The organism is Pseudomonas mucoides (genome assembly GCF_015461845.1).
Taxonomy (GTDB): domain Bacteria; phylum Pseudomonadota; class Gammaproteobacteria; order Pseudomonadales; family Pseudomonadaceae; genus Aquipseudomonas; species Aquipseudomonas mucoides.
Genome location: NZ_JACOPW010000008.1, coordinates 172337 through 228066 on the forward strand (window position 1 = coordinate 172337; position 55730 = coordinate 228066).

Genomic DNA, 55730 nt, shown 5'->3' on the forward strand with positions numbered 1-55730 from the left:
GCGATGTTCAGCAAGATGCACGACGCCGAAGCCACCAGCCGCAGCGACATGCTTCAGGTCCTGCTGTCGGACCTCGCCGGCATCATCAGCGACCATCCAGACTTGCTGGACATGGAAAACGCTGACAACGAAGCCATGGCCGCCACCCACCTGGCCGCCGACATGCTGCTCGACTACCGCATGTGGGCTGATGGCATGGACCGTGAAACCGCTCAGGCCTGGCTGACCGAGCCGCAGTTCATCACCGACTTCGGTCATGCGCTGGACAGCTATCGTCAGGCGCTGGATGCGCAGGAAGAAAAGAGCGAATAAACGCTTGGCAGAAACAAAAAACGGCCGCTCGTCATCACTGACAGCGGCCGTTTTTTATGGAAACCATTCCAAAAGGACCCGCCCGCTACCCCTCATCAGCGGATCGGTATATCCCATTGACATATCCCTTATTAAATCTATTCTTTGAACTCACAACACACCCAAAAAAGCCGGAGGCCAAAAATGGAACAGACCACCCTTTTCATGAGTAATCGAAGCCAGGCTGTCCGTCTTCCGAAAGCTGTAGCCATGCCAAGCGATGTAAAACGAGTCAACGTAGTTGCCATCGGCAGGGCCCGCATCATCACTCCAGCGGACGAAACTTGGGATAGCTGGTTCGATGGAGATAGCGTAAGCGCAGACTTTATGACTGACCGCGACCAACCCTTCGAACAGGAGCGTGAGTCGTTCTGATGATCAAGTTCATGCTCGATACCAACATCTGCATCTTCACCATCAAAAACAAACCGCAAATCGTAAGAGAAGCTTTCAACCTTCACGACGGGCAGTTGTGCATCAGTGCAGTCACGTTGATGGAGTTGATCTACGGTGCCGAAAAATCTGCGGCTCCCGAAAAGAATCTGGCGGTGGTCGAGAGCTTCGCTGCACGCCTTGAGGTCTTGCCTTTCGACAATGACGCGGCCGCGCACACAGGAATGATTCGGTCAGAGCTGGCAAGGGCGGGCACACCCATTGTCCCGTACGACTCTATGATTTCGGGACATGCCCGTTCACGCGGGCTCATTGTTGTAACAAACAACCTGCGCGAGTTCGAACGGGTCCCAGGACTGCGTGTAGAAGACTGGGTTCACCCCGCTTGAGCCGGACACAGTCACTCAAACAAAAAACGGCCGCTCGTCATCACTGACAGCGGCCGTTTTTTTTCACGCCTTCAAATCAACAATCAGGCAGCAACACCTTCCAGACGCGGGATATCAAAGCCAAGCTTGGCACTGGCATAGCCCAGTTCGCCTTTGGCGATGGACTGAGCCTTGTAACCGTCATTGATCAGGTCCTTCACGTACAGCTTGTTGTAGATGAACATGAACACGAGGTTGCTGAGGCTGAAGGTGAAGCAGGCCACGACGAACATGATCGCTGCCCACTTGAAGTCACCACGGAACAAGGCCGGGAAAAAGCCAAAGAAAAATACGGTCCACGAGAAGCCGATTGGCGCTTCTTTCATGGCACCGGTATTCGGGTTTTTAAACACAACCGATGTAAACGCCATGCCTGTCTCCTTGATGCCCCAATGGGTTGGCTGAATGGCCGGGCTAGCTCCATGCAGCGCTGATTCCGATCTACCGCTTGAACGGCAGGCACACGCAAATGCATCTGTGAACACACCGCAGATGAAGGAGCAGGCAAGAAAAGGTCGGGGGGCTTTTAGCCGGGAAGGCTGAGGGCGTCGAACAATCCGTGTCCTGAAACTCCATCGCATCCCGTAACAGCGGGATACACATTCGGTGCAAAGGCTACTATCTAGCCATCATCGTGTCTATCCGCTTGCTACCCAATAAAGCATCTGAATGAAAGGCAAAAAAACGACCGCGATCATCTCTGATGGCGGTCGTTTCGGTGCTTCAACAACAATTGGCGTGAGTCAGATCTCAGCGCGCCAAGGCTGCGCTCAGCTTCTCATTGTGACGACGGCGTGCAACCAGCACGCCTGCCGCGACGACCAATAGCGCCAACAGGCCGGTCGCGAGAATCTCCACGCGATGCGCTTCCTGGAACAACATGATGGTCAGGGCCGCCACGATGAAAATGATCACCGCGTAGGTCAGGCCCGGGAACAGCCACATGCTGAAGGCGATTTTTTCACCGCGAGCCATGCGCTGTTTGCGCATGCGCAGTTGCGAAATGGCGATCACCAGGTACACCAGCAACGCGATGGCGCCGGAGCTGGCCAGCAGGAATTCGAACACCGCGGCCGGGGCCACGTAGTTGGCGAATACCGCAAGGAACGCAGCGCCGGTGGACAGCATGACGGCCCAGTACGGGGTGCCGCTCTTGTTGGTGCGCTGGGAAACGGCCGGTGCATCACCGCGCTTGCCCAGGGAGAACATCATCCGCGAAGCGGTGTACAGCGCCGAGTTAAGGCAGCTGGTCACAGCAACCAGCACCACGATGTCGACGATCAGCTTGGCATTCGGGATGCCCATGCGCTCCAGCACAGTCTGGTACGAACCAATGCTGGCCAGGATCGGGTCGTTCCATGGCACCAGGGCCACCACGATGAAAATCGATACGAGGTAGAACAAGCCGATCCGCCAGATCACCGAATTGGTGGCCTTGGAGATTTGCTGGCCCGGGTTCTTCGATTCCGCGGCCGCGATGGTCACGATCTCGGTGCCCATGAAGGAGAACATGGTGGTCAGGATCGCGCCCAGTACCGCGCCCATGCCGTTTGGCAGGAAGCCCTGGGTATCGAACAGGTGCGAAACGCCGCTGACCTGGCTGCTCGGCAAGAAGCCGAAGATCGCCATTACGCCGAGGGCGATGAAACCAATGATCGCCACGACCTTGATCAGGGCGAACCAGAATTCGAACTCACCGTAGTTTTTTACGCTGAACAGGTTAGTCACCGTCAGCAGCAAGGTGATGATCAGCGTGAACGCCCAGATCGCCACGTTCGGGAACCAGGCGTGCAGGATGGTCGCGGCGGCGTTGGCTTCCAGCGGAATCACCAGGACCCAGAACCACCAGTACAACCAGCCGATGGTGAAACCGGCCCAGTGACCGATCGCGCGATCGGCATATGTCGAGAAGGAACCGGTGTCCGGCGAGGCAACAGCCATTTCGCCGAGCATGCGCATCACCAGCACGACCAGCATACCGGCGGCGGCGTAAGCCAACAGCACGGCCGGGCCAGCGGCGGCGATGGCGTGACCCGAGCCTACGAACAAGCCGGCGCCGATTACCCCGGCAATCGACAGCATGGTCACATGACGCGGTTTGAGCCCCTGTTCGAGGCCATTGGAGCTTGGGGTACTGCTCATTGAAACTACCTTTGTAAGGAAAAGCGAATGCGTGCATCCCGCCTCGATTTCTCTCTCGTAAAAAGAAACCAACGGGGCGTTCTGGATTCTGTACGCAATAATTGCGCCAAAATGTTTCAACACCGTCTATCACGGTGATCTCGTCCAGACCGGACAGTCATCGCAACCCATTGAAAATAATGGCACTTTGCCAAGGCGTTACCCTGCGACTCACTTTCAAGGACGAATCCGCGCACCGGAAACACCCCAGGAAAATGCTCGACGCACAATAAAAGTGCAGATCAGGAACGTTTGGCCGGTTAGCGCTTCCAACCCCCCGCCAAAGCTGGCAACATCGCGCCCTTTTTTACGCGACACCCGCCGGGCATCTGGTTCAAACGGCTGTTCGGTTGATAGCAGCGCGACAGTCTGCTGTAGCGATGCGACAACCTGCCACGTCACGTCCGTTTACCGCCCGTAGCGCTGTTGGCTGCCATTCGAACGCTATGCTAGCTTGGCCGCCTCGCCAGGAAGGCCGCCAACAGCAGGAGCGAAACACTATGAGGAACGCACATGGCTGAGGCCACGCCCGCGCTTGAAATCCGCAACTTGCACAAACGCTACGGACAGCTTGAGGTGCTCAAAGGCATCTCGCTGACCGCCCGCGACGGCGACGTGATCTCGATCCTGGGTTCTTCCGGTTCCGGCAAGTCCACGTTCCTGCGTTGCATCAACCTGCTGGAAAACCCGCACCAGGGCCAGATCCTGGTGGCCGGCGAAGAACTCAAACTCAAAGCCGCGAAGAATGGCGAACTGGTCGCTGCCGATGGCAAGCAGATCAACCGCCTGCGCAGCGAGATTGGTTTTGTGTTTCAAAACTTTAATCTCTGGCCGCACATGAGCGTGCTCGACAACATCATCGAAGCGCCGCGTCGCGTCCTCGGTCAAAGCAAAGCCGAAGCCATCGAAGTCGCCGAAGCCCTGCTGGCCAAGGTCGGTATCGCCGACAAGCGCCATGCCTACCCGGCGCAATTGTCCGGCGGCCAGCAACAACGCGCGGCCATCGCCCGCACGTTGGCGATGCAACCCAAGGTGATCCTGTTTGACGAGCCGACTTCCGCCCTTGACCCGGAAATGGTCCAGGAAGTACTTAATGTCATCCGCGCCCTGGCCGAAGAAGGCCGTACCATGCTGCTCGTGACCCATGAAATGGGCTTTGCCCGTCAGGTCTCCAGCGAAGTGGTGTTCCTCCACCAGGGCCTGGTAGAAGAACAAGGATCGCCACAGCAGGTGTTCGACAACCCGCTTTCGGCACGCTGCAAACAATTCATGTCCAGCAACCGCTAACGGAGCTACCCGCATGCAGAACTTCAAAAAAGTCTTCCTGGCGGCCGCCGTCACCCTGGCGTTCAGCGCCGGTGCCATGGCCGAAACCCTGAAGATGGGCATCGAAGCGGCCTACCCGCCGTTCAACAATAAAGATGCCAGTGGCAATGTCGTCGGCTTCGACAAGGAAATCGGCGACGCTCTGTGCGCCAAGATGAAAGTCGAGTGCACCGTGGTGACCTCCGACTGGGACGGCATCATCCCGGCCCTGAACGCCAAGAAGTTCGACTTCCTGATCTCCTCGATGTCGATCACCGACGAGCGCAAGCAAGCGGTCGACTTCACCGACCCGTACTACTCGAACAAGCTGCAGTTCATCGCACCTAAAGACAAAGAGTTCAAAACCGACAAGGCTTCCCTGAAAGGCAAAGTGATCGGCGCACAACGTGCGACCCTCGCCGGCACCTGGATGGAAGACAACATGGACGGCGTCGAAGTCAAACTCTACGACACCCAGGAAAACGCTTACCTGGACCTGACCTCCGGTCGTCTGGACGGCATCCTGGCGGACAAGTACGTCAACTACGAATGGCTGAAAAGCGACGCCGGCCGGTCCTACGAATTCAAGGGTGATCCAGTAGAAGAAAGCGACAAGATCGGTATCGCGGTACGTAAAGGCGACCCGATCCGCGCGAAGCTGAACCTCGCCCTGAAGGAAATCGTCGAAGACGGCACCTACAAGAAAATCAACGACAAGTACTTCCCGTTCAGCATCTATTGATTCTGACCTGCCGGACCGGCGCCGTTCGCTAACGGCGCCAGTCCATGGCATTGCCTGCCGCGATTTGAAAAGAAACCCATGACTATCGATCTCTACGGATTCGGCCCGGCGCTCGCCGCTGGCGCGCTGATGACTGTGAAACTGGCACTCTCGGCCTTGTGTCTGGGGCTGGTGCTCGGTTTGCTCGGCGCCTTGGCCAAGACATCCCCGTACAAGCCGTTGCAATGGCTTGGCGGCACTTATTCGACACTGGTTCGCGGCATCCCGGAATTGCTCTGGGTGCTGTTGATCTACTTCGGCACGGTCAACCTGATGCGTGCCCTGGGCGAGTTTTTCGGCAATCCCGATCTCGAACTCAATGCCTTCGCCGCCGGCGTGATCGCGCTGGGCCTGTGCTTTGGCGCCTACGCCACCGAAGTGTTTCGCGGCGCGATCCTGGCGATTCCCAAAGGTCACCGTGAAGCCGGCGTGGCGTTGGGCCTGTCGAAATTCCGCATCTTTACCAAACTGATCATGCCGCAGATGTGGCGCATCGCCCTGCCGGGCCTTGGCAACCTGTTCATGATTCTGATGAAAGACACCGCGCTGGTATCGGTCATCGGCCTGGAAGAAATCATGCGCCACGCGCAAATCGGCGTGACCGTGTCCAAGCAACCGTTCACCTTCTATATGGTGGCCGCGTTCATGTACCTGGGCCTGACCGTGCTCGCCATGAGCGGCATGCACTTGATGGAACGACGTGCCGCGCGCGGCTTCGCGAGGAGCACCCAATGAACTGGGAAGTCATCATCAAGTGGCTGCCGAAACTGGCCCAAGGCGCAACGCTGACTCTGGAACTGGTGGCCATCGCCGTGATCGCCGGTTTGCTGCTGGCGATTCCGTTGGGCATCGCGCGTTCGTCGCGGCTTTGGTACGTGCGGGCATTTCCCTACGGCTACATCTTCTTTTTCCGTGGCACGCCGTTGCTGGTCCAGCTGTTCCTTGTCTATTACGGCCTGGCTCAGTTCGATGCAATTCGTAACAGCCCGATGTGGCCGTACCTGCGCGATCCGTTCTGGTGCGCCACCGCGACCATGACCCTGCACACGGCGGCCTACATCGCCGAGATCCTGCGCGGCGCGATCCAGGCGATTCCGCCGGGTGAAATCGAAGCGGCGCGCGCGTTGGGCATGTCCCGCGCCAAAGCGCTGTTCTACATCATCCTGCCGCGAGCTGCGCGCATCGGCCTGCCGGCCTACAGCAACGAAGTGATCCTGATGCTCAAGGCCAGCGCCCTGGCCAGTACCGTGACCCTGCTGGAGTTGACCGGCATGGCCCGCACCATCATTGCCCGGACCTACCTGCCGGTGGAGATCTTCTTCGCCGCGGGCATGTTCTATTTGTTGATGGCTTACGTACTGGTTCGTGGCTTCAAGCTGCTGGAGCGCTGGTTGCGCGTCGATGCCTGCCAAGGGCGTTGATTCCTCCCGCGTGCTGACGGGCGAGGCCCTGCTCGCCCGCTTCACCGCGCTGGATGCTTTCCTGATCGAGCATCAAGCGCTGTGGAAACCGCGTCCGTTTACTCATCTGCATCTGCCTTGGGAAACGTCCTACCCGGAATTGGCACTTTGGCTACGGGAACGGTCGCTGGACGACGCAGAACTTGCGCATAACCAACCTTGTTTGCTGCATGCGCCGGAGCCGTTTGCTTCATTGGCTGCGCTGTCCCATGAATTGAGTTCTGTGGGTGAATTACCGGCGCATTCGCTGCAAGCGGCCGGGCATCGGCTGAACGTCGATGTACCGGGACGCAAGTGGCAACAAATCGAGGCGTTCGCCAGTCGCCTGTCGTTTGCGGCAGCGCCGAAGCATTGGCTGGATTGGTGTTCGGGCAAGGGCCACTTGGGTCGGCGTTTACTGCAAACCGGGCAACAACTGACCTGCCTGGAATACGACCCGGCCCTGGTGGCCAGCGGACAGGCACTCAGCCAGCGTCATCAATTGCGGGCGCTGCACGTCGAACAGGATGTGCTCGCGCCTGAAACCGCGAATTTATTGACTGTTGATCACACAACGGTGGCGCTACACGCCTGCGGTGATTTGCATGTGCGGTTGATCCAGCTCGCCAGCGCGGCGGGGTGCAAACAATTGGCCATCGCGCCGTGCTGTTATAACCGGATCAATCTTCCGGCCTATCAGCCGCTTTCCTCGGTCGGTTTGCGATCCGACCTACAGCTGTCCCTCGACGATCTCGCCCTGCCCATGAGCGAAACCGTCACCGCTGGCGCTCGCGTACGACGTCAACGCGACACCTCCATGGCCCGGCGCCTGGGTTTCGACGTGCTGCAACGGCAATTGCGCGGCGTCGATGAATACCTGCCCACCCCTTCCCTGCCGAGTGCCTGGCTGGACAAGTCCTTCGCCGAGTACTGCCATCATCTGGCCGCACTGAAAGACTTATCCACAGTCGGTTCGCAAGATTGGTCCGCTGTCGAAGCTGCTGGATGGCAACGCTTGGCGCACGTGCGCAATCTGGAGCTGCTGCGCGGACTTTTCCGACGTCCGTTGGAGCTTTGGCTGGTCCTCGATCGCGCCCTTTTCCTTGCCGATCAGGGTTACACCGTTCGCCTCGGGACCTTCTGCGAAACCCCGCTGACGCCGCGTAATGTCCTGCTCTTGGCGGAACGCCCATAAAAGCCACAGCCTGTGGATAACTCTGTTGATGAAATTATCATGGATCCAATATCTACGGCTGTTTCAGAGGTGAAACGCAACTGTTCATTTTTCGTACACTCACGAAAAAATCCAGAAAAACAGGGATTTGCGCACCAATGAGAACAGGTCCACAAAAACACCGGTGAGCGCAGAATGCCACCGCCGCCGTTGTGCATAAGCATTCAATGCAAAGGACATAAGCGCCTAAACCCGGACCTCACGCGGGGAAAATTGCACCGCCTCCCGACTCTTGTTATACAAACACGCAAGGACGCCGTCAGCGCGACCACGAACAAGAAAATTCGACCGACAGGATGCGACCGTGACGTTCATTTCCTACGCACAGAACTTCGAAGACATACGCCTGTGGCGCGCCCTCAAAACCGTCGAGAACGGCTTCTATATCGACGTCGGCGCCAACGATCCGACCCATGACTCGGTCACCAAAGCGTTCTACGACCACGGCTGGAGCGGCATCAACGTCGAACCGATGCCCAACTACTACGAAGCCCTGTGCCAGCAGCGTCCCAAAGACACCAACCTGCAATGCGTGGCCGGCGAAAGCGCCGACAGCCTGACCTTCTATGGCATCGCCGGCACCGGCCTCTCGACCGTCGACCCGGCCATGGCGCAAATGCACAAAGACGCCGGCATGGACGTGCGCAGCCAAACCGTCCAGTCCCGCACCCTGACGTCCATCTGCGAAGAACACGCCCAGGGCCGCCCGATCCACTTCCTGAAAATCGACGTCGAAGGCCACGAAGAAACCGTCCTGCGCGGCATGGACTTCACCCAGTGGCGGCCATGGGTCATCCTCATCGAAACCCCGTGGGACCGCGACCAGACCTGGGAAACCCTCGTCACCGGCGCCGGCTACCACTCCATCCTGTTCGACGGCATCAACACCTACTACCTCGCCGAAGAACACCTGAACCTCAAACCCGCCTTCGACATCCCGCCGTGCAACCTGGATGAATTCCAGTTCTGCAAAGGCCACAACTTCAGCCACCCCATCGGCGATGCCGAACAGCAACTCGCCACCGCCCTGCAACGCGCCGAACAGGCCGAAGCACAGCTGCGCGCAATGCAAAACAGCCGCACCTGGCAAGCCATCCAGAAACTAAAGAAAACCCTGCTACGCGCCTGACCTGACGCCTGCGCAAAAATAGTCTGAATTCAGGGGTTTACAGAACCAACCCAATCGCTATAATCGTCGCCCAACACGCCGGTATAGCTCAGTTGGTAGAGCAACTGACTTGTAATCAGTAGGTCCCGGGTTCGACTCCTGGTGCCGGCACCACATTAGGCTCCATTGCATTCCACCGAATGCTCTGGAAGCCCCGAAAACCCGCCCTTTGGCGGGTTTTTTCGTTCCAGGACCCTCTGTCGGGATCCAACAAAATCCCCCTTCCCAGCGGCTATCTTAGGGGTACAGCGTCTTTGCTATCTGGAGACCGTACCCCTATGCCACGCCTAGCGACCCCTCTCAGCGACCTGCAATGCCGCACGGCCAAACCCCGCGAACGCGCCTACAAACTGTTCGACGGCGGCGGCATGTACCTCTTCGTCAAACCCAACGGCGTCAAGACCTGGCGCCTGAGGTATTTCAAGCCCAGCGGCAAGGAAGGCACGCTGATCATCGGCAATTACCCCATCGTGCCTTTGGCCGTCGCAAGGCGTAAGCGCGACGAGGCCAAGGCACTGCTGCTCGACAACCTCGATCCTATGGAAGAGAAGAAGAAGGCCAAGATCGCAGCCCAACGAGCGGCTCTACTTTTTGAAACCGTTGCCTTGGAGTGGCACGCCGATATGTCCCGCCGCTGGACCGAAGGCCACGCGAAAACAGTGATGAGCCGACTGCGTACCCACGTCTTCCCGCTGATCGGCCAACGGCCCATCGCCGAACTCGATACCCACGATCTGCTAGAGATCACCCAGCGCATCAAGGAACGCGGCACCATGGATGTGGCGCTAAGGGTGCAGAACTACTTATCCACTATCATGCGCGGTGCCAAAAGGGCTCGGCAAATCACCATGAACCCTGCGCTGGATCTGGCAGGCTCGATTCACGCGCCGCGTACAGTCCACCGCCCTGCCCTCTCCCTCAATCGCCTGCCCGAACTGCTGCACCGCATCGACAACTACCACGGTCGCGAATTGACCCGCCTCGCCGTCCTGTTGACATTGCATGTATTCGTCCGCTCCAGCGAACTGCGCTTCGCTCGATGGAGTGAGTTCGACCTCCAACGCGCCATGTGGGAAATCCCCGATACGCGCGCACCGATTGAAGGGGTACGCAACTCCACACGGGGGACCAAGATGAACGGCGACATTCAAATGGTCCCACTGTCGCCGCAGGTCATCGAAATACTGGAGCGCCTGCGTAGCCTCAGTCGCTTTTCAGAGTTGGTGCTACCAGGCGACCACAAGTACTGGAAGCCCATGTCCGAGAACACGGTTAACTCTGTGCTGCGCAACGTGGGCTATGACACTGCCAAGGATGTGTGCGGCCATGGCTTCAGAACCATGGCCTGTAGCGCCTTGCTGGAGTCAGGACTGTGGACAGACGCCGCCATCGAACGGCAAATGAGCCACAAGGAACGCAACCGCGTGCGCGCCGCGTATATCCACAAGGCCGAATTCCTCGAGCAGCGCCGGCTGATCATGGCGTGGTGGAGCAACTACATTGATGCCAACCGCAGTGGGCATGTAACGCCTCACGAGTTCGCTCATCCAGTCGGCGACAACATCACAGCCCTACAAAATAGCCGTGGCGCATTCAAACGTGGGTAAGCCTGTGAGATCACCGCAGTCCGCCCTTCCACGCGGGTCCATCCAAGCGGGGCTGCAAAGCCGCCCTGCTTGGATGGACCTCATTTAAAAAATCTAAAGCTCACGCAAACTGTCTGTGGAAAACCACTGATTTCCACCGGTGGATAATTTAATCCACAGCCGCAGAATTCCCAAAATTCGAGCCTTGACCCAAATTATCCACAGGCGTAGAAAAGGTCGGGCAAAGCGCTGTCGTTGACAGCAACCCAGGTAGCCAGAACCTTTAAGGCTACGCCACACCGTGGTGGTTCTCCCAAAGTGCGATTAGCGTCCGGTGGCTCGCACGGTCACTCACCGAGTGATGGATGCCTACTTCAGATCATTGCCATTGCGGCAAATACATCCCCCTCCCCAGCTGCCCTGCAGCAACCTACCCGCTTGGCCATTTCACTGCGCCAACCTGCGCCCGTCTCTTTCTCCCAGAAAGAGACGGGCGCTCCTACCGCTGCTGCAGCCCAACTCGTACAAGGCTTTGCGGCATTCCCCCTTGTGACAATCGGCGTGACAAACACCGAAGTCACCAGCAACAGCGATGCAGATGATGGTGCCGCAGCCCACGGAATGGACTGCACCTGACTGACAGTCAGGCACGCCCTGGTCATCGCCTCACTGCCTTCACCCGACCCAGGATCTCGCGGCGCCGGTCTCGTCAGCCAGTGCAGCCTCCACCCGCCCACTTCCTCGGAAGTGTTCAGGAGGCCAGATCATGAGATGCCCAAGCTCCCGGTCGTAAGGAGCCGCCAGTCCCGCGCTAGTGGACAACCCTCACAGGTCGCAGGGGCCTTGATCCCTGATAACACTCAACATTCGTGGCGGGATGACGTGGGGAAAGACTTCAAACGGTTTGGCTTCGAGAGGAGTTTGATCATGGCGTTGGTAAGTAGACGTAACGGGCGAAATTTTGGCTATGGTCGACAACTGAGTTATGCCGGGCCACAGGCATTGAAAGATCTGTTTGGCGGCGGGCATTACGGCACGGTCAAAGCGCACAGTGATCGCTGGCAGGCGTTTGTGCGCTGGTGTCGGTCGGACGATGGACCGGGGTTCAATGATGCGCGGCAAATCGATCGGCAGTCGTTGCTGGATTACGCCAAGCATCTGCGTCAGCAAGTTGAACGAGGTGAACTCGTCATCGCCACCGCGCAAAACCGGCTGTCCAGCGTGAACCGAACGATGGCCGCGCTTCGCGGTGATCAGCATGTGAAGGTGTCGAGTCCGAGCAAGGCGTTGGGAATGCGGCGCACCAGTGTTCGTTGCTCGGTGCCGCAAGGCCAAGACCGCGAACAGGTTAAGCGGATCGTCGAGGTGCTTTGTGAGCATCAGCAATCGCGCGCGGCCGCCATCGCTCAGTTGGCACGAGCCACCGGAATGCGCTTGCGAGAGACCATTTTGGCCGACCTTCCTCGCCTGCAACGGGAAGCCGAGGAGTTCGGCAGAATCAACATCCAGGACGGCACCAAAGGTGGCCGCTCCGGTGCGTCGGCACCTCGCTGGATCACGGTAGATGATCATATTCGCGACGCGCTGAAATATGCCGAACAAGTCTCGCCCGACGGTAGCCGCAACCTGCTTGCACCGAACGAAAGCCACCTCGATTTCCAACGGGAAATCGTCCGCCCCGCACGGGACCTCCTCCATAAGCACAACCTTAAAGGCTTTCATGAATTACGGGCGGCCTTTGCATGCGAACGCTATGAACAAATCACCCAGCATCCCGCGCCTATCAACGATGGCTACTGCTACCAACTCGACCGACGCCTCGATCAGGAGGCCCGAGTACAAATCAGCTATGAACTCGGACACGGCCGTATTGACGTGGTGTCGGCTTACATTGGTGGTCGAGTATGAGCACGGCATTCGATATGGAGCTATTCCTGTCAGGCGTCCTGACCGGGTCGCATACCACACGCCAACGCCACCTTCGCCAAGCAAAGGCCATTCAAGCAGCGATCACTAATCGTTGGCACCGAGAGAATCCATGGGCCTGGCAGCGGAAGCATCTCGACTGGTTTCTAAACCATCACGTGAACCAGCACGCTGAATCGACGCGCTATTACTATCTGCTGACCGTGCATTTACTCACTCTACGCTTAGGAAAATCCTGGCAGTTCAACTGCTAGGCTAAGGTCAGCAACCGGCCGATTCTGTTGAAAAGGCCACCGACGGTTTCGGCGATCGAAAAATGTCTCTCTGAGATTGAAATCTGGACGTAGAGCAGGCGCTAACCCCGGATCATATTTTGCGTAGCAGCGTGCAAAATGGATGATTTCCAAGCTCAGCGCGCGTTGAGTTTGCCCACTCGGACTTTTCGATAGCATCGGCCAAAACATCCATTCGAGAAGCGACTATGAATTCAGAGGCGACTCAGTCACTTTGATGGCTTCAACCACGCCACCGATGGCAACGTGCCTTTACTCAAGCCTAAACATTGACAGACAATGCAGGTAGGGGTACCCGATAGCGCGCCATTGCATGGATCGCTCTAGAAAATTAAGGAATAACATGGCATACGTTAACCCGTCCACACAGAGCATTAAAACCTGTTTTCAAAGCCACTACTCGCTTCCATATTTTCAGCGAGAGTACAAATGGGAAACACGTCATTTTGCCGAGCTTCTTAACGACATACAAAATACCTTCATATTATGCTTTGACCCTACCCATGGGCGACAGGAGGTAGCCAATTACTTACCATATTTTTTGGGCTCAATTATTACATCCAAAGAGTCCGATGGCAAAAAACCTCTTATCGATGGACAACAACGGCTCACCTCCACCTTTCTTATACTTGCTTACCTTGAGAGATATCGAAAAGATAACGACATCAAAGATGCCGCAGACCTATCGACTTTACTTGGAAATTTAAGCTACGGAAAAATGGATTACTCTATCGAGTTTTCCGAGTCCAGAAAATTAATTTTCAATGCCTATTTAGACAACAGTAAAGCTCTCGTTGATGCAATGCAAGATGCCGAAGACGTTGCAGACATAGACGATGGTGATAAAAAAATAATTGAAGCACTACGCACCACTGACTCTTTATTGGACGACACAGTTAGAGATGGCATTGCCTATTTCATAGACTATGTAAAAGAAAGAGTTTTGCTGATTGATATTTCTGTAGAAAGCGAGTCAGAAGCTCATCGCGTTTTTGTGACCATGAATGATAGAGGTTTACGCCTCGGCCCCATTGACTTACTTAAAGGCTTGATACTTTCTGAAATTAAAGTAGCCGCCGATAGCCATTCTTGCCATGAAGCGTGGGTCGAGGTAATTCGAAAACTTCGGACCATTGATCCCGAAGAGGACTCGCTATTTTTCAGAAATTTATTTCGCGCACAGTGGGCTAATACAATGAGGGGTAAGACGAAAGGCGATCCTGCAGGTGATTTCGACATAATCGGTGACTCTTACCATCGCTGGTTTGAGGATAACACGCAAGCACTTGGTTTAAATAATGCGGATGATTATGCAAGATTTGCAAAAGATGACATAACAAAATTCTCAGAAATCTATATATTTATAAAAAACGCAGAGAGTGAACTTAAAGTCGGTCACGAGTGCATCTACTACAATGCCTCAAGAAGATTTAGTTTCCAAGCAATGATTTTAATGGCTGCGATCAGCATCAACGACACGACCACACAATGGCAAAACAAGATTAGAATCGCCTCACAATTTATTGATTTAGTGCTGACATCGCGCACCATTGATGGAAAAGCCAACAACTACGACAACCTCAAAGAAATATCGTTCAATTTAGCTAAAGACTTTAGAAAAAAGGACTACCCTCAGCTTCTACAATACATTCAAACTGAGTGGCCTAAGTACTTCTCCAGCATTCCACGCTTAGACCAGTTCCGTTACACAAAAACAGATCGCTCAGACATACTATATATCCTTGCTAGGATTGCGTGTCATTTAGAAGATGCATTTTCACTAACAAATAAGGTTGGATTCACAACATTCTGGCAGCGGGACAGAGGTTACAAGACTTTTGACATCGAACACCTTTTAAAAGACTCATTTGATACTACTGCGCTTCCAACAAATCACGGATTCACAGATGCAAAAGACTACGCCGACTCAAGAAATCTTTTAGGCGCACTTATTTTACTATCTCGTTCGCGGAACCGATCCCTCCAGGATGATCCATATACTAAAAAGCTTCATGCTTACTCGTCAGAAAACATTCTGTCACAGTCCTTGTGCGACGGCTTTTATCAGAGCAATCCAACCGTCACAACTTATCTTAAAGCGAACCCTCAAATTTGCTTAGTTAGTATTACAGACTTTGAGAAAGCCGACATCGGAAAACGAGCTGCAGTCTATATTGCAGTAGCACAACAAATCTGGAAAATGCCTTAAACCAACTCCCTCCTTGCGACTAAATAGTCGCAAGGAGCATACAAAGGTGCGCTATCTTTTTCGGCCACAAATACTCATATTCCAAAAAATATGAACGGGCCAAAAGCGGAAACCCAGCGCCGTCTGGTTTCTGGCTCAGAAGAACGCACTTTGTTTGGGCAGATAGCCATTCAGGCCTCTTGCCAGCGCAGCACTTGCGCCGAAGCCTCAACCCAAGACAAGCGGCAGCCCTCACGCTGCATGACCTCGTAGGTGGATGCGACGCGGCCAACTGGAATAATGCGCGCTACGAGCAGCTGTTCCATCAGCCAAACCATTCCGTGTACCTTGATCTGCTCTGCGCGGGCAACCTCACTCATCGCACAGTCCCCGGCAAGCAACGCGCCATTCAACGTTCGCGCCAAGGCTAGTGCGAAAAGATCGTTCGAGCTTTGCCTCTTGAAGCGTGGTCTAAGTTGCTCCACGTAACCTACGGCTTCTGGAGGCTGTGGCAGAACTTTCAGTCCCAAGCCCGGCAGGATGCCGTAAGCATCGGCCAGTTCCTCAACGTAAAGCACGTCAGGGACACAAAACTCGACATTTGGAAGACAAAAAATATCTTCTAGCAATCCGCCAGCATCCAGATCAATGATGATGTTAGTGTCAGTTACGACCAACTGCATTGGTTGCATCCATGCGTCGCCGTGAACGCAGTTCAATGAGAGGAATGCTCAGCAGCTCAGCAGCCTTGGACTCACCAATCAGCTCCTCCGCCAGCGCCCGATACACCAATTGGTCGAATCGACGAGGACACTCCTTGGGATAGGGGTCGCCCGGCTCCTGTTCCCGCCAAGTGGTAGTCCCCTCCCCCTGCTGTGCAAAGAACTCCCAATGGCGGCGGGCCGCGGATTTGTTAATGATGCCTAAGTCCTGTGCTCGGTATATCCAGCCATTCATGCTCAAGCCCCACTCACGCTTGAGCAGGTATAACTCTTGAGGCTCCAACCATGACCGGGATTCACCCAAGCTACGAATGGCTTCCCCTTTGGGAGCAAGGAAGGCACTCGCGAAACGATTACAGGCACGCTCCTCGTCCAGTTCCGAGGAAATACGGCGATTGAGCACAAGATGCCCCAGTTCATGCGCCAAGGTGAAGCGTTGGCGATCGCCCGGCCAATCGCTACCAACAACGACCACAGTATGGGTGTTGGCCTTGGCCACCAGACCGTCGAACTTTTTACCTCCGTCGTGCGGAGTGAGGACAACCTTGATGCCTTCCTCCTCCATTCTGTCCACTAAATTCCGGATCGGGCCATTTCCTAGCTGCCAATGCTTCCGGACCGTCTCCGCGACAGTCTCGATCTCTGCGTAGGTCGTCACTTGGGTTGGTAGATCTGGGGGAAGAGTGAAGTCTTTGGGCCAGGACGCCGGTACGATGGTCTCCAGTTCAAACCAGCGCTCCAACTGCTCCCGGACGTCCGCAAGCGCCTTATCTTCATCCTTCGGTGAGAGCTTGGAGTGCTTCCTGAACTCCACCTCCGACAACTCAAACTCTGACTGCCGGAAGAAGTACTCGGTCCGGACATTCAAGGCCCTTGCCAAGCGTAGCAATGTCTCTGATGACGGTTTTGCTTGGTCGCGCTCGTACTTGGAAATTGCCATGGCACTGAGCCCAATCGACTGCGCCAAGTCGCGCAAGGACAGGCCTGCAGCAGCACGACCTTGTCTGATCCTCGCTCCTAGCATATCGCTCCTCGTAGTTTACAAAAAAACAATTATATTGACTCGTTGTAAACCTACCGGTAAGGTTTACACAACCACATGATACATTGATTTTTGTAAACGTGGCAGTTCTGTCATCAGGTTGCCTGCCAAAGACAGCAGGCCAACCACTTAGGAGATTGCTTACATGAGCAACGAGCATTCAGAAAACGCCCCTGGCCACAACAAGCCGGTAGAGATCGTCATCAACGGCCAGCCTTACACCGTCACACAGCAACAAATCAGCTACGAGGAGATAGTGCGCATGGCCTTCCCGGAGGGCCCATTCGACATCACCTACTCCGTGGACTATGCCACTGAACACGGTCCAGACGGGACGTTAACGAAGGGGCAGAGCACCAAAATCCATAAGGAGATGAGCTTCAATGTCATCAAATCCAATCGATCCTAATAGCGCCATGGAGCGTCTCCGCCTGGAAGGCTACAAGGTGGAGGTCCGTGATCAGCACTTGCTCGTTCACTCGATCCCCTTTGTAACAGCGAGAAAGGTGGTGCGCTACGGCACTCTCGTCTGCCTGTATCTAAAGCAGGGCGAGCAAGTAGTTCCGCCGAATGGGCCAGGAGATAACCACCAAGTCTGGTGGACGGAGGAATATCCGTGCTACCCGGACGGTACTGTGCTGGATCTGGGTAGTGATCCTAGTGTGCGGGAGCTGCTGCCCGGCCTCACGGTTCGCAACCGTTTTTCCAGTAAGCCCAACCAGTATGTAAACGGTTACCCGGACCATTACGCAAAGATTACCTACTACGTCCGGATGATCCAGAACCAGGCAAAGGCCATCGATTCGGAAGTGGATGCGTGCACCGGCGAGGTTGTTGAAACTCAGGAGAACGAGTCAGTATTCCGCTACCCAGATACAGCCTCCGCACGCGCAGAAATCTTGGCGATTTCCGCGAAGTTGGCAGTTAGACGCGTGGCTATCGTGGGCTTAGGCGGTACGGGATCGTACTTGCTCGATCAAATTGCGAAGACACCTGTCGGAGAAATCCATCTATTTGACGGTGACATCTTGGGCAGTCACAACGCATTCCGAGCACCCGGCGCAGCATCTATCGCGGAAGTAAACGCGAGGGAACCGAAAACGGACTACTTCGCCCGAAAATATGATCCGATGAGGCGCGGCATCATGAGCCATGCCTACTTCCTAGACCAGAGCAACGTCCACGAGCTTGCCGGGTTCGACTTTGTGTTCATTTGCGTCGACAAGGGTACGATTAGAGCGATGCTCGTAGAGTTCCTCATCGATAAGGAAATCTCGTTCGTTGACACTGGAATGAACTTGAAACTCGTTGCACAGACCAACTCGCTGATTGGCACCTGTCGCGCGACACTTGTTACCCCGACGAAATCGAACCATGTCACTGATTACATCCCAATGGATTCCGACGACGACGACGTACTGTATCGCCAGAACATTCAGGTCGCTGACATGAATGCGATCAACGCGATGCTTGCCGTTATCAAATGGAAGCAGTACTTGGGCTTCTACGGAGACGATTTCAAACCTTACAACCTCTCATTCGGCGTAAATCTGATGAGCCTCAATCGCGGCCCGAAGCGCCTGGACGGCGTCGAATGAGCACAATGCGCCCCGAATTCGTCAAGTTCATTCCGCAGGCGTTGGTGCCAGGCGTGCTATATATCAGCGAACAATATCGGACCGCCTCGCATCTGTGCGCTTGCGGCTGCGGCGAGAAAGTAGTTACGCCTTTGTCGCCGGCTGACTGGCAATTGACAAATCTGAACGGTCGCGTGAGCCTTTCTCCGTCGATTGGTAACTGGAAATACACCTGTCGCTCGCATTACTGGATCCGGCGAAACGAAATCGTCTGGTCTAACACCATGTCGGCAGCACGCATTGCGCGCATCGAAGAACGCGATCTTTTAGACAAGGCTCGCCACGTCGAACAGCGGAACCAGGCAAAGTTGAGCCTGACAAAACCGCATCCACCGCAATCCATCCCCTCCGATAGTAAGCCCCCTTCATTCTGGGCGCGCCTATGTGCGGCTATTCTCCACTTCCTACGCTAGTCCTGATTCGTAATAGTCAGCATGGATTTTCATCCACTGAATGTGAGTTGCTAGCTCTATCTGCGCTCACTCGGATGTCCGAATTGGTTTGGATTGCGTCCTTTGGCCAACGTCTGCTTTGGGTCCAGGTTGTGTGAAAACGTAGGCATCGTTTTAAAGTCTGGACGGACAAAGAGGACAGATTAATTTTTTAGCTAAGATGTGTGCCAAGGGACGGAACCCACCAAAATAGTAAATAAATCCGTCCTTCTTTTGTTTTGCTCGCGTTCCAAAAGATAGGCTTTTGTATAAAAATCGTCATAGGACACCTCCAAGGATGAGTAATTTTCGTTAGGTTATCAGCGGCATTGGTCGCCTCAGGGCCAGACCAAGGAGAAAGCCTGGCAACCGATATAAAAGTAATTAACTGCCTTCAGCCCAAAGGGGACGATTTTATTTTGAGGCGGGTGTTTACCAATGCATATCGCTCTATTGTATTGCCTCATGAGCTTTTGCTAGTTCTCCTAAAGCGCCCTTCCAAACAGCCATGCATCGTTCAGAGTCAGAACCCGACGCCAAATTCTGACAATATAAGCTTTTTGAAATGGCAGACAAGGTCACTCTGAAATAATTCTTATTTATCTCGCTGAAAGGTATAATAAAAAAGCTACATATATCAAGAAAATCTACTTGATGAGCTTGAGTCTCCAAAGAGAATGACCTCCCGCTTTCTTGAAGTTTGTTTTTTCTATTTTGAAGGTGTTCCCAGTATCTGGCGTTCTCCAACCCTAACAGATCAACTCCGATTGCAATCAATAAGTCGTATTTTTTCTTTGTCTTTCCTGGTGATGTAAGAATGTTGTTAAAGGCCCAATTTTCGGCGACTTTCCCCTTATCCCTATTCGCAATATTTATGCGCGCACACTTTATTTCAAAAGTTACTTTTCCAATTTCGGTTTCAATGTACCCATCACCAGGATCAACGACAACTTGGCCAGGGTCTAAATATTTAGTTTCTGCATCGCCGTAACGTCCGACCGGGACAAAAATATTTTCAAACCTATATCCAGCGCGATTAATCAGAAAATTCTTAGTTAAAATTTTCCCTAATATATCACCATCTAAATATCGCGAGTATTCAGCCTCTGGGGATGGCGCATTTTTATCTAAGAACCCTGCCATTAAGCCTCCTACTAATAACATTTCCTAAACGTCAACTTCGGCCTGACCGTTATTTTAATTACTATTGCAAAGGCAGTATGATCTGCATGTACTTAAGTGTTTGGATTTCGAACTATTGAGATTAGCCCGGACCGTGAAGGAAAACAATTTTAACTGCGACGAAAGTCCCTTGTTTGGGGGAAGCCGAAAACCGCTTCTGTGCCGACTCCTGCCTATTACCCATGGTGATAATAATCGGCAATGTTCGAACCCAAAATTTTTACCTGCTGTATGCTGCTCTGGATGATTTACGTCCAGGCACGACAACGTGCTGACGCCTTTAGCTTCCGGATTCGATTCCACTGAAAGCCATAACTAGCTGATTTATTTATAGTTACTAGTTGGGGTACGCCAAATTTTCCACCGAATTCCAGACCCGCAGAAAACCTAGCCTAGATGAAACCTACCGTTTGTCTGGTGCCGCACCATACGCAATATCGAAAAAGGCTCACCGAAAGGTGGGCCTTTTTTGTTTTTGGGTCCTACGCTCGCTCCCCTCTCGCTGAAGGATCGCGAATCGCCGCATCCCATTCGGGTACCGCGCATCTACATCCCTCCCCGAAACGATGAGCGGTTACGGTCGAAAAGCTGTGAGACGGCATAATGACAGCAGTGCTTATGCACAATCCTCTCCGCCGTTGCGAGCCCCTTTGTAATGAACACCGAACGACGTTACTCGATCATCTTGGAGCGCAGCGCCGAGGTGCTGCTTGAACATGCACCCATGGCGCAGATAGAGGCATTTTGGGACGCCAACGATACCCGCTACTTCGGGTTGCGCATGGAGGACGAGCACAGCGCGCACGCACGAGTGATTGTCACTGACGAAGTCCCTGACGACGAAGATGTGGAGCTTTCTTGCCTGTAGAAAAAAGGGCACGGATTCAATGTTCCATCTGGTGCCGGCACCACACAAAACAAAGCCCTCGTAGAAATACGAGGGCTTTGTTGTTTCTGGCGTTTGAAAAACCCGCTCTTAGTGACCAGCGCTCTGCCCACCATCCACGTGCAGAATCTCCCCGGTAACAAAGTTGGCGCTATCCAGATAAACAACCGCCTGAGCAATGTCACCGATCTCACCCATATGCCCAACCGGGTGCAGATTCCCCAGCGCTTCATGCGTTTCCTCACCATGCATCGGCGTCTTGATGATGCCTGGCGAAACCGCATTCACCCGAATCCCGCGCTTGGCGTACTCAATTGCCAGGGACTTGGTCGCCGCGTTCAAGCCACCTTTGGTCAGCGAAGCCAACACCGATGGCACACCATCAACCGCGTGGTCCGTCAGACTGGTGGTGATGTTGACCACATGGCCTTTGCCTTGTTTTTCCATCTCGTTGATCGCGAGTTGGGTGATGTAGAAGAAGCCGTTCAGGTTCACCGACAACACATTGGCGTAGTCTTCAGCGGTGTATGCGGTGAACGGCTTGGCGATAAAGATCCCGGCGTTGTTGACCAACGTATCGATGCGGCCAAAACGTGCGATCGCTTCACGGATCACTTGCTGCGCAACCGCCGGGTCGCCGATGTCGCCCGCCACGGTGAGGATGTCCGGGTCGGTGGACGGTTTGATCGAACGCGAAGTGGCGACAACTTTGTAATCCAGATCGCGGAAGGCTTTGACCATGCCGGCGCCGAGGCCTTGGGACGCGCCGGTAATGACGATGACTTTTTTCGAATTGCTCATGATGAACCTCTGCTAATTAAAAGATGATTTAAAAAAGTAAGTAATCAGGCTTCGGCCGGGGCCTTGGCCATTTGTCTCAGCATTTGTTCGTAGTACTCGACCGACTGCGATCCGGACACCAGGTGACGACCGTTGAGGATCATGGCCGGGACCGAGTTGATCCCGTGCTGGCGGTAGAACGCCTCAAGCTCGCGCACTTCTTTTGCGAACGCTCCGGAGGCCAACACTTCTTGCGCAGCGGCCACATCCAGTCCCGCTTCCCCGGCCAGACGAGCCAGGGTTTCGCGGTTGCTCGGGTTCTGGCCGTCAGTGAAGTAAGCGCGCAACAGGATCTTCTTCAGCTCGATCTGCCGCCCTTCCTGCAACGCCCACAACAGCAATCGGTGCGCATCAAACGTGTTGTAGAAGTGCGTGCGCTTCTCCAGATCGAAGGTGAAACCGATGGCCGCGCCACGTTCGATTTGCATCGCTTTGCCGGCGGCAACGTCTGCGGCGGTGCGTCCATATTTGCGCATCAAATGCTCAACCGCTTTTTCGCCGACTGCCGGCATGTCCGGGTTCAGTTCGAAAGGCTTGTAGGTCAGCTCCACCGAAATCTCACCCGCCACGTTCTCGATCGCTTGCTCCAGCGCTGTCGCACCCAATGCGCACCACGGGCACACCACGTCGGAGATGAAGTCGATGGAGACGGACGCGGTCATGACTTGCCCTCCGCCTCAGCCAGTTGCTTTCGATACTTTGTGGTGGTGATGCCGGCGTAGCCCCAGTTATCGGTGTCGACTTCTTCGATCACGATGTGGGTCAGGTGCGGATCCTTCTTCAGGACGCGCTCCAGGGTTTCTGTGATTTCGGCGATCACCTGAGCTTTCTGCTCTGAGGTAACGCCATCGCGGGTAATGCGAACGCTGACAAAAGGCATGAGGGAATCTCCAAGTGACCTGCCCTTCGGAATGAATGGGTAGGCGTTGGAGCTCAATGTAGGGCGTTAGCTGGAGGGGAAAAAGGTGGGGGCGGGAACATCATTAGTTACTTGGTGTAATTAGTAAGATATCGCAGGTGTCCGATTTTGCAGTAGGACTCAGCCGCTTCTGATGTAGTCCGCCTTTTGACGTGTCGCTTTTTTTCACTTTCTGCGACACGTTATTAGAACGTGTCGCTGGTGACGACATGTGCGCGTCGATGTGTTCCTTCGTTTAACTGTTGCTCAGCCATAAAAATCACTAAACCGCCCTCCACGCCACCACCTAGCCACGATTGCGCAGTCGTCCCTCTCAAGCTACCTTCAGGTCGTCGCTGCCAATTCAGCGACCGGGCCTGATAACCCGAGTAAGATACAGGCGCACGAGCGCCCATAATCACGATTGTTGGCGTTTTTTTGTGCCTGCATTTCCGTGTAATGGCGGCTGTGCGTGGGAGACCTTCGGGTCTGCCGGGTTCCTGTATCTCCGGTTTATCAGCCCGCGCACAGCTGCCACCCATTCGCCTGATAACGAACGTGGTAGCTCAAACTTTGATTCAGGAGTTTTTGCTAATGCCCGCTACCGGTCCGTCCAAAATTTGCGCTACCGCTCCACCGGTCATCCTCCACCACCGCCCAAACACCGGAGGTGCCCAATGACCAACCCTCAAGACCTCAAAACCATCGGCCTCACCCCTTTCTCCTACCACGCCAACGAACCGCTCTTCCGCATCAACGCCGGCGTCCCGGTCATTGCAGCCCTCTCCCACGCCTCCGATCTGCTCCACGTCGCCAAACTGCTCGCGTCAGACGCGGCCATGGTTCGCGACACCGACCGGCACGCCTGGGCATCGCATTACTTGCAGGATATGAGTAAGGCGATCATCGATGACGTAGTGAAGGTGCTAGCCGCGCCGTGTAACAACCGAGCCAGTAACGTCGCGCCATAAACAAATCGCACGCATGAAAAAGCCCCGAATCAATCGGGGCTTTTGCGTAAGTCGGTCATCTACCCACTGGCTGATTCGGGTGATATCGATCACTCACGCCACTGTCGATCGGTTCTTCCCCCCGCATCGACTGAGCCACCGCTTCGGTAATGGCGTCCCAAATGTCCGGCCTTGTCAGCACCGGCATTTCCTTTGCCAGTACGTTGCTCAGCTTCCCTTCGTTCTGCTCAATGGATCGCAGGAGTCGGTCAGCCTGTTGATCCGGCATTTCAACGATTTCCTTGATCGCCTGCCTGGCCCTTATGTGGCTGCGTAAATACCGCGACTCTTCACGCATCTGTTCGGTGATCGTGCGGCGGATGACGTTCGAGATGAACACGACGTGTGGCCCCAGGTTTGGATATCGCCACACCGGGCGTGCCTGTTCCTGCCCCGTGAATTCAATGTTCGAGACCACGCCGTCAGGGTATTGCGTGCGAGTACTGGCGAACGTTACCTGGTCTCGTATGCCCTGCATGAGCGGTTTTGAAACCTGATCCAGCACGCTGTCATACAGGCGCCGCTCGGCCGAGTCGTCGGTGATAACCGCTGAAATCGGAAGAATCACCGGATCTGGAATGGCTCCATCACGACGCAAAATGTCGTTGATCAGGAAGCGATGGACCCGGCCGTTGCCATCAGCCAGCGGATGGATATAGACGAAAGCAAACGCCGCCACAGCGCTGCGCATGACCGGGGATTGCCCTTGAGTGCGATTCAGAAAGACGCGAATCCCTTCTAACATCCGCTCCAGATCACTTTCCGGTGGCGCGACATAATGGACGATCTCCTGATAGCGAACCGTCTCTCCAACAAACACCGGCGATTGCCGAATTCCCAGGCGGGTCAGGGTGGTCACTGCGCCAAGGATCTCTTCCTGCATCTCAGCCAGTGCCGCATCGGTGAGCGGCAATTCGCCCTGACCGGTTCGTCGCGCCAACACATCTGCAAATCGCTGGATACGCGTAGAGCGATCCGCCTCCCCTTCAATGGCGAAACTGGCTTTGCTTTCCCGCAGCGTCATCCATGCCGCGGCGCGCAGCAGAAGCGCCTCGCCAAATTCTGCGGTCAGTTGACCAAAGAGGTGAGGCACATCGAGGTCCGCTGCTGACTGGACTGCTGCTGTCTTGACGACGACTGGGCAGAAGTAGCGCGTGCCTGGCAGGTTGTCAGTCACGCGCCAACGCGGCACTTTCACCGCCTCTTCGGGTGACGCCGCCACCATCAGATCGGCGTTGATGGCGTCGACATACTTACCGCCTATGGGCTCGGGCGCTTGCAATTGCTCGCCGGTGAGCCACTCAAACAGGAACGCTGCCCGGCGTGCATATTGGCCAGTGGGCTCAACATTTAACCAGTCTTGCACCGGTGCCGGACCCACCTTGGTAAACAGCCGACTCAAGAATTCAAGGTTCGGGACTTCATGCCGCAGATGAAATTGCAGATGGGATGAGAGGTCCGGATCGGGGCGCATATTCTCCGTATACGTCTCAAGACGAAACCCGTCTTCGACTTGAGTTAACCGCCGGCTACCCACCTGACTCAACACGGGTAGCCGCGCCATCGGCAGCACGCCGAATGTCGTCGCTAGCCAGGCAGCACCGATGGGATCTACGGGAAACTCGCTCACGGTCACACTCCTTTGAACAGCTCGGCTGAAATCAAAAATGCCTATAAATGGAGAGTAACGATCAAAATCAGGTTTTGCTGCATAAAAACGATTATTTTTTGATGGGTTTGCATAAAAATGAACATTTCAGACGCGTCAGATTGATCCGGCCCTGACCCTAAACGCATAAAAACGAGTTTCGGCGCTCAAAAACGATCATAAATCCGTACTTTTGCATAAAAACGTTTCGAGACCGGCCGCCTTTCGAAGTCCCAGCGGCACGAAACCCGCACTGACAACCCCGTTCCCACCCAAAAAAAAATGCCCAAACCTCCCGGTCCGAGCATTCTTTGACCCCGATCACCCACCCTCCCCCAGAAACCCGCGATCCTGCGCAACCCTCCAACCATCGGACGCCAGCATCAATTCGCTACTAAACTCGGGACAAGCGGGTTCAGGTGCAGGATTATAGCCAGCACGTATCGCCCAACCGACGGCCAGGTACTCAACAATAGCCAGCCCACTTTAGAGGGCATTACCCAATGGATAGCAGAACCCTACGCAACTTGATGCGCATTGTGCAGACCGGCTCATTGTCGGCGGCGGCAGAGCATTCCTGTTTAACGGTGCAGGCATTGGCTGCGCAGTTGAACAAGGTCGAAGAGCAGTTTGGTTTTCGGTTGTTTCGTCGCTCCAACAAGGGGTTGACCCTGACCACGCAGGGCACGGAACTCACGCCTTTCATGGACAAGGTGTTAGTGGCCACGCGACAACTCGAAGAAAAAGTCGCGGCGTTGAAAGAGCCTGGGCAGCGCACGCTCAGGGTGGCGCTGAACACGACGCTTTCGTCTGACTTCAATCGGCGAATGATCGGACGCCTGATTGAGGTGTTTCCCGACTATCAGCTGGAATTCAGCTACGCCGAGTCGATGGAAAACCTCAGCAAGCTGAAGAACGAAGACTTCGACCTGGCGGTGTTGATCGGCCCGCAGCAGCCGGGATTACCGAGCATTATCCTGCCCGAGGTTCAGGTGCAGGTGGTCGGTGCCCATTGCGGCCAGGAACATGATCCGCTGGTCATGCTCGGCAACAAGTTTCAGGTGCGTCCGGCTGACGATTGTCCGTATTCCCACAGCTTCCTGCGCTTTCTCGACGCCGGTCTTGGCAATTACGAGTCGAACAAGCGGATGGTCTACTCCTGCAGTGAAACGCTGACGCTGTCGCTGATCACGCAAATGGATGGCCTCGGCATGGTGTCCCGCGATGCGGCCCAACGTAACGGCTTGACCATTTTTCCTGGCTTCGAGGATGCCCTCGAAGTGCGGTTGGCGGTCAATAACCCTGAGTTGTCGGGCCAGGCATTGCACGATGTGGTCGACTTGCCGCTACATGAAAGAACCGAGCGCAATGTACGCAGCCGTTCCCACCGCAACGGAGAGAAAGAGGTTTTTGCTGAAGTACGCACATAACAACGTCGGAATCGCGGCATAAAATTCCGGGCGATCGAGCTGCACGTGCTGATCCTTGATCAACAACGGCGTGACGCTGATGGCAGCGACGATCGCCACCGGCAAGTATTCCAGCGCACGGGCGACGAAGGGCGGCCAATGGTCGGTGTTCACTTGTAGCGGCAACGCACGCGGCAGGAAGGTCACGGCCATCATCAGGACGACGACCAGAATCAGGAACGTTTGGTCAGGCATACACCCACCCCGCAGCCCACAAAGGTGGCGATGAATACGTTGAACGGAGAACTGCCGGCCAGGCTCAATGCGCCCATGCAGGCGACAGCGGCCAGTGCGGCGATGAGTTTGTTACGCGTATTGCACAGCGACACCAGCACGTAGAGCATCATGGCCGTCAGTGCGTAGTCGAGCTGGTACTTGATCAAGTGCGCCGCGTACTGCGCGCAAATCGCCCCGAGTAAACCGCCGAGCACCCACGACGTGTGGCAATACAGATTGAAGCCGATCAGGTAACGCACATTGACTGGCGCGCCCTTGCCCAGTTTGACGCTGTGGAAGGCGAACGACTCATCGGTCAAACCACCCGCATAACACCAGCGTTCAAGACGACTGAGCCCCATGGCCTGCAACGCCTTGGCCATGTAGACCGACATCAGCATGTGCCGCGCGTTGATCAAAAATGTGGTGAGGACAATGGTGGTCAGCGACGCGCCACTGGTAATCAGTGCCAGCGCGGCGAACTGCGAAGCACCGGCGTAGACAAACAGGCACATCGCGACTGGCAACCACACGGGCATCCCGGCATTGACCGCCATCAGGCCGAACACGAACGACACCGTGAAATAACCGGCTACCACCGGGCTGGCTTCTGCAAAGGTGCGCGAACGTTGTTGTGGCCCGACCATCAGCGGCCGGCTGCTGGACGTCTCATTCATAGATCCCTCTCAAATGTTCTTTCGCCACGCGGTTCGCAAAAACCCTGGGCACTCCAAAAACGTTTCCCGGCGAGGTTGGCATCGTCGACAAACAGGAACATGCGCAGCACGCCCACGCGTTTCATGTCCGCCGAAGCCGCTTCAACCAGCCGTTGACCCACGCCTTGGCTGCGATACAACGGGCTCACCGCCAAATGGTTGATCGTGCCACGACTGCCCAGCATGCCACCGAGCACCGCGCCGACGATTTCGCCGCGGGTGTCCAGCGCGATGAACGCGGTGGTGGTCTTCTGCACCAATACACCACGCAGGCACTTGGCGTCCTGCCATTCGCAGAAAGACACCTCTTCGAATTGCCGGAAGAAGCGCTCCAGGCGCTGGGCATCCTTGGCTGTCGTACGCCTCAACATCACCGGTGCAGGGCACTCGGCGAGGCTGATCGCGGCGTTGTACTGTTCAGCGAACAATGTCGAAAGCGGTCCCGGGCCGCGAGAAGGAAATCGCCAGAATTTGCCGATAGGCCATGGCATGGGAATGGGTGTTGCGCGCCGGCGTGACGTAGTGGCGCATGTCCCGATCCAGGAAGTAAGTGGTGTCGAGAATGTCCGTGTAAGTCGTCGACGCCAGATGCTCTTGTTCATGGGCACTGTACAAGCGGCTTTCCGCGCCCTCCACGTTATTGCGTCCCCAGAAATGCACGCCGCTGAACGGGTAACCGTCGCAGTGAATACCTTCCGGGGTGATCTCCAGTTGCTTGCCTGGTTTGATCTCGATCCGGATCTGGTGAATCTGGCATTGCCAGATTTCGTCGTGCAGTTCCGGCGGCAGAACGTTTTTGTACACTTCGAAATCCGTGTCGATCAGGCTGCGCATCACCGGCGAATGAATGATTTCATCGGAGAAATCCTGGAAGTGCCGGACCATTCCGCCCACGTAGGCGTTGTTGGCCTTGGACTGGACGTAGGCGCGGTGCTCCAGCTGCGTCAGTTCGCGCGTCACCGGGTTGTATTCGAAATCGCTGTAGCGTCGGTACCGATTGCCCGCCTCGGCCTGACCGTAGTAACTGTCGGGCTCCATGTGTTCCCAACTTCTGGTCAATCTGATGAAGTCGGAGAAGTGACCGAACAGATTGAAGTCACTACTTTTGACGTTGACGTATTTGTCGCGCCGTAGCGATTCGCCCACTTCTTTGTTCAAAACGAGCATTTTCAAAATCTCCGTGCATTTAGCAACCTAATCTAGAGAGCACAGGATTTGCGTCCATGAGAAAGAATTTCAGGCATATCAAGCGTTGCTTGAAACGGAGTTTGAAGTTGCTTCAATTTGACGTTTTGCGACTGAAAACAGCGGTTTTTAGCGCTTTTTAACCGTCACCAGGCAAAAAAATCCCCCGAGCCAGTCGAGGGATTTACGATTTTTTTACGCTTAATCGATCATCAGAAGACGTTGATCGGGTAATCCACGAACACACGCAGTTCGTTACCGCTGACGTTGTACTCGCTGGACTTCTGCGACACACGCAGCACCGAACTGCGCAGCTTCACGCTCAGGTCTTTGGCCGGGCCGCTTTGCACGACGTATTTGAACTGGTTGAAGATTTCGCGCTCGGTGCCGCCTTCGCTGGTGGACGTGGTGATGTTGTCACCGCGCACATACGCAACGTTGTACGTCAGACCCGGAACGCCGAACGCGCCGAAGTCCAGGCCGTAGCCCAACTGCCAGCTGCGTTCGTCTTCGGCGTTGAAGTCGGACCAGTAGGAGTTCGCCAGGTAGATGGTGTTGCCACCGTCGCCCACACGCCCTTGGTCTTTCTGGTAGCCGCCGTAGGCGTAGCCGAGGTTGCTGTCGCCCGTGCTGCGCTGGTGCGCGAGGGTGAACGAGTGCGGGCCGGTGACGAAGGTCGCGGCCAGGCTCCAGATCTTGTTGTCGTCGCCGGTGATACCGTTTTCGCGGACGTAGGCATCGTCCAGCTTGGTGCGGTAGCCGTTGAAGTCCAGGGTCAGGGACTGATCCTTGTCGATCGGGAAAATGTAGTTGGCATTCACGTATTGCTTCTTCAACACGTCTTCGACGTCGGAAGCGTACAGCGCGCCTTTGAATTGTTCGGTGAACTGGTAGCTACCGCCCAAGACGTTGATCGACTTCAGGCCACCGCTATCACGACCTTCAGCGCTTTTACGCGATTCGGCGGTGAAACGACCGGCGTCCAGCTGCAGGCCTTTGATCTCTTTGGACGTGATCAAGGTGCCAGTGTAGCTTTCTGGCAGCAGGCGCGAGTTGTCGTAATTCAACACCGGCAGGGCCGGCATCTGGTCGCCGTAGGTCAGCGTGGTGCTGGACAGGCGGAACTTGATCGCGGCGCCACCCTTGGACAGGTCGTCAGCCGGCTGGCCACTGTCGCCCTTTTTGAAGAAATCGATGCCTTGCGCGCCGCTACGGTCTTCGCTGCGCTCCAGATTGAGGGCGTACAGACCGAAAGCGTCGACTCCGACACCCACGGTGCCTTGGGTGAAGCCGGACGAGAACGTGCCGATGGCCGCTTGGCCCCACTCGGATTTATCCGGGTTGCCGTCTTTGTAATCACGATTGATGTAGGCGTTGCGCAACAGCACTTTGAGGCTGCTGTCTTCAACAAAACCCTTGGACTCGGCCTGGTCGTTAGCCATGGCCTGTGTAGCACTCAACATCCCCAGAGCGATCAGGCTGATTCGCTTGTTCAACATTTTGTTTTCCTTATTTCGGGTTGAAACGCGCTGTGTCGAACGGCTGAAACGGCGCTATCGCACTCTTTTTTCACCCCAAAACAAAAAGGTCCGCGCACGAAAAAATCGTGGCGGACCTTTTATTATTTTGTGGGCGTGGCGGTTAGCCACAGGCGTTGGGCGGGATCCTAGTCGCGCCCATAATGCTGTGTCAATTTGATGAATTGACTATAGATAGACGAAAAACGTCTAAGCGAGCTGAGCCAGCCAGGCTGCAAACGCCTCGGGCTTACCGAGCCAAGGGCTGACATCGACCAGCGTGAACTGGCCATTTCGCTCAAGCGCCAGTGTCGGAAAACCTTGTCCGCCGACCTTGGCCAACAGGGCGCGACTGTCTTTGATGTGCTGTTCGGTATTGGCACTGTGAAAGGCCGTTTCGAAGGCCAGGGGTTCCAGGCCGATCTCTGCTGCCAATTCAAGCAGCACCGATTGATCGGCGATGCGCCGACCTTCAACGTAATGCGCGGTCTGCAAACGCCCCAACAACTCAATCCCACGCCCGGCAATTTGCTCGGCTGCCAGCACGGCCGCAATTGGCGGAGCGGAATCGAACACCGCCGTTTCATCGCGCAGCAGACCTTCAAAATATGCTTCGCCAAAAGGCTGCCCGCTGTATTCGGCAATGCGTCGATCGTGAGGCATCACGTAATTGCGCAGTTGTGGTGAAACGGCTTTGCGGTTGGCGCCCGTCATCATGCCGCCACCGTGGGCGATTACCGGCAACACGCCTTGGGCTGCTTGCACCAATGGTTTGGCGCCATAGCACCAGCCGCACAACGGGTCATAAATGTAATGAAGGATCATCGAAAGGCTCAGGCAAGAAAGTAGGAAAATTCACTGCCGGCAGACTAATCCTCAGGTGGTTGCGGAAAAACGCTGGAATGGCTTTCAGTCTGTTTCGCGGATCGGTCGAATAATGCCGGCCGACCTCTGACCTGGAGTAAGCCTGAAAAAACCATCGCCCATAAAAAAGCGCCGCCATCCCGGCAGCGCTTTATCAATCCTTTGTTTATTCTTCTTATCCTTCCATCACATCCCACAACGCTTCCAGTTCCGCTTCGCTGAACAAGCCAGCGGGGTAGCGCTCGATCATCATCCGGCGCGGATCAGGTTCACTGATCTGACGCGTTCCATTGGACTTGAACCACTGCGCAAGGACCTGGAGCGATTCGCTATTAATTGCCAGGGGATGCAACGCCCGCTCGCTCACTACGTTCATTTCGGCGTTCATTTCAGCGCTCTCTCCTGGTTCGTGAGCGGCTAACTTATCCAAGGTTTATGACAGAACATCGCAGTTCTCCCCCTCCCTGTTTCACGCGGTGACAGATACAAGAGCTGTGCCAATGTGTCTGTGCTGTCGACAAGCGGATACAAAAAAGCCCGCAGTCCATAAGGGCTGCGGGCTTTTCAGGGTGTGGAGAGGGTTAACCGTAGCTCAGCTGATTGTGCAATCGACTCAGGCTGTTACAACCCCACTCACTCCTTGTGCGGCGCGGGTTGCTGTTGAGTAAGGCAGTGAATGTTACCGCCTCCCAGTAACAGTTCCCGGCCTGGCACCATCACCACTTCGTGTTGCGGGAACAGGGTCTGCAAAATTTCCTTTGCCGGCTCGTCCAGCGGGTCATCGAAGCTTGGCGCGATGATGCCGCCGTTGACGATCAGGAAGTTCACGTAGGAACCCGCCAGACGAACGGTCGGATTTCGTTCCTGAGTGCCGTCCACCGGGTCGACGCCCGCGCACTCTTCTTCGGTCGCATACAGCGGACCCGGAATCGGCATCTTGTGCACCGTGAAAGGGCGACCTTTCGCGTCGGTGCTACTTTGCAGGACCTTCATGGCCGCCTGGCAGCGCGGGTAGTTCGGGTCTTGCGGGTCATCGGTCCAGGCCAGCAACACTTCACCCGGGCGCACGTAGCAGCAGAAGTTATCCACATGGCCGTCGGTTTCGTCGTTGAACAAACCGTCCGGCAACCAGATGATTTTATCCACAGCCAGATTCGCGCTGAGCACCGCTTCGATCTCTGCACGATCAAGGTGCGGATTGCGATTGCGGTTGAGCAGGCATTCTTCGGTGGTGATCAGGGTGCCTTCGCCATCGACGTGAATCGAACCGCCTTCGAGCACAAAGCCCTCGGTGCGGTAACGCTGGCTGCGCTCGATCTCGAGGATCTTGCCGCCGACCTGCGAGTCACGGTTCCATGGCGAATACAGGCCACCGTCGAAACCGCCCCACGAGTTGAAGTCCCAGTTCACGCCACGGACTTCGCCACGGTTGTTGATGACGAATGTCGGACCAGTGTCGCGCACCCACGCGTCATCGCTGGACATTTCCACCACACGAATATTCGGCACATCGAGGCGGGCGCGGGCGTTTTCGTACTGGCCTGCGGAAACCGCGACGGTCACCGGTTCGAAACGTGCGATGGCTTTGGCCACCGCCACGTGTGCGGCTTGCGCCGGTTTGCCACCCAGGCGCCAGTTGTCCGGGCGCTCGGGCCAAATCATCCAGGTCTGGGTTTGTGGCGCCCATTCGGCCGGCATGTAAAAGCCGTCGGCGCGAGGCGTGGTGTGCAAAGTGGTCATGAGAATCAGGACTCCAGGGAACCGTCGAGAGTTTTCAGTGCGCCGTACAGGTTCGGGCGACGATCACGGAACGAACCCCACGCGCTGCGAATGTGCTCCAGCTCGTCGAGGTCGAAAGTGTGCACAAGAATACCTTCTTCGGTTTTGTTGAGCTCCTGAACTTTTTCGCCGAACTGGTTGGCGATGAAGGAAGAGCCGTAGAAGGTAATGTCGTAGCCGTCCTGCTCTTCGTTGCCGATGCGGTTGCTGGCGATCAGCGGCATCAGGTTGGCGCCGGCATGGCCCTGTTGCACGCGCTGCCAGTGATCACGGGACGAGATGGTCTTGTCGTGCGGTTCGCTGCCGATGGCGGTCGGGTAGAACAGGATTTCCGCGCCTTGCAACGCCATGCTGCGGGCGCACTCCGGGAACCACTGGTCCCAGCAGATGCCCACGCCGATTTTCGCGTAACGGGTGTTCCACACTTTGAAACCGGTATCGCCCGGGTTGAAGTAGTACTTCTCATGGTAACCGGGGCCGTCCGGGATGTGGCTTTTACGATAAATCCCGAGGTTGGAGCCGTCGGCATCGATGATCGCGATGCTGTTGAAGCGCGCACGACCGGCCAATTCGTAGACGCTGATCGGCAGCACCACTTGCAGCTCTTTGGCGACTTTCTGGAAGTGCTTGATCGCGACGTTGTCTTCAACGGCTGTGGCCAGTTGCAGGTAATCCGCGTTCGGCTTCTGGCAGAAGTAGGGGGCTTCGAACAGTTCCTGGATCAGGATGATCTGCGCGCCTTTGGCTGCCGCCTCACGAACCAGCTTCTCGGCGGTTTCGATATTGGCTTCAAGGTCCCAGGAACAGGCCATCTGGGTAGCGGCGACGGTAACGATACGGCTCATGAATCGGCTCCTGAGCAAAGGCTTGGGGTCGACTGTGGCATCGACCCGTGACAGAAATGGGAAGCGCTGGGCATGGATCGTCCACAGCGAGGCAGCGGTGACTTTATAGCCGATAAATATCGGCTTTAGAAGCCACCCACAAACCTTCTGTCATATTTTTTTGCTAAAAAGCCGATATCTATCGAATTAACACGCCTACAGGGTTATGGATTTACAGGCCTTCCGCGAGCACCTTCGAGAGCATGTCGACGAAGAAATCCACGCTCTGGCGCGACGTCACCATCGGCGGTTTGATCTTCAGGACGTTGAGGAAATCACCGGTCGGCTGCATGAAAATCCCCAGCTCGCGCAGGCGATCACACAGCGCCGTGGTTTCTTCGGTCGCCGGTTCCAGCGTGTCGCGATTGCGGATCAGCTCGACGCCCAGATAAAACCCGGAACCGTGTACCGCGCCTACCAGCGGATGAATATCGATCAGCGCTTCCAGGCGCTCCTTGAAGTACCCGCCCACCACCTGAGCGTTGTCCCAGAGCTTTTCTTCTTCCATCACATCCAGCACCGCCATGCCGATCTGGCAACTGACCGGACTGCCGCCCGCCGACGAGAAGAAATAACCTTCGGCCTCCAGCGCTTCGGCAATTTCCCGGCGGGTGATCACTGCGCCCAACGGCTGACCGTTACCCATGCCTTTGGCCATGGTGATGATGTCCGGGACCACACCCTGCTCTTCAAAACCCCAGAAGAAATGGCCCATGCGCCCGTAACCGACCTGCACTTCATCGGCGATGCATACACCGCCCTGGGCGCGGACCATGGCGTAGACCTGCTGCAAATAGCCCGGTGGCAACGAGATTCCGCCGGCATTGCCGTACACCGGTTCACAAATGAAACCGGCCAGTTTGCGTCCTTGTGCAGCGACTTTTGCCAGGTTGTGTTCGACGCTGCGCACGTAGTCCGGCGCGCTGTCCGGGCCACGAAATTCCCCGCGATACGTGTTCGGCGCAACGACGGGATGCACCCAGTCCGGGCGGCTGCTCAAGGCCTTGGGGTTGTCGGCAATCGACGTCGACACCGCATCGGCGCCTACCGTCCAGCCGTGATAGGCCTCCAGCACGCTGAGCATGTCGCGCCCGCCGCTGTAGGCCCACGCCAGGCGAATGGCCAGGTCGTTGGCCTCGCTGCCGCTGTTGACCAGGAATACCCGGTCCATGGAGTCCGGCGCCAACTTCAGCAAACGCTCGGAAAACTCGGCGACCGCCGCATAATTGAAACGAGAGTTGGTGTTGAGCAGCGACCACTGACGACCGGCGACCGCCGCCATGCGTGGATGACCATGGCCGAGCACCGCGACGTTGTTGAGCATGTCGAGGTAGGAGCGGCCCTGCATGTCGATGAGGTGGTTGCGCCAGCCGCGCTCAATGCGCGGTGGATCGACGTAATAGTGCTTTTGGGTCCGGGCGAAACTGGCGCTGCGGCGTGCCAGCAGTGTCTGCGAATCCAGTTCTTCTTCAGCGTCACAGGCCAGCCCCAGCAATGCCGCTGGCGACGGGCACAAGGCTTGCCAGGCCAGGGCACGCGATGGCGTGCAAAACAGCGGCGCGTTGAACGCCGTGCCTCGGCACAACTGCACGATCAACGGCCCGCTGACCGAGCCCAGCACCTGGCCTTTGACCAGCGCCGCGCCGACGTGCAGCGACGGGGTCACGCCCCACAGTCGTACGCTCAGTTGCGGACCGTCGAGTTGCAGTACACCCGCCGAGGGCTGATGAACCACACCGGCAAACGGCGACTCGACTGCCGTGCCGTGGGGCACTCGCAATTCGACGTGCAACGGGCAGGTGTCCGGCTCGTCCGCCGTGTCTGGCCGGGTTCGCGACAACCGGTATTGTCCATAGCGACTGGCCGCCAGGCCGTGGGTCGCAGCAGCTTCCGTCAGGAGTCGCTGATCGATGCCTTCTTGCTCCCAGTTGCCCGCCTCGAAATGCGGGCTGAGGACGCCCAGATCGATCAGCGCAAACTCGCGCCCCACCAGGCTTGGCAACAACGGTGCAAACCCTTCGCTGCCGATGCTCGGCAGACTCTGGCCAACACACGCCAGGATCGCCGCTTCCATCAGTTCCAGCGGCACCGAGGTGGCCACGCGGAAAATTTCCCACTCATGGGTCAGGTTGTCACGGCTGTATTGGTTGCCCGGATCAATGCTCACTTGCTGCTCGCCACTGAGCACCAGCACCGCCGCACGCGCGACGATCAGTGGCCAGAGCGCCAGTAGCTCTTCACGCTGCAAAGGATTGACCGCGTGATAGGCCTCGATGGCCGGCAAAATGTAGAACGGATCGCCGTTGGCGTGGTGCAGCAGCGCGGCGCACGTCACCGAAAGATCGGTGATGCGCCAGGTGCGGACCAGGTCGCCGAAATCGATCACGCCCTGCAATTGCCACTGGCGTTGCGCATCGCGCTGCCAGACTACGTTGTCGTCCGTGATGTCCATGTGAATGGCCTGCACCGGCAACTTGTCCACCAGCGGTTGCAGATGACGCTCGGCGCGTTCGGCGGCCTCGGCGATCAACCGGCGTTGCGCGTCATCCTTGATCACCGGCAGCAGATGACCAATCAATGCGTTGGCGTGACGGGCGTCCCACTGCAACGTGCGCTCAAGGCCCGGATGGTCGAACGCCGCCAAGGCCAGGTCCATTTCGCCGCACAGTTGACCGAAACCCGCCACCACGGCACCCGGCAGGTGATCCAGATGGGTAAGCGACTGACCTTCGATGTAGTCGAGCAGGCGCACGTGCACCGATTGACCCGCGACATCCAGCGTGAGCAGATCAGCACCATTTTTGGCCGGGATCACTCGCGGCACCTTCACGCCGGACTGCTCCCGTAAATGCTTGAGCCCCGCGTGCTGGGCTTGCAGTTCCAGCGCCGAATACTCACCACGGCAGATTTTCAGGACGAAACGCCCCCGGTCGCTGTCGACGCGAAAGTTGAGATCCTGCTGGCTGCCCAGGGCCTGCAACGTTCCGCTCAGTCCGTAATGCCCTTCCAGCAGCTCTAACGCTTGCTGCGCAGACACTTGCGGGCTGGGCAAACTGGCGCGGTGAATCAACGTGGCGAGCGGCATACAACGACCCCTGAAATTTTATTAGGCGCTTATATCGCCACTGCCAGACGCGATACGCAACCCCCTTTTGATCGCCTGACCGGCCCTGACACTCGACATGACCAGTGAACGGGTCAGGAAAAATCAAGTCGTACTCGCCTCACTCGGCACTTTGCGCAAGAATGTCCCCCATCAACGCCCATTACTGGAGAAGCACCATGAATGTAGTCACCACCGACCTGCCCGGTGTTCTGATCATCGAACCCAAGGTTTTTGGTGACGAACGCGGCTTCTTCTATGAGAGCTTCAATGCCAAGGCCTTCGAAGAAGCGACGGGGCTGGACACACAGTTTGTCCAGGACAACCATTCCCGTTCGCAAAAAGGTGTACTGCGCGGCCTGCATTACCAACTGCAAAATACCCAGGGCAAACTGGTCCGCGTGACGGCCGGTGAAGTGCTGGATGTGGCGGTGGATATTCGTCGTAGCTCACCCCATTTCGGCAAATGGGTAGCGGTGCGTCTGTCCGCCGACAACCATCGCCAACTTTGGGTCCCGGAAGGTTTCGCCCACGGATTCGTGGTGCTGAGCGAGTTCGCCGAATTCCTCTACAAAACCACTGACTACTACACCCCCTCCGCCGAGCGCAGCATTCGCTGGGACGACCCGGACCTGGCGATCGATTGGCAACTGGAGGCAGCACCACAACTGTCCGGCAAAGACCAGGCAGCCGCGTTCTTCAAGGACGCTGAAGTCTTTTCCTGAAACCTGTCTGCATCTTCGTTGCAACCACGACTTGACCAAGGCGCGCAGACTGCGCCATCAAGCCTAGGCATAATGCGCCTGTACCCACAGGCGCCCGATGCTCATGACTCCGACCCTACCTCGCAGACCCCGCTGGCGCAGCCTCGCCCTGCTGGCGCTGTGCCTGGCGCCGCTGCTGTGGCCGCTGGAGCATTTGGCCGAGCGCTATTACCGCAGCGAATTGGCCGGGCAGAACCGTCAGACTCTCGACTTGTACGTCGCCAACCTGCTGGGCACGTTGCACCGTTATGAAGTCTTGCCGCAGATCCTCGGCGACCTGCCGGCGCTGCGCGCCGTACTTGGTGCGCCAGACGATAGCGTCACCCAGGGCAACGCCAACCGCTTGTTGAAAAACATCAGCACCCAAACGGGTGCCGAAGTCATGTACCTGATGGACACCCGTGGCAAGACACTGGCGGCGTCCAATTGGGACAAACACGACAGCTTCGTCGGGCGTAATTTTTCCTTCCGGCCTTATTTCAGCGAAGCCATGGCCGGGCGGCTGGGACGGTTTTTCGGCCTGGGCACGACCTCGGCCAAACGCGGCTACTTCTTCGCCGCGGCGGTACGCGAGGGCGAAAAAGTCATCGGCGTGCTGGTGGTCAAAGTCGACCTGGACCACACCGAAAGCCTCTGGGGCAAAACCCCGGAACAACTGCTGCTGACCGACCACAACGGCGTGGTCATTCTCACGTCGCGGCCGGAGTGGCGCTTTCGCTCGACTCGCCCGTTGAGCGATGAAGAAAACCAGGCCATTACCGCGATCCAACCGTATCCGACCCGCGATCCGAAGCCGCTGAATCTCAATCCCAATGCCTGGGTGACGCAGACCCAGCAGATCGCAGAAACCGGCTGGAACGTCAGCATCCTTGCCCCGCGCACCCTCATCGATCGCCCCGTGCGCACGGTGGTCGCCGTCGGCGGCGCAACATTGTTGGTGGTGATGCTGCTGCTCGGGCTGATGATGCAGCGCCGGCGCCATTACCTTGAAAGGATCGCCTTCGAAGCCAAGGCCCGGCGCGAACTCGAAGGCCGGGTCGCCGAGCGCACCAGCGATCTCGAAGGCCTCAACCGCCGATTGAAACAGGAAGTACTGGAGCGCGAGCATGCCCAGCAGGAACTGGTTCGCGCCCAGGATGATCTGGTCCAGGCCGGCAAATTGTCGGCACTCGGCACGATGTCGGCGAGCATCAGCCACGAACTCAATCAACCGCTGGCGGCGATTCGCAGCTATGCGGAAAACGCCGAAGTGCTGCTCGATCATCAACGCACTGACGATGCGCGTGGCAACCTCAAATTGATCAGCGAATTGACCGGGCGCATGGCCTCGATCATCGCTCACCTGCGCGCCTTCGCCCGCCGTGATCGGCACGCGCCGGAAAGCGTGGCCCTGCAACCGGCGCTGGATGACGCGCTGGCGTTGCTGGCCAAGCGCCGCCGCAGCATGGAAGTCGAATTGATCCGCGACCTGCCTGCCGCCACGCTGTGGGTCGAGGCCGGGGAAACCCGTCTGCGTCAGGTGCTCGGCAACCTGTTGGCCAACGCCCTCGATGCGCTGACCGAAAAAGGGCCGCCGCGTAAACTCTGGTTGAGTGCCCAATCCACCGCGGACGGCGTCACTTTGTACATTCGCGATAACGGTCCCGGCTTTTGCATGGAAGCCCTGGGACGTGCGAGCGAGCCCTTCTACACCACCAAGACCCGCACACAAGGGCTTGGGCTGGGGCTGGCGATTTGCGAAACCCTAATGCGTGCCTTCGGTGGTGAACTGTCGTTCGCCAACCACAAGGAAGGTGGCGCCCTGATTACCCTGAAGCTGCGCGCTGGCGCACCGGGCGTGAGCCTGCAACCGTCCGAGGACCGAAGTGCATGACCATCGACAATCGCATTCAGGTCGTGTTGATCGACGACGATCCCCACCTGCGTCAGGCCTTGAGTCAGACGCTGGACCTGGCCGGCCTGAAAATCCTGCCGCTGGCCGAAGCCAAAGGCCTGGCCGCACAACTGGAGCGCGACTGGCCGGGCGTGGTAGTCAGCGACATTCGCATGCCGGGCATGGACGGTCTCGAATTGCTGACCGAACTGCATGCCCAGGACCCGGAGCTGCCGGTGCTGCTGATCACCGGCCACGGCGATGTGCCGCTGGCGGTGCAAGCCATGCGCGCCGGAGCTTATGACTTCCTCGAAAAACCGTTCGCCAGCGACGCCCTGCTCGACAGCGTGCGCCGCGCCCTGGCCTTGCGCCGGTTGGTGCTGGATAACCGCAGCCTGCGTCTGGCCCTGAGTGATCGCAATGAACTGAGCACTCGACTGGTCGGGCAATCGGCGCCGATGCTGCGCCTGCGTGAGCAGATTGGCGCACTGGCCGCGACCAAGGCTGACGTGTTGATCCTCGGTGAAACCGGCGCGGGTAAAGAAGTCGTGGCCCGTGCGCTGCACGATTTGTCGAACCGTCGTAACGGTCCGTTCGTGGCGATCAACGCTGGCGCACTGGCCGAGTCGGTGGTGGAAAGCGAGTTGTTCGGCCATGAGCCGGGGGCGTTCACCGGCGCGCAAAAACGTCGCATCGGCAAGTTCGAATTCGCCAACGGCGGCACGCTGTTTCTCGATGAAATCGAAAGCATGAGCCTGGACGTGCAGGTGAAATTGCTGCGCTTGCTGCAAGAGCGCGTCGTCGAGCGTTTGGGCGGCAATCAGTTGATCCCGCTGGACATCCGCATCATCGCCGCGACCAAGGAAGACCTGCGCCAGTCCGCCGATCAAGGACGTTTCCGCGCTGACTTGTATTACCGCCTGAACGTCGCACCGCTACGCATTCCCCCCCTGCGCGAGCGTGGCGAGGATGCGTTGATGTTGTTCCAGCATTTCGCCGACGAAGCCAGCGCCCGCCACGGTTTACCGCCCCATGAATTGCAACCGGGGCAACGCGCCCTGTTGCTGCGCCACACCTGGCCCGGCAATGTACGGGAGCTGCAAAACGCCGCCGAACGCTTTGCACTGGGCCTGGAACTGGCGCTGGACAACAACACGCCGGATGGCGCAAGCAGTACACCGGTCGAAGGGGTCAGCGGCGGTTTGAGCGAGCAAGTGGAAAATTTCGAAAAGAGCCTGATCGCCGCCGAACTGGCGCGCTCTCACAGCTCCGTGCGCAGCCTCGCCGAAGCGCTAGGCATCCCGCGCAAAACCTTGCACGACAAGCTGCGCAAACACGGGCTGAACTTCGCGGGTGGCGCCAGCGGTACGAGCGACGATCTCGATTGAGCGACCGTTAAATCATCACTTTCAAACAAGAGGCCTGTGCATGAACCGCGACAGTCGTCACCTGGAATCGATTCTCCATCACGACATCCCCCTGACGCAGGCGATGGGCGTCAAAGTGCTCGACTGGCACGACCAGCAACTGCGCCTGTACTTGCCGCTGGAAGCCAACGTCAACCACAAAAGCACCATGTTCGGCGGCAGCCTGTATTGCGGCGCGGTGTTGGCGGGTTGGGGCTGGCTGCATTTGCGCTTGCGCGAGGAAGGGATTGAAGACGGGCACATCGTGATTCAGGAAGGGCAGATCAACTATCCACTGCCGGTGACCATGGACGCGACGGCAATTTGCCAGGCGCCGAGTGCGGCGGTGTGGAAGAAGTTTCTGGCGATGTATCAGCGCTATGGGCGGGCGCGGTTGACGCTTCATTCAAGGATCGTGAATGTCGACAGCGATGAGGATGCGGTGAGGTTTACCGGGCAGTACGTCCTCCACCGCTGAGTAGAGGCCAGCACAAAACCCTGTAGGAACGAGCCCTTACCCGCGGTCAGGAACGGGCGAGCTCCAGCAGCTTTTCGCGCCACGCAGCCTTCGCCGGCAGCGCCAAAAAGAATGCATTCAACAACGATTCCCGCGCCGGATAGCAAAACGGCGCACCGCTCAAATCCAGCACCTCACCGCCGGCGCCTTCCAGCACGCCTTGCGCCGCGGCCGTGTCCCACTGCGACGTCGGTGCCAGGCGCGGATAACAATCCGCCGCCCCTTCCGCCAACAGGCAAAACTTCAGCGAACTGCCAATGTTGGCCAATTGCAATTCACCCAGGCTATCGCTCAACCCGGCCAGCAAGCGCTCCTGCTCCGGGCTCGAATGCCGGCGGCTGGCGACCACGGTAAACGCTTCCCCCGCCGCAGGCACTTCGCGAACCTGGATCGGCAATGGCGAGCTGCCTTTGTCGCCACGCCAGGCGCCCAAACCGGCACCACCGACGTAAAAGCGGCCGTTGGTCGGCATCGACACCACGCCAAACACCACCTGTCCCCGCTCGATCAACGCAATGTTGACGGTGAACTCCTCACTGCCGGAAATGAATTCCTTGGTGCCGTCCAACGGGTCGACCAGCCACCAGCGATGCCAACTAGCGCGCACGCTTTGCGGGATGTTGGCGTCCTCTTCGGACAGCACCGGAATGCTGGGGTCCAACGCGGTCAACCCGGCCAGAATCAAGTGGTGAGCTGCCAGATCGGCAGCGGTCACCGGAGAATCGTCAGCCTTGGCCGTCACGGCGGTACCGGTGCGCCAGAACGGCAAAATCGCGTCGCCCGCCTTCAACGCCAGCTCAACCACAGGCGCCATCAACGGATGGGGGAAACTCAAATTCATGGCAAAAACACCCCACGCTGGGTCAGTAAGTCACGGGCCAGATACAGCGCCGCCAAGGCACGACCCTCAGTGAAACGCGGGTTCTGAGCCAGCGCGGACAACTCGCGCAAGTTGATCCTTTCCACGCCCATTGGCTCGGGCTCGTCACCCTCAAGGCTTTCTTCATACAGATCGGTGGCCAGCACCACCTGGATCTTCTGGCTCATGTAACCGGGCGACAGCGACAACTCGGTCAGATGCTCCAGCTGCCGCGCGCCATACCCGGCTTCTTCCTTGAGCTCTCGCTCGGCCGCCGCCAGCACGTCTTCACCCGGCTCGACCAAGCCTTTGGGCAATGACAGCTCGTATTCATCGGTGCCGCCGCAATATTCCTCGACCAATACCGCGTGATCGGCATCGAGCATCGCCACGATCATCACCGCGCCATAACCCGCGCCCTTGCCGACCAAACGCTCGTAGGTGCGCTCCACGCCATTGGAAAAGCGCAGTTTGAGCTCTTCGACACAAAACAAACGGCTGGTGGCGACGATCTCGCGGGCGAGTACGGTGGGTTTCTGGCGCATGAAAAGCTCCTGGGCGTGAACGCGTTACTATACCCGGCCTATCCTGATTGTTGACTTCGGATATCTCTTTTAACGCTGGAGAAGTTTTTTATGTCCCTGCTGCCCTGGCGCGACATCGACACCGTTCTGCTGGACATGGACGGCACGCTGCTGGACCTGCATTACGACAACCATTTCTGGATGGAGCACTTGCCACAGCGTTACGCCGAGTTGCACGGGGTGAGCCGGGCCATGGCCGAGATGGAATTGCAGCCGCTGTTCGAACGCAATGCCGGCCAGTTGCAGTGGTACTGCCTGGATTTCTGGAGCGCCGAATTGAAACTGCCGGTGCGCGAACTGAAACTGGAAACCGCGCACCTGATCGCCTTGCGCCCGGATGCGGATACGTTTCTGGCGGCGATCAAACAAGCAGGCAAGCGGGTGGTGATGATCACCAATGCGCACCGCGATTCGCTGTCATTGAAGCTGGAAAGGATTGAACTGGCGCCGTATTTCGAGCGATTGATCAGCTCGCATGATTACGGGTTTCCCAAGGAGAATCCGCAGTTCTGGGAGGCGCTGCAGGCCGACATCGGCTTCGACCCCACGCGCAGTCTGTTTATCGACGATACGCTGCCGATCCTGCGCAGTGCCCGCCGTTTTGGCGTAGCGCACCTGTTGGCGGTGAGTGAGCCGGACAGTCGAAAAGGGGCCAAGGACACGGCGGAGTTTGCGGCGGTGGGGGATTATCGAGAGCTTATTGCAGGGCTTTAGACCTTATCGACTGCATCGCGGGCAAGCCACGCGCCCACAGAAGATACAAAACCTGTGGGAGCGTGACTTGCCCGCAATGGCCATCACACGGTCTTGAGGATTACTCAGGAATCCGCAATGTTTGCCCCGGATAGATCTTGTTCACATCCTTGAGCATCGGCTTGTTGGCCTCAAAGATTTTCTGATACTTGTTGGCGTCATGGTAAACGCGTAACGAAATCGCACTTAAGGTATCGCCCTTCTCAACCACGACGAATCGCGCGGCCACAGCCACCGGGCCGGTCACTGTGATCTGGTCATCCACGCTGCCCACGCCGGCAATATTGCCCACCGCCAGCAGAATCTTTTCCTTCTCTTCCTGACTGCCGACTTCCCCGGTCACGGTCACTTTGTCGCCATCCACCGTGGCCTGCACATTCGGGTTACCCAAGCCGACCTTGCTGATGTGCTCCTTCAACTGTTCGCTGGCATTGGCGTTGCCGGGGGTCAGCAAATCGAGCAGTTTTTCGCCTGCTTCTTTCACAAAGCTCAATAGACTCATGGTGCACTCTCCTTAGGTTTCAGGTTCCAGACGCAAAAGACTAGACCAAGCTTGTCATCCCCGGTTCCAACCCGACCAATGACGTTGATCCGGCGCAAGCGCTAGAATCCCCCTCCTTCACCGCGCCCTGGAGCGAAGATGGACATCAAGCAGCTCAAATTCCTCATCGCCCTCGACGAAACCCGGCACTTCGGCCAGGCCGCTGCGCGCTGCCACATCACCCAGCCGACCCTGTCCATGCGCTTGCGCAGTCTCGAAGAAGAACTTGATTTGCCGCTGGTCAATCGCGGTCAGCGCTTTGAAGGTTTCACGGCACCAGGTGAACGGGTGCTGGCGTGGGCGCGCACGGTTTTGGCCGCTTACGACGGTTTGCAGGCCGAAGCCGCGGCGTGTCGCGGCAATCTGGTCGGTACGTTGCGGTTGGGTGTGGTGCCGTTGTCGAGTTTCGATCCGCTGCCCTTGATGCAACGCCTGCATGCCGAACACCCGAACCTGCGTTTCGAACTCTCGGCGCTCAGCTCCGAGCAAATCCTCGAACAACTGGCGAACAACCGTCTCGACCTTGGCGTGTCCTATCTGGAACGCCTGGACGGCGAGCGTTTCGATTCGCTGGCCTTCAGCGAAACCCGCATGGGCCTGCTCTACGATCGTCGTTTCTTCAGTTTCGGCGAAGCGCCGCTCACATGGGAATCGCTGATCGAGTTGCCCCTGGGCATGCTCACCAGCGGCATGCACTTTCGTCAGTCCATCGACCACAACTTCCACAGCCGCGGCCTCACACCCCAACCCCTGCTGCAAACCGATGCCGTCCACCAATTGTTACAAGCGGTGCACGGTGGCCTTTGCTGCGCGGTGATGCCGTTGGACGGTGGCCTGGAAAACCTCACCGATCACTTGCGCCTGCAACCCATCGAAAAAGCGCAAACCCTCGCCCGGCTGGGGCTGATCATGCGTCGAAGCGCGCCGCGTTCGGCCTTGGCGGAAGCCTGTTTCGCGATCTATCAGAAATCACCGACGGACTCTTGATCGACGTCATCTATCGGTAGATCAGTAATAGCGATTAGACGCGACCTATTGACGCGCCTAGGCTTAAGCCTGACCCAACCGTCGGTGATACCATGAACGCCAAGCGCCCTTCCTGCGCGGCGCCAGCCCTAGAAACGCCCGCGCCAGACGCAAGCCAGACCTACAGCTATAGCGACCTCCAATACACCGAATCAGCCAGCACCGCGCTCGCTGAGGAAGTGGCGTTGGCGATCGCCTACAACGGCATCAGTCAGGCGGTGATGCTGGTCACGCCGACTGACCTTGAAGACTTCATCGTCGGATTCAGCCTGGGCAGCGGCATCATCGAAGACGCCACCGACATCTATGACCTGCAACTCAGCGGCTCGGGGTCGGCGCAGTACGCGCAAGTGACCATCGCCAATCGCGCCTTCTGGAACCTCAAGCAGCAGCGTCGACAACTGGCCGGCACCAGCGGTTGCGGGCTGTGTGGTGTGGAAGCGGTCGAGCAGGCATTGCCCGACCTCAAGGTATTGCCGGGCGCGCCACTGCCGCCCGCCGAATGGCTCGACGGCCTGCGCCAGCGCATCGGCGCCTTCCAGCCGCTCGGTCAGCACTGCGGTGCGGTGCACGCGGCGGTGTTCATGAACGGTCAGGGCGAATTGCTACTGGGCCGTGAAGACATCGGCCGCCATAACGCCCTCGACAAGCTGATTGGCGGACTGATCCGCCAGAAAATCCCGACCACTGGCGGCCTGGCGATTGTCACCAGCCGCTGCAGCCTCGAATTGATCCAGAAAGTATTACGCGCCGGCATCCAGACACTGGTCAGCCTGTCGTCGCCCACGGGCCTTGCCGTGCAATGGGCCCGTCGTCACAACCTCAACCTCATCCATCTGCCCCAGAAGAATGCGCCACGGGTCTACAGCCCGGCTTTGGAGAATCAAGCGTGAGTCAACACCGTCAAGCCGACCAGACACCTGTTCCTCGTTACAAGCCTTACAAAGGTCCGGCCGGTGGTTGGGGCGCGCTGGCCAGCGTTGCCCGGGCCTGGTTAACCAGCGACAACGCGCTGAAAAACCTGCGCATGATGCTCAAGACCAACAAGAACGGTGGGTTCGACTGCCCGGGTTGCGCCTGGGGCGATTCCAAGGAAGCCGGCATGGTGGCGTTCTGCGAGAACGGCGCCAAAGCGGTGAACTGGGAAGCGACCAAACGCCGTGTCGATGGTGCGTTTTTCGCCAAGCACAGCGTCAGTTCGTTGCTGGAACAAAGTGATTACTGGCTCGAGTACCAGGGCCGTTTGACCGAGCCGATGTGCTACGACGCCGACACCGATCGCTACAAGCCGATCAGTTGGGAAGCCGCGTTCGCCTTGATCGCCAAGCATTTGCAGGGCCTGTCGAGCCCGAACCAGGCCGAGTTCTACACCTCGGGCCGCGCCAGCAACGAAGCGGCGTACCTCTATCAATTGTTCGTGCGCACTTACGGCACCAACAACTTCCCCGACTGCTCGAACATGTGCCACGAGGCCAGCGGTGTGGCATTGGCGCAGAGCGTTGGCGTCGGCAAAGGCACCGTGACCTTCGACGACTTCGAACATGCCGATGCAATTTTCGTCTGGGGCCAGAACCCCGGCACCAACCACCCGCGAATGCTCGAACCACTGCGCGAAGCGGTGAAACGCGGTGCGCAGGTGGTGTGTATCAACCCGCTCAAAGAGCGCGGCCTGGAACGCTTCCAGCATCCGCAACACCCGATCGAAATGCTCACCAACGGCGACAAACCAACCAATACCGCGTACTTCCGTCCGGCATTGGGCGGCGACATGGCAATCATGCGCGGCATGGCGAAGTTTCTGCTGCAGTGGGAACGCGATGCGCAGAAGGCCGGAGAGCCTGCAGTGTTCGACCACGACTTCCTCAACGAACACAGCGCCAATGTCCTGGAATACCTGGCTGCCGTCGACGATACGCCGTGGGAGCAGATCGTCGAACAGTCCGGCCTGCCTCTGGTGGAGATCGAGCAAGCGGCGCGTATGTACGTCAAGGCCAAGAACGTGATCATGTGCTGGGCGATGGGCATCACCCAGCACCGCCATTCGGTGGCGACCATCCAGGAAATCGCCAACCTGATGCTGCTGCGCGGCAACATCGGCCGACCGGGCGCCGGTCTGTGCCCGGTGCGTGGCCACAGTAACGTGCAGGGCGACCGGACCATGGGCATCAACGAGCGTCCGCCGGTGGCGTTCCTCGATTCGCTGGAGCGTCGCTTCCGGTTCAAGGTGCCGCGTGACAATGGCCACAACGTCGTCGAAGCGATTCACGCCATGGCCGACGGTCGCTCCAAAGTGTTCATCGGCCTGGGTGGCAACTTCGCCCAGGCCACGCCGGACAGCTCGCGCACTTTCCAGGCGTTGAGCAATTGCGACCTGACCGTGCAAATCAGCACCAAGCTTAACCGCAGCCATTTGGCCCACGGCAAAGAGGCGCTGATCCTGCCGTGCCTGGGCCGTACCGACATCGACATCCAGACCGAAGGCCCGCAAGCGGTGACCGTGGAAGACTCGTTCAGCATGGTCCACGCCTCCAACGGCCAGTTGCAGGCGCTGTCGAACCAGATGCGCTCGGAGCCGTCGATCATTGCCGGCATCGCCGCCGCCACGCTGGGCAGCAAACCGGTGGACTGGAACTGGCTGGTGGCCGATTACGACCGTATCCGCGACCTGATCGCCGACACGATCCCGGGCTTCCGGGACTTCAACGAGAAGATCAAGAATCCGGGCGGTTTCTACCTCGGCAACAGTGCCGGTGCACGCAAGTGGAATACCCCGTCGGGGCGCGCGAATTTCCGTCCAAACGTCTTGCCCAAAGACCTGGTGCACGAACGCACCCGCGCGACGGGCGTGTTGCCGGATCTGATCATGCAGTCGATGCGTTCCCACGATCAGTACAACACCACGATTTATGGTCTTGATGACCGTTACCGTGGCGTAAAGGGTCAGCGCGATGTGTTGTTTGTGAACGAAGCCGACATCATTCGCCTGGGTTTCAAGCCGGGGCAGAAGGCTGACATCGTTTCGATCTGGGATGACGGGCGTGAGCGGCGCGTGAAGGGTTTCACGTTGTTGGCGTTTGATATTCCGGCGGGGCAAGCGGCCGCTTACTACCCGGAAGTGAACCCGCTAGTGCCGCTGGAAAGCATCGGGGATGGCAGCCATACGCCAACGTCGAAGTTTGTGGCGATCCGGTTGGAAATGGCGAGTGAGACTGGATTGATCTTGGCCAAGTCGGCTTAACGTTTCGTCTGTTCTACCGCTATCGCGAGCAGGCTCACTTCTACAGGGGAATTTGTGTTCAACACAGATCCATCGCAGGATGTGAGCCTGCTCGCGGTGGCGATCTCAAACTAAATACATATTCCGGACCAACCACTTTCCAATCGCCCACAAAAAAGGCCGTTTCTATAAAGAAACGGCCTGCCCGAAGTAACTAAAGACCGGCGAAAAACAGTTAAGTTCCGTCTAAAAAACAGTAACTTATAGAAATGTGCTGAAGTCGTGTTACTCGTCGGATTTCGATTGTCACCGCCCCGACACAGCCTCAGGATCGCGCCGTCATCCCCTTGAGGTTCCTCCATGAAGTTCTCCTCGATTCTCTTGTTGTCCCTTGGCTTGTTCAGTGGCCTTGCTTCTGCTGGCGGCACCACCGAAGCAGGTGTGGGCGGCGCATTGGGCGGGGTTCTTGGCTCGGTCGTCGGTCAATCGCTGGGCGGTAATACTGGTTCCACCATCGGCGCGGCGCTGGGCGGCGCGGGTGGTAGCGCCGTCGGCGCAAACAAACACAGCCGTGGCGAAGCCGCCATCGGTGGTGCGCTGGGCGCAGCAGGCGGTAACGTGGTCGGCCGCAGCATGGGCGGCACCACCGGCAGCCTGATCGGCTCCGCAGCAGGTGGCGGCGCCGGTGGCGCGCTGGGTAACTACATGGGCAACAAATACGATGATGAGGGCGACAACGATAGTCGCTCCTATCGTGGTCATGGTGATCGTGGCTACTACCGTGACGGCCACCCAGGCCGCGGTCATGCCTATGGCCACCGTAAGCATCACCATCGCTATCGCGACTGAGGCTTCCATCGCCTCGTTGGCCGGTACATAAAAATCGCAGCCCTAGGGCTGCGATTTTTTTTGCCTGGTTTACACCACCAGGCGCTCCAGCGCCTCACGCAATCCTGACGGAATCGATACAGGCTGAGTCGAAGCACGATCGACAAACACATGCACAAAACGCCCGGCCGCGCAGGCTTCGTCTTCCCCTTGCTTGAACACCGCCAATTCGTATTGCACTGAACTGTTGCCGAGCTTGCCGACCCGCAGGCCGATCTCGATCCGGTCCGGAAAGGCGATGGATGCAAAGTAATCGCACGCTGAACTCACGACAAAACCCACCACCTCGCCGTCATGGATATCCAGACCACCGACGTCGATCAGGTAGGTGTTCACCGCCGTGTCGAAGAAGCTGTAGTAGGTGACGTTGTTGACGTGACCGTAAGCGTCGTTGTCGTGCCAGCGCGTGGTGATCGGCTGGAAGTGCGGGTAGTCGGTGCGTTGGTTCATGCGCAGCTCTCGTCTGGAAGTGGCTGAAGTCTACCGATCCGCAAAGCCTTTACCCACTGCTGCCAGCTCACCGATCAAGCGTGCCGGCTTCCAGTGGTCGCCCTGCCGGGTTTCCAGGGCCATCAAGCGCTGGTGGATGTCTGCCAGGCCTTGCTGATCCGCCCAGGCCATTGGCCCGCCCTTCGCCGCCGGGAAGCCGTAGCCGTTGAGGTACACCAGATCGATATCGTGCGCTGACTGCGCAATGCCTTCCTGAAGGATCTTCGCCCCTTCGTTGACCAGTGCCAGCAAGCAACGCTCCAAAATCTCCTCAGCACTGATCTCACGACGCTGGAAGCCCAATCCTTCGCTGACCTGCAGCACCAGCGCATCGACTTCCACATCGTGCTCGGCCTGACGGCTGCCGGGCTCGTAGTGGTAATAACCGTTGCCACTCTTCTGACCGAAACGCCCGAGTTCGCACAGCCGGTTGTCCACTTGAACCTCCGGTGCATCCTGGCCTGTACCCGCCAGTTCGCGAGCGCGCCACCCGAGGTCGACGCCCACCACGTCGTACATGCGAAACGGCCCCATGGCGAAACCAAACCCTTGCAGCGCCGCATCCACTTGATACGGATAAGCGCCCTCCAGCAGCATTTTGCGTGCTTCGAGCACATAGGTATTGAGCATGCGGTTGCCGATGAAACCGTCGCAGTTGCCCGCCACCACGCTGACCTTGCCCATGCGCTTGCCTAGCGCCAATGCCGCATCAAGCACCGCCGGTGCAGTCTGGGCGCCACGGACGACTTCCAGCAGCTTCATGATGTGGGCCGGGCTGAAGAAGTGCAGGCCCAGCACTTGCTGCGGACGGCGAGTGGCGGCGGCAATGGCGTCGATATCCAGCGCCGATGTATTACTCGCCAGAATCGCTTCGGGTTTGAGCAGACCGTCCAGCTCGCGGAAAATTTTCTGTTTCAGCTCTAGGTTTTCGTACACCGCCTCGATCACCAGATCGACCCCGCGGATCGCAGCGTAATCCGCCGCTGCGGTCACACGCGCAGTGCGTGCATCGGCCTCGGCCTGATCGATACGCCCTTGTCGCACATTGTGAGCGTTGGTTTCGGCCACGGTGGCCAGCGCCTGTTCAAGCATCTGCGGATTGTTATCCACCCACTGCACCGGCACCCCGGCGTTGGCCAGGCACATGACAATGCCACGGCCCATGGTGCCCGCTCCGATGACGGCGGCGCGCTGAATATTGAATGGCGTCTGGCTCATGATGTGCTCTCTTGTTGGCGACCCAAAGACAGCCCCCACCATAGTCAGCCATCGCGGTTTTTTGAAATTTATTCCTGTGATGAGCAACATTCAGCGGATGGATCTACGCCGGCAAATGCACCTCGACCCAACTGCGCACCTCGGCATACGGATAATCTTCCAGCGCCGCAAACCCGGAAATCGCCCGAGCCTTCAGCTTGGTAAACAGCGGCACGCTGATCCCGCACAGGAAACGCGTCAGCCGTTCCGCCGAAGGAACGTTGCCGGTGTGTTGTTCGTGCCTGTGGATAAAATCACCGCACAGCACTTCGAAATTTTTATCCACAAGCGCCGGCAATTCCGGCGGCGCAGGCAACCGCGCCACATCACCGTGACACACCGAGCAATGCCCGCATTGCCGAGGCGCGTTTTCGTCGCCGAAATACTCGGCCAGGCGATAACCCAGGCAGTGATCTGTGGCGAACAGATCCAGCATGGCGTGAATCCGGGCGATCTCGGTACGTTCATGTTGGGTGAAATAAGCATGCAGTTCGGCACTGAGGGCCTGACTGTCGAAGCTCGTTTGCAGCAGGCTGTAGACCTCGGTCATCTGCTTGCTTTCAAGCTCGACCCAACCCTTCTCCTGGAAATAATCCAGTGCCTTGACCACCCGATCGCGCTCCGCCTGATGCTGCTCGTACAGCGCATCGAAGTTCACCGTGGCCCAGGTTCGCGCGCGGCTGGAGGTCTGGATAATCGCGGCGACGAAGTCCTTGCGCTCACCTTCGAAGCGCGCGAGCAAGGCTTCCGGTTCTTGCAAATACTTGAACCGATATTCGGCGTAGTAGGCGTAGCGCGGGGCAATCAAACCGCGCAGTTCCAGTTGGACCAGCAAGGTCTTGAGCGGCAATTGGCGAATGTTGCTTTGATCGGCTAACGGCCCCAATAAAAACTCCCACTGCCCCTCAGGCGCGGCGGCGAGCATTTCATCGAGCACACAGTGGATCCCGTCCAGCTCGGGCGTGTCACCGTAGACGAAGTTTTCCAGCACGTTGAGGCTGTCGCGGTTAGCCAGCACCAGGCAATCGGAGGGCTGCCCGTCGCGCCCGGCGCGGCCGATCTCCTGACTGTAGTTTTCGATGGATTTGGGCAGGTCGAAATGCACCACGTTGCGGATGTCGCTTTTATCGATCCCCATGCCAAACGCAATGGTGGCAACGATGCAATTGGACTGCCCGGCCATGAAGCGCTTTTGTATGCCTTCCCGCTGATCGTGAGGCAAACCGGCGTGATAGGCCTCAGCCAGAATGCCGTTGCGCCCTAAGTGTTCGGCGATATGCTCAGCGGTTTTTTGCAAGGTGACATAGACGATGCTCGGCTGATGGGGGCGTTCGCTCATCCATTCAACCAGGCGTCGGCGTTTGTCCTGACCGCGTACGGGCTCGACTAACAAATTGAGGTTTGGCCGGTAGAAACCCGTGGTCACGACATCGTCCGGGGCAATGGCGAATTTGGCCTGCATGTCGGCGATTACCTTGGGCGTCGCAGTCGCGGTCAGCAGCAGTGCCTGCGGGATATTGAACTGACGCTGGTAGTCGGGCAGCTTGAGGTAGTCGGGGCGGAAGTTGTGGCCCCACTCCGAAATGCAGTGCGCCTCGTCCACCACCAGCAGCGAGATGGGGACTTGCTGCAGGAAGTTGCGGAAGCGCTCGTTCTTCAGGCGCTCCACGGAAATCATCAAGATCTTCAACTCGCCGGACTTGGCCCGAGCCATCACATCGCTGGCGTCATCGCGACTCTGCGCCGAATCGATACTGCCCGCCGCAATACCGTGGCGTTGCAGGAACGCCAGTTGATCCTGCATCAACGCCAGCAACGGAGACACCACCAGCGTGAGGTGCGGCAGCAACAAGGCTGGCAGCTGATAGCAAAGAGATTTGCCCGAGCCGGTGGGAAAAATCGCCGCCGCCGAGCGCCCGGCCAACACCGCGCTGACTGCCGCCTCCTGACCGGGACGAAACTGTGGATAACCGAAAACCTGTTCCAGGGTGTTGTGCATAAGCTGTCACTCCGTTGACCGCTGCGAAGCCCAAAGCCTAGCCGGCAAACGCAGCGAGTCGAGAAAAGGTCGGGACCAAAACGATACGGGATGATACAGCGTCACCCTATGGGGCTTGGCCACAGAATGAAACAAACGAAACACTTTGCTCCTCGCCGTGCCGTTCACTCTGACGGTAAGGTCTTTCTCGCAAAACAACTGTCCGCGCACTTCACATCACGGCAGGACGCCTGATGGGCGCGGCACTTGAACAAGGAATGACCATGCTCCAAAAATCGACTTTTGCCATTGCGCTGATCCTGACTTCCCTGCTGCTGAGTGCCTGCGATGGACCACCTGTGGAGCCACCGTTGCTCGCTACGTGCGACACCCTGGAATGTTCGGCCCAACAGGCCTGGCGAACTTCCTGACCACTGCCGGTCAAGTGCCCCGGCTTTTGCTCGCCCACGCAGCATGAGCCGGGCTGATTCCCCTTAAGCGTTGCACAGTCGTTTTCGAAACGTCCTACAGATTCTGACGAAGTCCCTACCGAGGCTCGAAGCGCTTCGCCTGACAAACCCGTAGGAAATTCGCGTCCAAGGGTATTGCTGAAAAAAACCTCGGCCCGCACGTAGGCAAAAGGCGACACCCACAGTAAATCCCCTACAAACCCTGTCCATTTGCGCGGTATTGCGAGGCCTGGATGCACGCCCCTATAGTTTGCCGCGCCGCTGAAAACAGGACGGACCTCATGCAAGACCGCTATCGCCCACTCAAAACCAGTTACAGCGAAACGCCCGTGTTGGTCATCGACACTGACGCAGATCCCCACGAAATACTCGACGCTGCCCGCCAACGCATCCGCGCCGCCAGCGGCCTGCTCGAAACCCTTTATTGCCTGTGCTTTAAACAGGCTGATACAGGCGACATTCCCAACATCGTCAATGCGTTGTACCTGCTGACCCAAGACGGCAACGAACTGCTGGAAATTGCCCGGCAACGCCTGCCGAAAATTACCGCTGGTTAATGCCCGGATAAAAATCCCTGTGGGAGCCGGGCTTGCCCGCGAGGAACGATAACGCGGTGCACCTGAATGCCACCAAACGATAGATATTTCGGCTGGGGATAAGTCCGTAGGCAATGCCCTATCAAAGCTTCATCCCGGTCCTACAGCTTCAGATCCCTTGTCGTCTATCGCTGCCCGGTGGCTCACATCTATAGTCTGACTGTCGCTGGCAAATCAGCGGCTCGGGCTTGGTCACCCGACAAAGAGAGCTCACATTACCCATTACATATAGGTGTTCTTCAGTGACAACGTTAAATCCTCTTTTTGATCGCTACCGCCCGCTGCAATCCAACCTCACCGATTCCCCGGCCCTTATCATCGACACAGAGGCCAACCCCCAGGACATCTTCGAAGCTGCCATGCAGCGCATCCGAGCCTCCAGCGACCTCCTGAAAACCCTGCACTGCATCTGCTTCAAACACGGCGACGTCGAAGACATCCCCCACATTACCCACGCGCTTTACCTGCTGACGCAGGACGGCCTCGACCTGATGCAAGTTGCCCAACAACGCATGATGGGCTGGAAAGCGCCTGCCTGACGCTGTGTAAATAGATCGTTCTCACGCTCGATGTGGGAACGATCATTGAAACTGGAAATAACCTTGAGCCAATTTTTTGATGAACTGATAGAAAGCGTGCAACAGATGAACAAAATCATGCGAGCGGAGCGTCAGCCTTCCCGCGAATTTCATGTCGATGCGTTCCACGTTAAAGAGATCCCCAATCGATCCGCCCTCTGCGACAGAACAACAGATCCATGCTTCCCCCAAAACCAGACGCCCAATAAGACCCGCGCAAGCCCGACCGGACACCCTCACCATGAACCTCGCCCCTAACTTCCCTGATGACCACACCATGCACCTGCTCATGCAGCTGCTGCACGAAGAGCTCGGTCTGCCCGAACGCAAATCTATCAGCCTCACCACCTCGATCAATTTCGACCTAGGCTGTGACGGTGCCGATGCGCAGCATTTGATGGAAACGCTTGAAGAACAGTTCGCCATCGATTTCATCGACTACGACGCCTATCGCTACTTTCAACCCGAAGGGTTTGACGTATTCCTCAAGCGCCGCGCAAAGGGTCGCGCCGATAAAGTCCCCCTGACCATCGACATGCTTTACCAAGCAATCAAATCGCAACGATGGGAGACAAAAGAAATAGAAGGCATTCAACCGAACTCATAAGTGCCATTATTCTGCCTGTTTATGG

Annotated in this window: 57 protein-coding genes and 1 tRNA gene (1 of these 58 cut by a window edge); 33 read left to right on the plus strand and 25 right to left on the minus strand. The window is 57.3% G+C overall.

All coding sequences use genetic code 11. From position 1 onward, the window contains the following. From H8F22_RS26915 to vapC, 3 genes are all read left to right on the plus strand, one after another. Nucleotides 1-312, plus strand: the 3' portion of a protein-coding gene (locus H8F22_RS26915) for a hypothetical protein (RefSeq protein WP_027922184.1). 141 nt of this gene lie to the left of the window's left edge; only the last 312 of its 453 coding nucleotides appear in the window; the start codon falls outside the window, past its left edge; its stop codon occupies nucleotides 310-312. A 183-nt stretch (nucleotides 313-495) separates the two neighbouring features. Then, nucleotides 496-726, plus strand: a complete 231-nt coding sequence (vapB, locus tag H8F22_RS26920; RefSeq protein WP_194940893.1) for a type II toxin-antitoxin system VapB family antitoxin — start codon at nucleotides 496-498, stop codon at nucleotides 724-726. Then, nucleotides 726-1133 (plus strand): type II toxin-antitoxin system tRNA(fMet)-specific endonuclease VapC, encoded by a 408-nt coding sequence (vapC, locus tag H8F22_RS26925; RefSeq protein WP_194940894.1) that lies wholly within the window; start codon nucleotides 726-728, stop codon nucleotides 1131-1133. The genes vapB and vapC overlap by 1 nt, the downstream gene beginning before the upstream one ends. A gap of 83 nt (nucleotides 1134-1216) precedes the next feature. On the opposite strand, the gene H8F22_RS26930 is transcribed toward vapC, so the two are convergent. Both H8F22_RS26930 and gabP read right to left on the minus strand, forming a co-directional pair. Continuing rightward, entirely contained in the window at nucleotides 1217-1543 is a 327-nt protein-coding gene (locus H8F22_RS26930; protein WP_027922187.1) for a hypothetical protein, read from the minus strand. A gap of 379 nt (nucleotides 1544-1922) precedes the next feature. Then, complete coding sequence (gene gabP, locus H8F22_RS26935; protein WP_194940895.1) at nucleotides 1923-3314, minus strand: GABA permease; 1392 nt, start codon at nucleotides 3312-3314, stop codon at nucleotides 1923-1925. Between the two features lie 552 nt (nucleotides 3315-3866). Here gabP and H8F22_RS26940 point away from each other — a divergent pair. The 11 genes from H8F22_RS26940 (at nucleotide 3867) to H8F22_RS26985 (ending at nucleotide 15294) form a co-directional block, all read left to right on the plus strand. Further along, nucleotides 3867-4640, plus strand: a complete 774-nt coding sequence (locus tag H8F22_RS26940; protein ID WP_027922189.1) for an ABC transporter ATP-binding protein — start codon at nucleotides 3867-3869, stop codon at nucleotides 4638-4640. A gap of 13 nt (nucleotides 4641-4653) precedes the next feature. Next, nucleotides 4654-5400, plus strand: coding sequence for an ABC transporter substrate-binding protein (locus H8F22_RS26945; RefSeq protein ID WP_194940896.1), 747 nt, complete (start codon nucleotides 4654-4656; stop codon nucleotides 5398-5400). Between the two features lie 78 nt (nucleotides 5401-5478). Further along, complete coding sequence (locus H8F22_RS26950) at nucleotides 5479-6174, plus strand: ABC transporter permease (RefSeq protein ID WP_027922191.1); 696 nt, start codon at nucleotides 5479-5481, stop codon at nucleotides 6172-6174. Beyond that, nucleotides 6171-6860, plus strand: coding sequence for an ABC transporter permease (locus tag H8F22_RS26955; RefSeq protein WP_027922192.1), 690 nt, complete (start codon nucleotides 6171-6173; stop codon nucleotides 6858-6860). The genes H8F22_RS26950 and H8F22_RS26955 overlap by 4 nt, the downstream gene beginning before the upstream one ends. Next, on the plus strand, nucleotides 6841-8073 hold the full coding sequence (locus H8F22_RS26960) for a methyltransferase (protein ID WP_194940897.1): 1233 nt from the start codon (nucleotides 6841-6843) through the stop codon (nucleotides 8071-8073). The genes H8F22_RS26955 and H8F22_RS26960 overlap by 20 nt, the downstream gene beginning before the upstream one ends. Before the next feature lie 343 nt (nucleotides 8074-8416). Beyond that, a complete protein-coding gene (locus H8F22_RS26965; RefSeq protein WP_059181801.1) occupies nucleotides 8417-9241 on the plus strand; it encodes an FkbM family methyltransferase in 825 nt (274 codons plus the stop codon). 77 nt (nucleotides 9242-9318) lie between these two features. Beyond that, a tRNA-Thr gene (locus H8F22_RS26970) sits at nucleotides 9319-9394 on the plus strand. A gap of 164 nt (nucleotides 9395-9558) precedes the next feature. Further along, nucleotides 9559-10887, plus strand: coding sequence for a tyrosine-type recombinase/integrase (locus H8F22_RS26975; RefSeq protein ID WP_194940898.1), 1329 nt, complete (start codon nucleotides 9559-9561; stop codon nucleotides 10885-10887). A 906-nt stretch (nucleotides 10888-11793) separates the two neighbouring features. Further along, nucleotides 11794-12774 carry an integrase domain-containing protein gene (locus H8F22_RS26980; protein ID WP_194940899.1) on the plus strand — a complete coding sequence of 327 codons (981 nt, stop codon included), beginning with the start codon at nucleotides 11794-11796 and terminating at the stop codon, nucleotides 12772-12774. After that, a complete protein-coding gene (locus tag H8F22_RS32740; protein WP_228758962.1) occupies nucleotides 12771-13046 on the plus strand; it encodes a hypothetical protein in 276 nt (91 codons plus the stop codon). Before H8F22_RS26980 ends, H8F22_RS32740 begins: the two co-directional genes overlap by 4 nt. Nucleotides 13047-13428: 382 nt before the next feature. Continuing rightward, a complete protein-coding gene (locus H8F22_RS26985; RefSeq protein WP_194940900.1) occupies nucleotides 13429-15294 on the plus strand; it encodes a DUF262 domain-containing protein in 1866 nt (621 codons plus the stop codon). 170 nt (nucleotides 15295-15464) lie between these two features. On the opposite strand, the gene H8F22_RS26990 is transcribed toward H8F22_RS26985, so the two are convergent. Next, entirely contained in the window at nucleotides 15465-15956 is a 492-nt protein-coding gene (locus H8F22_RS26990; protein WP_194940901.1) for a PIN domain-containing protein, read from the minus strand. Continuing rightward, nucleotides 15937-17019, minus strand: coding sequence for an XRE family transcriptional regulator (locus tag H8F22_RS26995; RefSeq protein WP_194940902.1), 1083 nt, complete (start codon nucleotides 17017-17019; stop codon nucleotides 15937-15939). The genes H8F22_RS26990 and H8F22_RS26995 overlap by 20 nt, the downstream gene beginning before the upstream one ends. A gap of 163 nt (nucleotides 17020-17182) precedes the next feature. Between H8F22_RS26995 and H8F22_RS27000 the strand changes: the two genes are divergently transcribed. Genes H8F22_RS27000 through H8F22_RS27010 form a run of 3 tightly spaced genes read left to right on the plus strand, consistent with a single transcriptional unit; the run spans nucleotide 17183 to nucleotide 19087 of the window. Next, nucleotides 17183-17446, plus strand: a complete 264-nt coding sequence (locus H8F22_RS27000; protein ID WP_194940903.1) for a multiubiquitin domain-containing protein — start codon at nucleotides 17183-17185, stop codon at nucleotides 17444-17446. Then, nucleotides 17421-18635, plus strand: coding sequence for a ThiF family adenylyltransferase (locus H8F22_RS27005; protein WP_194940904.1), 1215 nt, complete (start codon nucleotides 17421-17423; stop codon nucleotides 18633-18635). Before H8F22_RS27000 ends, H8F22_RS27005 begins: the two co-directional genes overlap by 26 nt. Continuing rightward, complete coding sequence (locus H8F22_RS27010; RefSeq protein ID WP_194940905.1) at nucleotides 18632-19087, plus strand: DUF6527 family protein; 456 nt, start codon at nucleotides 18632-18634, stop codon at nucleotides 19085-19087. Before H8F22_RS27005 ends, H8F22_RS27010 begins: the two co-directional genes overlap by 4 nt. Nucleotides 19088-19555: 468 nt before the next feature. Here H8F22_RS27010 and H8F22_RS27015 read toward each other — a convergent pair whose 3' ends face one another. Continuing rightward, on the minus strand, nucleotides 19556-20248 hold the full coding sequence (locus H8F22_RS27015; RefSeq protein ID WP_194940906.1) for a hypothetical protein: 693 nt from the start codon (nucleotides 20246-20248) through the stop codon (nucleotides 19556-19558). Nucleotides 20249-20942: 694 nt separating this feature from the next. Here H8F22_RS27015 and H8F22_RS27020 point away from each other — a divergent pair. After that, the gene (locus H8F22_RS27020; RefSeq protein WP_194940907.1) at nucleotides 20943-21155 is read left to right on the plus strand and encodes a hypothetical protein; all 213 of its coding nucleotides are present in this window, start codon (nucleotides 20943-20945) and stop codon (nucleotides 21153-21155) included. Between the two features lie 108 nt (nucleotides 21156-21263). Here the strand turns inward: H8F22_RS27020 and H8F22_RS27025 are convergent, their stop codons facing one another. The 3 genes from H8F22_RS27025 to H8F22_RS27035 are packed head-to-tail and all read right to left on the minus strand — an operon-like array spanning nucleotide 21264 to nucleotide 22893. Beyond that, nucleotides 21264-21974 carry an SDR family NAD(P)-dependent oxidoreductase gene (locus tag H8F22_RS27025; RefSeq protein WP_027922197.1) on the minus strand — a complete coding sequence of 237 codons (711 nt, stop codon included), beginning with the start codon at nucleotides 21972-21974 and terminating at the stop codon, nucleotides 21264-21266. Nucleotides 21975-22018: 44 nt separating this feature from the next. Then, nucleotides 22019-22675, minus strand: a complete 657-nt coding sequence (locus H8F22_RS27030; RefSeq protein ID WP_194940908.1) for a DsbA family oxidoreductase — start codon at nucleotides 22673-22675, stop codon at nucleotides 22019-22021. Continuing rightward, a complete protein-coding gene (locus H8F22_RS27035; RefSeq protein WP_027922199.1) occupies nucleotides 22672-22893 on the minus strand; it encodes a tautomerase family protein in 222 nt (73 codons plus the stop codon). Before H8F22_RS27035 ends, H8F22_RS27030 begins: the two co-directional genes overlap by 4 nt. 695 nt (nucleotides 22894-23588) lie before the next feature. Here H8F22_RS27035 and H8F22_RS27040 point away from each other — a divergent pair. Continuing rightward, nucleotides 23589-23882: a DUF3077 domain-containing protein gene (locus H8F22_RS27040; protein WP_059181811.1), complete on the plus strand. Its 294-nt coding sequence runs from the start codon at nucleotides 23589-23591 to the stop codon at nucleotides 23880-23882. Nucleotides 23883-23937: 55 nt separating this feature from the next. On the opposite strand, the gene H8F22_RS27045 is transcribed toward H8F22_RS27040, so the two are convergent. Beyond that, nucleotides 23938-25551: a Fic family protein gene (locus H8F22_RS27045; RefSeq protein ID WP_194940909.1), complete on the minus strand. Its 1614-nt coding sequence runs from the start codon at nucleotides 25549-25551 to the stop codon at nucleotides 23938-23940. A gap of 521 nt (nucleotides 25552-26072) precedes the next feature. Between H8F22_RS27045 and H8F22_RS27050 the strand changes: the two genes are divergently transcribed. After that, nucleotides 26073-26999 carry a LysR family transcriptional regulator gene (locus H8F22_RS27050; protein ID WP_059181813.1) on the plus strand — a complete coding sequence of 309 codons (927 nt, stop codon included), beginning with the start codon at nucleotides 26073-26075 and terminating at the stop codon, nucleotides 26997-26999. Here H8F22_RS27050 and H8F22_RS27055 read toward each other — a convergent pair. The 10 genes from H8F22_RS27055 to H8F22_RS27100 form a co-directional block, all read right to left on the minus strand. After that, nucleotides 26916-27233, minus strand: coding sequence for an AzlD domain-containing protein (locus H8F22_RS27055; protein WP_081743912.1), 318 nt, complete (start codon nucleotides 27231-27233; stop codon nucleotides 26916-26918). The two genes, H8F22_RS27050 and H8F22_RS27055, sit on opposite strands and share 84 nt — an antisense overlap. Next, a complete protein-coding gene (locus tag H8F22_RS27060; protein ID WP_027922203.1) occupies nucleotides 27212-27931 on the minus strand; it encodes an AzlC family ABC transporter permease in 720 nt (239 codons plus the stop codon). Before H8F22_RS27060 ends, H8F22_RS27055 begins: the two co-directional genes overlap by 22 nt. Continuing rightward, on the minus strand, nucleotides 27928-28341 hold the full coding sequence (locus H8F22_RS27065) for a GNAT family N-acetyltransferase (RefSeq protein ID WP_172825958.1): 414 nt from the start codon (nucleotides 28339-28341) through the stop codon (nucleotides 27928-27930). The genes H8F22_RS27060 and H8F22_RS27065 overlap by 4 nt, the downstream gene beginning before the upstream one ends. A 46-nt stretch (nucleotides 28342-28387) precedes the next feature. Further along, the gene (locus H8F22_RS27070) at nucleotides 28388-29137 is read right to left on the minus strand and encodes a 2OG-Fe dioxygenase family protein (protein WP_059181814.1); all 750 of its coding nucleotides are present in this window, start codon (nucleotides 29135-29137) and stop codon (nucleotides 28388-28390) included. Nucleotides 29138-29367: 230 nt separating this feature from the next. Beyond that, nucleotides 29368-30654: an OprD family porin gene (locus H8F22_RS27075; protein WP_194940910.1), complete on the minus strand. Its 1287-nt coding sequence runs from the start codon at nucleotides 30652-30654 to the stop codon at nucleotides 29368-29370. A gap of 228 nt (nucleotides 30655-30882) precedes the next feature. After that, the gene (locus H8F22_RS27080; protein WP_032833436.1) at nucleotides 30883-31497 is read right to left on the minus strand and encodes a DsbA family protein; all 615 of its coding nucleotides are present in this window, start codon (nucleotides 31495-31497) and stop codon (nucleotides 30883-30885) included. 214 nt (nucleotides 31498-31711) lie between these two features. Continuing rightward, on the minus strand, nucleotides 31712-31924 hold the full coding sequence (locus H8F22_RS27085; protein WP_059181815.1) for an HAD family hydrolase: 213 nt from the start codon (nucleotides 31922-31924) through the stop codon (nucleotides 31712-31714). A 245-nt stretch (nucleotides 31925-32169) separates the two neighbouring features. Continuing rightward, nucleotides 32170-33276, minus strand: a complete 1107-nt coding sequence (gene aguA / locus H8F22_RS27090) for an agmatine deiminase (RefSeq protein ID WP_027922208.1) — start codon at nucleotides 33274-33276, stop codon at nucleotides 32170-32172. A 5-nt stretch (nucleotides 33277-33281) separates the two neighbouring features. Further along, complete coding sequence (gene aguB / locus H8F22_RS27095; protein WP_059181816.1) at nucleotides 33282-34160, minus strand: N-carbamoylputrescine amidase; 879 nt, start codon at nucleotides 34158-34160, stop codon at nucleotides 33282-33284. A 211-nt stretch (nucleotides 34161-34371) separates the two neighbouring features. Further along, complete coding sequence (locus H8F22_RS27100; protein ID WP_194940911.1) at nucleotides 34372-37284, minus strand: aminotransferase; 2913 nt, start codon at nucleotides 37282-37284, stop codon at nucleotides 34372-34374. 197 nt (nucleotides 37285-37481) lie between these two features. Here H8F22_RS27100 and rfbC point away from each other — a divergent pair, with 197 nt between their 5' ends. The 4 genes from rfbC to H8F22_RS27120 all read left to right on the plus strand — a co-directional run bounded on the left by rfbC (nucleotide 37482) and on the right by H8F22_RS27120 (nucleotide 41823). Continuing rightward, the gene (gene rfbC / locus H8F22_RS27105) at nucleotides 37482-38027 is read left to right on the plus strand and encodes a dTDP-4-dehydrorhamnose 3,5-epimerase (RefSeq protein WP_027922211.1); all 546 of its coding nucleotides are present in this window, start codon (nucleotides 37482-37484) and stop codon (nucleotides 38025-38027) included. 103 nt (nucleotides 38028-38130) lie between these two features. Continuing rightward, on the plus strand, nucleotides 38131-39939 hold the full coding sequence (locus tag H8F22_RS27110) for a sensor histidine kinase (protein ID WP_027922212.1): 1809 nt from the start codon (nucleotides 38131-38133) through the stop codon (nucleotides 39937-39939). Continuing rightward, on the plus strand, nucleotides 39936-41327 hold the full coding sequence (locus tag H8F22_RS27115; protein ID WP_027922213.1) for a sigma-54-dependent transcriptional regulator: 1392 nt from the start codon (nucleotides 39936-39938) through the stop codon (nucleotides 41325-41327). Before H8F22_RS27110 ends, H8F22_RS27115 begins: the two co-directional genes overlap by 4 nt. Before the next feature lie 40 nt (nucleotides 41328-41367). Continuing rightward, on the plus strand, nucleotides 41368-41823 hold the full coding sequence (locus H8F22_RS27120; protein ID WP_027922214.1) for a thioesterase domain-containing protein: 456 nt from the start codon (nucleotides 41368-41370) through the stop codon (nucleotides 41821-41823). 46 nt (nucleotides 41824-41869) lie between these two features. On the opposite strand, the gene cysQ is transcribed toward H8F22_RS27120, so the two are convergent. Together cysQ and nudE are read right to left on the minus strand one after the other, a co-directional pair. Beyond that, nucleotides 41870-42703: a 3'(2'),5'-bisphosphate nucleotidase CysQ gene (gene cysQ, locus H8F22_RS27125; protein ID WP_032833437.1), complete on the minus strand. Its 834-nt coding sequence runs from the start codon at nucleotides 42701-42703 to the stop codon at nucleotides 41870-41872. Next, nucleotides 42700-43266 (minus strand): ADP compounds hydrolase NudE, encoded by a 567-nt coding sequence (nudE, locus tag H8F22_RS27130; protein ID WP_027922216.1) that lies wholly within the window; start codon nucleotides 43264-43266, stop codon nucleotides 42700-42702. Before nudE ends, cysQ begins: the two co-directional genes overlap by 4 nt. 90 nt (nucleotides 43267-43356) lie before the next feature. On the opposite strand from nudE, the gene yrfG reads away from it, so the two are divergent. Next, nucleotides 43357-44019 carry a GMP/IMP nucleotidase gene (gene yrfG / locus H8F22_RS27135; protein ID WP_027922217.1) on the plus strand — a complete coding sequence of 221 codons (663 nt, stop codon included), beginning with the start codon at nucleotides 43357-43359 and terminating at the stop codon, nucleotides 44017-44019. Between the two features lie 100 nt (nucleotides 44020-44119). Here yrfG and lysM read toward each other — a convergent pair whose 3' ends face one another. Next, the gene (gene lysM, locus H8F22_RS27140) at nucleotides 44120-44560 is read right to left on the minus strand and encodes a peptidoglycan-binding protein LysM (RefSeq protein WP_027922218.1); all 441 of its coding nucleotides are present in this window, start codon (nucleotides 44558-44560) and stop codon (nucleotides 44120-44122) included. A gap of 138 nt (nucleotides 44561-44698) precedes the next feature. Between lysM and H8F22_RS27145 the strand changes: the two genes are divergently transcribed. From H8F22_RS27145 to H8F22_RS27160, 4 genes are all read left to right on the plus strand, one after another. Continuing rightward, nucleotides 44699-45586, plus strand: a complete 888-nt coding sequence (locus H8F22_RS27145) for a LysR family transcriptional regulator (RefSeq protein WP_027922219.1) — start codon at nucleotides 44699-44701, stop codon at nucleotides 45584-45586. A 92-nt stretch (nucleotides 45587-45678) separates the two neighbouring features. Then, on the plus strand, nucleotides 45679-46518 hold the full coding sequence (fdhD, locus tag H8F22_RS27150) for a formate dehydrogenase accessory sulfurtransferase FdhD (protein WP_027922220.1): 840 nt from the start codon (nucleotides 45679-45681) through the stop codon (nucleotides 46516-46518). Next, nucleotides 46515-48863, plus strand: coding sequence for an FdhF/YdeP family oxidoreductase (locus H8F22_RS27155; RefSeq protein ID WP_027922221.1), 2349 nt, complete (start codon nucleotides 46515-46517; stop codon nucleotides 48861-48863). The genes fdhD and H8F22_RS27155 overlap by 4 nt, the downstream gene beginning before the upstream one ends. Before the next feature lie 339 nt (nucleotides 48864-49202). After that, nucleotides 49203-49691, plus strand: a complete 489-nt coding sequence (locus H8F22_RS27160) for a glycine zipper domain-containing protein (RefSeq protein WP_027922222.1) — start codon at nucleotides 49203-49205, stop codon at nucleotides 49689-49691. A gap of 69 nt (nucleotides 49692-49760) precedes the next feature. Here the strand turns inward: H8F22_RS27160 and H8F22_RS27165 are convergent, their stop codons facing one another. The 3 genes from H8F22_RS27165 to H8F22_RS27175 form a co-directional block, all read right to left on the minus strand. Further along, nucleotides 49761-50180, minus strand: a complete 420-nt coding sequence (locus tag H8F22_RS27165; RefSeq protein ID WP_059181821.1) for an acyl-CoA thioesterase — start codon at nucleotides 50178-50180, stop codon at nucleotides 49761-49763. Between the two features lie 30 nt (nucleotides 50181-50210). Beyond that, on the minus strand, nucleotides 50211-51437 hold the full coding sequence (locus H8F22_RS27170) for a 3-hydroxyacyl-CoA dehydrogenase (RefSeq protein ID WP_194940912.1): 1227 nt from the start codon (nucleotides 51435-51437) through the stop codon (nucleotides 50211-50213). 103 nt (nucleotides 51438-51540) lie between these two features. After that, on the minus strand, nucleotides 51541-53475 hold the full coding sequence (locus H8F22_RS27175) for a RecQ family ATP-dependent DNA helicase (RefSeq protein WP_194940913.1): 1935 nt from the start codon (nucleotides 53473-53475) through the stop codon (nucleotides 51541-51543). Nucleotides 53476-53738: 263 nt separating this feature from the next. On the opposite strand from H8F22_RS27175, the gene H8F22_RS27180 reads away from it, so the two are divergent. The 4 genes from H8F22_RS27180 (at nucleotide 53739) to H8F22_RS27195 (ending at nucleotide 55705) form a co-directional block, all read left to right on the plus strand. Further along, the gene (locus H8F22_RS27180; protein ID WP_177327592.1) at nucleotides 53739-53885 is read left to right on the plus strand and encodes a hypothetical protein; all 147 of its coding nucleotides are present in this window, start codon (nucleotides 53739-53741) and stop codon (nucleotides 53883-53885) included. Between the two features lie 320 nt (nucleotides 53886-54205). Further along, nucleotides 54206-54481, plus strand: a complete 276-nt coding sequence (locus tag H8F22_RS27185) for a hypothetical protein (protein WP_027922226.1) — start codon at nucleotides 54206-54208, stop codon at nucleotides 54479-54481. 281 nt (nucleotides 54482-54762) lie between these two features. Next, entirely contained in the window at nucleotides 54763-55059 is a 297-nt protein-coding gene (locus H8F22_RS27190) for a hypothetical protein (protein WP_027922227.1), read from the plus strand. Nucleotides 55060-55339: 280 nt separating this feature from the next. Further along, entirely contained in the window at nucleotides 55340-55705 is a 366-nt protein-coding gene (locus H8F22_RS27195; protein ID WP_194940914.1) for a DUF1493 family protein, read from the plus strand. Nucleotides 55706-55730 lie beyond the last annotated feature (25 nt).

Bases quoted from the DNA above. Each gene is read 5' to 3' on its own strand.
- vapB (WP_194940893.1), top strand. From the start codon at position 496: ATGGAACAGACCACCCTTTTCATGAGTAATCGAAGCCAGGCTGTCCGT.
- vapC (WP_194940894.1), top strand. From the start codon at position 726: ATGATCAAGTTCATGCTCGATACCAACATCTGCATCTTCACCATCAAA.
- H8F22_RS26930 (WP_027922187.1), bottom strand. From the start codon at position 1,543: ATGGCGTTTACATCGGTTGTGTTTAAAAACCCGAATACCGGTGCCATG.
- gabP (WP_194940895.1), bottom strand. From the start codon at position 3,314: ATGAGCAGTACCCCAAGCTCCAATGGCCTCGAACAGGGGCTCAAACCG.
- H8F22_RS26940 (WP_027922189.1), top strand. From the start codon at position 3,867: ATGGCTGAGGCCACGCCCGCGCTTGAAATCCGCAACTTGCACAAACGC.
- H8F22_RS26945 (WP_194940896.1), top strand. From the start codon at position 4,654: ATGCAGAACTTCAAAAAAGTCTTCCTGGCGGCCGCCGTCACCCTGGCG.
- H8F22_RS26950 (WP_027922191.1), top strand. From the start codon at position 5,479: ATGACTATCGATCTCTACGGATTCGGCCCGGCGCTCGCCGCTGGCGCG.
- H8F22_RS26955 (WP_027922192.1), top strand. From the start codon at position 6,171: ATGAACTGGGAAGTCATCATCAAGTGGCTGCCGAAACTGGCCCAAGGC.
- H8F22_RS26960 (WP_194940897.1), top strand. From the start codon at position 6,841: ATGCCTGCCAAGGGCGTTGATTCCTCCCGCGTGCTGACGGGCGAGGCC.
- H8F22_RS26975 (WP_194940898.1), top strand. From the start codon at position 9,559: ATGCCACGCCTAGCGACCCCTCTCAGCGACCTGCAATGCCGCACGGCC.
- H8F22_RS26980 (WP_194940899.1), top strand. From the start codon at position 11,794: ATGGCGTTGGTAAGTAGACGTAACGGGCGAAATTTTGGCTATGGTCGA.
- H8F22_RS32740 (WP_228758962.1), top strand. From the start codon at position 12,771: ATGAGCACGGCATTCGATATGGAGCTATTCCTGTCAGGCGTCCTGACC.
- H8F22_RS26985 (WP_194940900.1), top strand. From the start codon at position 13,429: ATGGCATACGTTAACCCGTCCACACAGAGCATTAAAACCTGTTTTCAA.
- H8F22_RS26990 (WP_194940901.1), bottom strand. From the start codon at position 15,956: ATGCAGTTGGTCGTAACTGACACTAACATCATCATTGATCTGGATGCT.
- H8F22_RS26995 (WP_194940902.1), bottom strand. From the start codon at position 17,019: ATGCTAGGAGCGAGGATCAGACAAGGTCGTGCTGCTGCAGGCCTGTCC.
- H8F22_RS27000 (WP_194940903.1), top strand. From the start codon at position 17,183: ATGAGCAACGAGCATTCAGAAAACGCCCCTGGCCACAACAAGCCGGTA.
- H8F22_RS27005 (WP_194940904.1), top strand. From the start codon at position 17,421: ATGTCATCAAATCCAATCGATCCTAATAGCGCCATGGAGCGTCTCCGC.
- H8F22_RS27010 (WP_194940905.1), top strand. From the start codon at position 18,632: ATGAGCACAATGCGCCCCGAATTCGTCAAGTTCATTCCGCAGGCGTTG.
- H8F22_RS27015 (WP_194940906.1), bottom strand. From the start codon at position 20,248: ATGGCAGGGTTCTTAGATAAAAATGCGCCATCCCCAGAGGCTGAATAC.
- H8F22_RS27020 (WP_194940907.1), top strand. From the start codon at position 20,943: ATGAACACCGAACGACGTTACTCGATCATCTTGGAGCGCAGCGCCGAG.
- H8F22_RS27025 (WP_027922197.1), bottom strand. From the start codon at position 21,974: ATGAGCAATTCGAAAAAAGTCATCGTCATTACCGGCGCGTCCCAAGGC.
- H8F22_RS27030 (WP_194940908.1), bottom strand. From the start codon at position 22,675: ATGACCGCGTCCGTCTCCATCGACTTCATCTCCGACGTGGTGTGCCCG.
- H8F22_RS27035 (WP_027922199.1), bottom strand. From the start codon at position 22,893: ATGCCTTTTGTCAGCGTTCGCATTACCCGCGATGGCGTTACCTCAGAG.
- H8F22_RS27040 (WP_059181811.1), top strand. From the start codon at position 23,589: ATGACCAACCCTCAAGACCTCAAAACCATCGGCCTCACCCCTTTCTCC.
- H8F22_RS27050 (WP_059181813.1), top strand. From the start codon at position 26,073: ATGGATAGCAGAACCCTACGCAACTTGATGCGCATTGTGCAGACCGGC.
- H8F22_RS27055 (WP_081743912.1), bottom strand. From the start codon at position 27,233: ATGCCTGACCAAACGTTCCTGATTCTGGTCGTCGTCCTGATGATGGCC.
- H8F22_RS27060 (WP_027922203.1), bottom strand. From the start codon at position 27,931: ATGAATGAGACGTCCAGCAGCCGGCCGCTGATGGTCGGGCCACAACAA.
- H8F22_RS27065 (WP_172825958.1), bottom strand. From the start codon at position 28,341: ATGTTGAGGCGTACGACAGCCAAGGATGCCCAGCGCCTGGAGCGCTTC.
- H8F22_RS27070 (WP_059181814.1), bottom strand. From the start codon at position 29,137: ATGCTCGTTTTGAACAAAGAAGTGGGCGAATCGCTACGGCGCGACAAA.
- H8F22_RS27075 (WP_194940910.1), bottom strand. From the start codon at position 30,654: ATGTTGAACAAGCGAATCAGCCTGATCGCTCTGGGGATGTTGAGTGCT.
- H8F22_RS27080 (WP_032833436.1), bottom strand. From the start codon at position 31,497: ATGATCCTTCATTACATTTATGACCCGTTGTGCGGCTGGTGCTATGGC.
- H8F22_RS27085 (WP_059181815.1), bottom strand. From the start codon at position 31,924: ATGAACGCCGAAATGAACGTAGTGAGCGAGCGGGCGTTGCATCCCCTG.
- aguA (WP_027922208.1), bottom strand. From the start codon at position 33,276: ATGACCACTTTGCACACCACGCCTCGCGCCGACGGCTTTTACATGCCG.
- aguB (WP_059181816.1), bottom strand. From the start codon at position 34,160: ATGAGCCGTATCGTTACCGTCGCCGCTACCCAGATGGCCTGTTCCTGG.
- H8F22_RS27100 (WP_194940911.1), bottom strand. From the start codon at position 37,284: ATGCCGCTCGCCACGTTGATTCACCGCGCCAGTTTGCCCAGCCCGCAA.
- rfbC (WP_027922211.1), top strand. From the start codon at position 37,482: ATGAATGTAGTCACCACCGACCTGCCCGGTGTTCTGATCATCGAACCC.
- H8F22_RS27110 (WP_027922212.1), top strand. From the start codon at position 38,131: ATGACTCCGACCCTACCTCGCAGACCCCGCTGGCGCAGCCTCGCCCTG.
- H8F22_RS27115 (WP_027922213.1), top strand. From the start codon at position 39,936: ATGACCATCGACAATCGCATTCAGGTCGTGTTGATCGACGACGATCCC.
- H8F22_RS27120 (WP_027922214.1), top strand. From the start codon at position 41,368: ATGAACCGCGACAGTCGTCACCTGGAATCGATTCTCCATCACGACATC.
- cysQ (WP_032833437.1), bottom strand. From the start codon at position 42,703: ATGAATTTGAGTTTCCCCCATCCGTTGATGGCGCCTGTGGTTGAGCTG.
- nudE (WP_027922216.1), bottom strand. From the start codon at position 43,266: ATGCGCCAGAAACCCACCGTACTCGCCCGCGAGATCGTCGCCACCAGC.
- yrfG (WP_027922217.1), top strand. From the start codon at position 43,357: ATGTCCCTGCTGCCCTGGCGCGACATCGACACCGTTCTGCTGGACATG.
- lysM (WP_027922218.1), bottom strand. From the start codon at position 44,560: ATGAGTCTATTGAGCTTTGTGAAAGAAGCAGGCGAAAAACTGCTCGAT.
- H8F22_RS27145 (WP_027922219.1), top strand. From the start codon at position 44,699: ATGGACATCAAGCAGCTCAAATTCCTCATCGCCCTCGACGAAACCCGG.
- fdhD (WP_027922220.1), top strand. From the start codon at position 45,679: ATGAACGCCAAGCGCCCTTCCTGCGCGGCGCCAGCCCTAGAAACGCCC.
- H8F22_RS27160 (WP_027922222.1), top strand. From the start codon at position 49,203: ATGAAGTTCTCCTCGATTCTCTTGTTGTCCCTTGGCTTGTTCAGTGGC.
- H8F22_RS27165 (WP_059181821.1), bottom strand. From the start codon at position 50,180: ATGAACCAACGCACCGACTACCCGCACTTCCAGCCGATCACCACGCGC.
- H8F22_RS27170 (WP_194940912.1), bottom strand. From the start codon at position 51,437: ATGAGCCAGACGCCATTCAATATTCAGCGCGCCGCCGTCATCGGAGCG.
- H8F22_RS27175 (WP_194940913.1), bottom strand. From the start codon at position 53,475: ATGCACAACACCCTGGAACAGGTTTTCGGTTATCCACAGTTTCGTCCC.
- H8F22_RS27180 (WP_177327592.1), top strand. From the start codon at position 53,739: ATGCTCCAAAAATCGACTTTTGCCATTGCGCTGATCCTGACTTCCCTG.
- H8F22_RS27185 (WP_027922226.1), top strand. From the start codon at position 54,206: ATGCAAGACCGCTATCGCCCACTCAAAACCAGTTACAGCGAAACGCCC.
- H8F22_RS27195 (WP_194940914.1), top strand. From the start codon at position 55,340: ATGAACCTCGCCCCTAACTTCCCTGATGACCACACCATGCACCTGCTC.